We start from the raw sequence: 57,671 nt of genomic DNA on the forward strand, positions 1-57,671 counted from the left end.
TCTCAGTTGCACTCGATTTAATCAATCCTCAACATTTAAGAAACTGGTTTGCTAGTTGCTGTTATTGTACCTCATAACAGCCGTGAATGCTGTAAAGCTAACTAGTGGGGCTGTCATTTGTTCTTGGTAAGAGTTTAAAGCCTGTTTACATTTCGTAACATAGTTTGATTTATCTCCACCGACTTACTTAGTCATTTGTCAAACATGGAAATTGAGGCTTTTAGCCTGAATTTCCATGTTTCAAGAGACTCTCCTGCTTCTAATCTACTTATCAGTGATGTGAAGACTTTATCCCGGCAATCTTAGGCTATATTATAGCCCCCTCCTCACAAGCGGGGAGGGGGTTGGGGGTGGGGTTCTTGTACCTTACAAAGTCCGAGAACCCTTATAGATGTTTTTCAGCTTAGTCTAAGTTAGTGCCTGAGCAACTACTGGCGAAAGTGACTCATTTGCGGCTTGCTTCAACAATTCGGCTTTATCGGTCTGTTCCCAAGGTAAGTCTAAATCAGTCCGCCCAAAATGACCGTAAGCTGCAACGTCCTGATAAAAACGTCCGCCTCGTTCACTTGGTAAGTTGCGTAAGTTGAAGGTATGGATAATTCCTGCTGGACGCAGTTCAAAGTGTTGGTTGATTAATTCCAGTAAAGTTTCTTCATCCACTTTGCCGGTACCAAAGGTATCTACTAAAATGCTTGTTGGTCGTGCTACACCAATAGCATAAGATAGTTGAATTTCAACTTTTTCTGCTAATCCGGCAGCGACAATGTTTTTCGCCACATAACGAGCCGCATAAGCCGCAGAACGGTCTACTTTCGTGGGGTCTTTGCCAGAAAAAGCGCCGCCACCATGCCGTGAATAACCACCGTAGGTATCAACGATTATTTTCCGTCCTGTTAGACCAGAGTCTCCTTGAGGGCCACCAACGACAAATTTGCCAGTGGGGTTGACCAAAAAACGTGTTTCTTCATTAGGCTTAATGTCAATGTCGCCGAAAACAGGTTCGACTACTGCTGCCCAGAGGTCTTGTTTAATCTTGGCTTGTACACCTGCCTCATCCGTAATTTCCCCAATATTAGCTGTATGCTGGGTGGAAATTAGGATTGTATCAATACCTACTGGTCTTCCATCTTCGTAAACCACAGTTACTTGGGTTTTACCGTCAGGGCGCAGGTATGACAATTCACCTGTTTTGCGAACTGCTGCCAATCGGCGGGCAATGCGGTGAGCGAGACTGATGGGTAAGGGCATCAGTTCTGGTGTTTCGTTGCTGGCAAAGCCAAACATTATACCTTGGTCGCCCGCACCAATTTTGTCGAATTGTTCGTCACTATCTTGCTCGCGGGTTTCTTGAGCAGTATTAACGCCTTGGGCAATATCGGGTGATTGTTCGTCTAAAGCCAGCAGAACGCTGGTGCTGTTAGCAGAAAAGCCATTATCGGCATTGGTATAGCCAATTTCAGCAATTTTTTTGCGTGCGAGATTGACGAAATTTACATTGGCTTTGGTGGTTATTTCACCAGTGATTAGCACCAAACCAGTGTTAACTACTACTTCAGCAGCAACACGACTGCTGGGGTCTTGTGTCAATAGGGCATCCAGAATGGTATCAGAAATCTGATCGCAGATTTTATCTGGATGACCTTCGGTGACTGACTCGGAGGTAAATAAATATCGACGAGACAAAGCAAATTCCTCCTGACTTGAGTTTTTTAGCTGACTAAATGTGGTATTCAGTTCAACTACCTATATTTAACGTGAGTTCGATGAACCTTTCCCTGACTTGAACTTAAGTTCTAATCTGTTCCTCTCCAACTTGGAGAAGGACGGTTTTGCGTAGTAAAACCTCTGAGAGGTTTGTAATTCACCTTGTTAAGCGAACACCACATTAGCTGTCGAACTCACGTTAATTTATGAAATCATAACAATATTTATACTTCAGTAGTTAGTATCTTCCTAAGATTGATAAAAACCATTAATTATAAGGTAAGTATCTTTAAAAAATATCAATTGATACTAAATTATTTTCTAGCCAAAATGTATTTAATAACACAAAAAAAGGGAACGCCCAAAAGCGCCCCCGCAAACTTTGACACAAGCACTACTGCTTTTAAACCTGAACTGCTAACTTTGCTTCTGTAGCTGTTAACCGCTCATAAGCAGCTCGCATTTTCAAACCTGTAAGTACTTGGAAGAAACCAGTACCATTATTGGAACCTGGATACTCACGGTGCTGAAGTAACAAGTGAGTCAATTCACCCTGATATTTTGTGGATGTATTGCTGAGATGAGTTTCGATATAAATTACTTCTTCCAAGTTGTCAAATTGACCATCCACCTCTAGTACTGAGACATAGCGACCATAGTAAACATCTGAGCCATAGTATAGTTGCATACCAGGGTAAGAACAGGTTAGTTTACGTCCACAGGGAGTCCAATTAATTGTTGACCCTTCATCAAATAGGTAGGTTGGATCAAAGCCTTCCTTACCTTCTCTCTGAAGCATACGTACTCTTAGTACCCTACGCTCGGTGTCGTTTTTGATCAAGTTGGTAGGTAATACTTGGAGAACTACATCGGCAAATTCTCTTTGTGGTTCGATAAACTTTTCAAAGTCGGGTTTGCGAGAATTGATTTGTGCTAACACATCTTCGTAGCGATGACCGCGTTCAGCCATATCTCGCTGGATTTTCCAGGCAATTTTGACTTCATCGCTAATGTCAAAATAAACGCTGAAGTCGATTAGCGATCGCACCCGCTCATCATATAAAGGATGCAGCCCTTCAACGACTATAATGTGATTCGACTCCACCCGTTCTGGCGGATCGAGCAAGCCAGTTTCGTGATTGTAAATCGGCTTATCAATCCCTTGACCACTTTTGAGCGCTTTAATTTGCTCATACATCAGGTCAAAATTGTTCGCCCTGGGGTCTAACGCCGTTATCCCAGTTTCTTTACGCTGTTTGCGATCTAGAGAATGATAGTCATCCAAGCAGATAACTGTCATTAAATCTTCACCAAATAAATCTATCAAACGACGCAAAAACGTAGATTTACCGCATCCAGAGTCTCCGGCTACTCCAATCAGTACCACGCGTTCCGGCTTACTTGTCATAAATCCCCTCTAAAATACTAAAATTGTCTCAATATTTTTTCACACAGCAGATTCTGAAGCCAGGAGTTACCCCTTTGGTTTATCCTGCGTTCTTGCTACCTAGCACATCTATAAGACACCAAGCGGGTAGGCAACAAAGGAAGCAGGAGGCAGGAGGCAGGAGGTAGAAGTAAGCCACGTTTAAAAGCGTGGGGTTTAAGCTGTAGACACCTTATATATCGCGGCACTTTTCGCTCAATACAATTCTTCTTTTTGAACTGGGCTTTTGACCCAGAAATAAAATTTTCATTCATACTTCTTTCCTCCTGCCCTCTGCTTCTCCCTCCTGGATTCTCTTATAAGTTGCTACTCGTCGGACTAGCCTGAATTTTGGTGCCGGTAAGTATTTAATCCTAGTGGTATATTTGATTTTAACAGAATGGCGTATCCCATACAAGATTTGCTGTCAAGAAGAATTAGCGGATGTTTTTTGTCGTTTTTCCTTTGTAATACATCAGACAAATGACAAATTACAGCCTTAACGCAAAAATGTGCGCTAAGTAAATCTATGGACTTTGGTGCGATCGCCAGAGTATTTTATCAATAAATCGCCATTCATTTAACCCACCAGAGACAAGCATAGGAAACATCCACATTGGTTCACCACCTTCTACCTTGATACATGACATGGCAAAACTAGCACCGTGTTGGGAAGTAAAAGCCAACTTCTAGCCGCTTTCCTTAAGAATCTGGGTTGTAGAATTTTTAAAATCAGCCAATGTACCAAAGGGATATGTAAAAGCTGTTACCTGAACCCTAAATTTTTTCTATAGCTTCACGAGACACGAGAGTTTCTTGATAGGCTTCATCTAGGACTCATTTTCTAAAAAGAACGGTGTGTCATAGCATGAGAACCAATAGTAACTCCTGCTTCAGCAAGAGCTTCAACATCTTTCCATGTCAAATAAGGTTTTATCGTTTCACTATTTGTCTTGTAATTATTTCCGCTCTTATCAATATTGCTTGTAGTAATAAAGGCAACTGCTGGTATTGAGAATTCCTTTAAGACCGGCAGTGCTTTCAAATAAACAGTCCGATAACAATGCAAAATTCAAAATTCAAACATTTTAGACAATTTCAGACGTTCGCGTAGCGTCTCCCCTTGTGAGAAGAGGAGTGCGTTCTTGGGGAAACCCCAAGAACGCACTCTGGAGGATTTAAACCCCGACTGAAACTAGGGCTACCTTTATGGTTGGGGTCTTAAACCCTTTTATTTACGATAACTATTAAGATAGAAAGAAATGATAAAAGTTGCTGAAATACCCTTCTTAAACCAATTCACTTCTGAATGGAGTCTAATTTAAAAAAAACCTCATAAGGCAAGAAAAACTGTCTGAGGAAATTACGGCTAAGTACTGCACCCGATTTAGCATCTATAGGTAAGTATTGAGAACTGTAGGCTTCAATAGCTTGTCTTTTTTTGTCTTGAACATGATGAATAGACAAACGATAAGCACCTGCTAAATCTTCAAGTTGCACCTTCCCATCCGTTAGAAAATTGCAGAACATCCAAATAGCGTACTGCAACACATCAGTTTTAATCTCAGAAAACATAATTGCTTCTTGAACTAACTTATAAGTTGCTTCATGATCTTCACTACGGTCATGACGATGAGTAACATATACTTCTTCGGGTTGAAAAGATTGTAAGAGTTGAGCTAATTGCTCGATAGTTTGCTGGCGTTCAACTGAATTCAAAAAGTTAAGTTTACCATCAGGCCGATCAATAAAATGAATTTGTGATGGTTTAATACCTAAAATACTTAAAGCTTTCAGTGCTTCTTCTTTACGAATTGGAACTATTTCTCCAGCTTGAAATCGAGGATGCCAAGAATGAGAAGCTGCTCCATCAGTAATAAAAACAACTTGCACTGGGATATTCTGCTCTTGCTTAGATGCAATTAAACCACCACAACCTAGTACTTCGTCATCTTGATGAGGCGAAACTACCATTACCGATTTTTGACTAATATTCATAGGTTGACTAGCATAATGGATTAGCCATCTGTATAGCAACGCATTTAAAAATAGCTTAGATATCCACAATAATTTATTTTTTAATTCAAGAATAAAAGTTTTTGTATGCACTGTAATACTCCATTTTTTTCATAAATGTATTAGTCATTTTTAGCTGGGATATATCTGAATTATTAAATAATTTTTTGTTTGGGCAAAACAGCTAATAATAATTAATTTGCCGGAAAAATCTTCGTTTATATTACATATTTAATCCGACAGAGTTTATAGATTACCTCTGAAGCCTACTTTAATTTTTCCTTTTCTAATTTTTCTATCAATTATAGCAGGAAGGAAGGAAGTAAGAAGAGTAAAAAAATATGGATTGTCTACTATTTGGATTAAAGCCTGAAAGTATTCTTTTTTTTTGATAGACTCAACAACACTATAGTAAGGTAAAGAATTTTGAGAAATTCTTACTTTTTCAGATAAAGCTTGAGCTAAATTAGGAACGCGATTAACTAGATCCTGCATTGCCATCAATTCTGTAATTTTCAGGCGAGTTACTTCAATAATTTGCTTCGCACTCGAATGCACTAATGAACCTGGGCGAGAGCGATAAAAATAATATGGTTCTGGTATAAGTATAAATTTTGCACCAAACAATAAACACTCCAAATATAACCAAAAATCTTCATTTATTTTTAATCTTTCATCGTACTCGATACTGTTGTTAATTAAAAAATCTCGTTTAATTATAGGCTGTGATAAACCAAGATGTAATCCCTGTTTTCCAAATATATCGGTTTCTACAAAATAAAGTGTATCGATTAATTTTAGTTGTTTAATGCACTCTCCACCTTCACGAATTAATGTACTCCAAGGATAGTCTTTCCCATTTTCTATGAAAAATAAGTCATCTGCAACCATGTCAGCTTGTTCTGAGTATGCTATCTGTAAAAGTTTTTCTAATCGTTCTGGTGCATACCAATCGTCAGAATCAAGAACAGCTACCCATTGACCTTCAGCTATTCTTAAAGCACGATTACGCGCACCGGCCACACCAAGATTTTTTTCATTGGCTAATATCTTCAACCGCCGATCCTTAAACTTCTTTATTACCTCTAATGTGTTATCAGTAGAGGCATCATCAACAACAATTACTTCAATATTACTAATACTTTGATTCAAGGCAGAATCTATAGCTTTAAAAATATAATTTTCAGTATTATATGCTGGAATAATTATAGATACTTCAGGTTTCATGGTAGTTAAATTAAAAAATTTTTGTCCCAGATTTTTCACAAAGCCTGAAAAAGTGAATTCAAAAACTGTTAAAACGCCCAATTACAAATTTACATGAGTTTTAAAAATATTTGACAAAGATTCTTATTAATATAAACTCTATATCAAAAAGGTTAAGGCTTGATTAAGATAATTCCTAATTTTTTATTTCTTAGAAAAAATCTGATGCGAGTATTATGACTCTAAGTAGTGCGATCCTATAAGGTATAATTTTGTTTATCGCCAGGTTTTTACTTATAAATTACTCAAGCTACTCAAATAAAAGTGTCCGTGTTCAACTAAGGTGTTAATATGAGGTTGAGAGATTTTTCACATCAAGTAAAAATTAGTTATAGTTACTTAGAGAATAGTTATATTTGTCGTTATGTTCAAAGCTGAAGTTGTCCTAGTTGTGTAATTAACTATGACCAGGTGATAAATGTAGCTAAGAGTATTGTGGGGGATTAAAAGATTTGGGGAAGTAAAACCAATCGGAAGAAAACCTTCGGAGTTTGTCATTCTCCGATGTAAAGGGCTGGAGCAGGCAAGTAAAATAGTAACTTTAACTTTTGGAGAGATGAGCGATCGCTTTTACCAATCAAAGCAGCCTTGTGAGAATATCTACTATTATGAGTTGCTTCTTCGGTAGTAAGGTAAAAAGCTATCTCCCTGATAGGGGTGATAGTTAACGAAAAAAAGATTAAATTGACTCATTATTAACATTCTCCATAAGACTTATCCTTTACCTTAGAAGATGAACAGGTGTGTTTTTTGCTATGCCTGCATGTCTTTGGTGAGTGTACTTAGCAAGGCGTTAATTTAATGATGCCGTTTTTCCTTCAGAGCCAGTTTTGTGAAACGAAAATCCGGTAAACTAAAGCTGGCAAGGTAGGGGAATAGTTTTTTTTTGAAAAACGGTTAAGTAAATTATCGGAGTGGTAGAACGAATGTACAATCAAGGTGCTGTTGAGGGTGCTGCCAACATAGAATTAGGTAGCCGCGTCTTCGTTTATGAAGTAGTGGGTTTGCGTCAGAGCGAAGAAACCGATCAAACTAACTACCCAATTCGGAAAAGTGGCAGTGTATTCATCAGAGTACCTTACAACCGCATGAATCAAGAAATGCGACGTATCACTCGTCTAGGCGGCACAATTGTTAGCATCCAGCCTGTAACGGCTCTAGAGCCAGTTAATGGTAAAGCCTCACTTGGGAATGCTACAAGCGAAGTCAGCGAGTTAGCTACATCTGGGGAAACTGCTAACACTGAAGGGAATGGTAAAGCCACACCTGTAAATACTCATAGTGAAACCAAAGGTTTTGCTAAACCACCAGCTGAAGAACAGCTCAAGAATAAGGACAAGAAAGGCAACACCATGACTCAAGCGAAAGCCAAAAAAGACCACGGTGACGTTCCTGTTAACACTTACCGTCCCAATGCTCCGTTTCTTGGCAAGGTAATATCTAATGAACCGCTAGTCAAAGAAGACGGTATTGGTATTGTTCAACACCTTAAATTTGACCTATCTGGCAGTGATTTGAAGTATCTAGAAGGTCAAAGTATTGGGATTATTCCGCCAGGATTAGACAAAAACGGCAAGCCGGAAAAACTTAGACTCTATTCCATTGCCTCAACCCGTCATGGCGATGATGTAGATGATAAGACAGTATCACTGTGCGTCCGCCAGTTGGAGTACAAGCACCCAGAAACTAGCGAAACAGTCTACGGTGTTTGCTCTACACACTTGTGTTTCCTCAAGCCAGGGGAAGAGGTAAAAATTACCGGGCCTGTGGGTAAGGAAATGTTGTTACCCCAAGATACTGATGCTAATGTGATCATGATGGCAACTGGAACAGGTATTGCGCCGATGCGGGCTTACCTCTGGCGGCAATTTAAAGATGCGGAAAAAGCTGCTAACCCAGAATACGAATTTAAAGGATTCTCTTGGCTAATATTTGGTGTGCCGACAACTCCAAACCTGTTATATAAGGAAGAACTGGAAGAAATTCAACAAAAATATCCTGATAACTTCCGCCTCACTGCTGCTATCAGCCGCGAACAGAAAAATCCCCAAGGCGGTAGAATGTATATTCAAGACCGCGTAGCAGAACATGCCGATGAATTGTGGCAGTTAATTAAAAATGAAAAAACCCACACCTACATCTGCGGTTTGCGGGGTATGGAAGAAGGTATTGATGCAGCTTTAACTGCTGCTGCTGCTAAGGAAGGCGTAACCTGGAGTGTTTACCAGAAGGAAATCAAGAAAGCTGGTCGCTGGCACGTAGAAACTTACTAAGTTGGTCATTAGTCATTGGTCATTGGTCATTAGTTTTTGACGAAGGGCGAAGGACAAATGACAAAAGAAGCAGGATAATCAGTAGGTAGGGCAAACGCTCTACCTACAATTGTTATTTGTGAAATTGGGTGCAGAAATTGTGGGTGTGAAACTAGGAATACTGGGATTAGGCACCGTGGGAACGGGGACAGTGCAGTTGTTGCAAGATAGGGTTGGCCGTCACCCGTTGTTGCAAGAGATAGAAATCTATCGGGTGGGAGTCCGATCGCTAGATAAGCCCCGTGCTGTAGAATTGTCTACGGAAGTTTTAACTACAGATTTAGAAGCTATTGTCAACGATCCGGCGGTAGATATAGTTGTCGAGGTGATGGGTGGATTGGAGCCGGCGCGATCGCTAATTCTCAAAGCTTTGAGTAATGGTAAGCATGTAGTCACCGCCAACAAAGCAGCGATCGCCCGCTTTGGGGCAGAAATTTTTACCACTGCCAATCAAGCTGGCGTATACGTGATGCTAGAAGCTGCGGTGGGTGGTGGGATTCCGGTGATACAACCCCTAAAGCAGTCTTTAAGTGTTAACCGCATTCACACTGTCACAGGCATCGTGAACGGTACAACTAACTACATCCTGACGCGGATGCAAACAGAAGGCAGCAATTTCAACGATGTCTTAGCTGATGCCCAGCGCTTGGGTTATGCTGAAGCTGACCCCACGGCTGATATTGATGGCTTAGACGCAGCAGATAAAATTGCCATCCTCGCATCATTAAGCTTTGGTGGACGCATTAACCTACAAGATGTTTATACCGAGGGGATTCGGCAAGTTAGCAAAACAGATATTGCCTACGCCGAAAAATTGGGATTTGTGATTAAATTATTAGCGATCGCTAAACGTGATACTTCCTCATCGCAACTTTCCGTCAGAGTTCATCCGACTTTAGTGCCCAAAGCTCACCCTTTGGCTAGCATCAACGGCGTTTACAACGCCATTCTTGTCGAAGGAGAACCCATCGGCCAGGTAATGTTTTTTGGCCCCGGTGCTGGTGCTGGTGCAACCGCCAGTGCTGTGACATCAGATATCTTGAATTTAGTTGCTGTCCTCAAAACCAATACAGCAGTTGCAAATCCTTTAATAGCTTGTGGACATCAAGAATATTGCCAAATTGCACCGATGGTAGAACTGATAACTCGGTTTTATGCCCGTTTCCTCACGAACGATCAACCTGGAGTTATTGGTAAATTGGGAACTTGCTTTGGTAACTATGGCGTTAGCTTAGAGTCAATTGTCCAAACTGGCTTTCAAGGGGAACTTGCAGAGATTGTGGTTGTTACCCATGATGTGCGGGAGGGGAACTTTCGGCAAGCTTTGGCAGAAATTCGGGATTTTGAAGGAATTGAAAGCATTCCTAGTTTACTGCGTGTACTTTGAGATTAGTCGGGAGTGAAGCTCGTCAACTTGCTTTGCTCCAATTTTTAATTACCCCGAAGGATTACAATCTCCAGTTAACTAAGCAAGCTAAACTAAAAAATAAACTTCACCCCAGCGCGAGGCTAGACCTATGACCTCTGCAACCGATCCATCCACCGCCCTCACCCCGTTCCCCGACCATACGCAGCTACCAGAGTCAGACGGTACATTTGTGAAAAATTGGCAAGAGCATCCCCAAAGCATTTTACTCACTGACTCAATTACACCTATCCTTAAAAAATTACATCCTGAAGGTCAATATTGTATAGGACAGGACTTAGGTATTTACTGGCGCTTGACAGATCCGCCAGAACGAGGCGCAGAAGCACCAGATTGGTTTTATGTAGGAAATGTACCGCCTTTGCTCGATGGACAAACGCGGAGGTCTTATGTACTGTGGCGAGAATTTATTGCCCCCTTAATTGCCTTAGAATTTGTTTCTGGGGATGGTAGTGAAGAACGAGATAAAACCCCTTGGCAGGGCAAATTTTGGATTTATGAGCAAGTAATCCATCCCGCTTTTTATGGCATTTATGAAGCGAATAAAGCCAGTGTAGAAGTTTATGAATTAATTGGTGGACAATATCAGTTATTAGCAGCAAATGAACGCGGACATTATCCGATTACGCGCTTGGGAGTTGAGTTAGGCTTATGGCATGGAGTTTATCAAAACGCCGAATTGCCCTGGTTGCGTTGGTGGGATTTGCAGGGTAATTTGTTGTTGACTGGTGAGGAAAGAGCCGATCGCTTGACTGCTCAATTGCGTAGACACGAAGTGGCTTGTCGTTAGACATCGCTCGGTATTGAACCAGAAGCCTAATATTTTGGAATAGGGTTAAAGGTGCGATCACTCTGATGTTACCGGAGGCGATCGCACCAATTTTGGATTTGCCTGGGGAAGGTAAACAAGTAATAGACTAGGTACGTAGAGACGCGAAATTTCGCGTCTCTATTATTTGGGGAAATAGTAGGATTGAAATACGCCAGTTAAAAAGTCCCATTTGCTGATGTAGTAACACCAAGCATTACTAATAACTGAGTGAACAAACAAGTGTTAATACTAAGGAGTAAGGGCTGTGACAGATTTGAGTAACTACAACGCAGAATTAGCTGATGAAGAAGACAATGATGAAGAACAAGAAGAAAAAGTTACATTTCAGTATGACCCTGAGAAAATAAATATTGTTACAAGGGAGCCAACTATTGAGCAATTGCTCAGAAGAATTAACGAAGATGCGCTTGATTTAGCACCTGAATTTCAACGACAAGCAAATATATGGACTTTAGAAGCAAAAGGTAAATTAATTGAATCTATTCTAATTAGAATTCCATTGCCTGCTTTTTATATTGATGCTACAAATGAAGATGAATGGGTAGTTGTAGATGGCTTACAAAGATTGTCTGCACTCAAGCATTTTGTTATTGATAAAAGTCTTAAACTAGTTGGATTAGAATACCTGAAAGAGCTTAATAATAAAACCTACGACGAATTAGAGCGCAGATATCAACGTCGGATATTAGAAACTCAAGTTACAGTATATTTAATTGAAAAAGGCACACCTTTGGAAGTCAAGTATAATATCTTCAAACGTATTAATACAGGAGGTGTACGTCTTTCAAATCAGGAATTGCGACATGCTTTGAATCCTGGGCAAGCTACAAAACTTTTGGCTAATCTAGCTTCTTTCCCAGAGTTCAAACGTGTTGTTAATCTTAGCCCAGATAAAAAAAAGAGAATGGATGATAGAGAGTTTGTACTAGGATTTATTGCTTTTTATTTATTTTCTTATAAAGAGTATAAAGATGAAACTAGAGATTCTTTTTTAAGTAAAGCTTTATCGAAGATAAATAGTCTTTGTCAGGAAGAAATACAAAGCTTAGAAAAAATGTTTAAAAAAGCGATGAGCGCAGCATTTGATATTTTTAATAATAACGCTTTTCGCAAAATTTCTAAGAAAAATAAAAGAAAATTCCCACTCAATAAATCCTTGTTTGAAGTTTGGTCTGTAAATCTTGCAAAGCTCGATATTCAAAATATTGAAATATTAAAAGAGAGAAAAAAAGAACTAATAGATACTTTTGTTAAATATGTAGACAACGATACAGAATTTCTAGTATCAATATCTCAAGCAGCAAACAAAATAGAGCATAGATTTGAAACAGTTGAAAAAATTATCCAAGAAGTATTATTATGATTAATTCTCTAAGATTGACCAATTACAAAGCGTTTGAAAATCAGTTAATTGAATTTAAGCCACTAACTTTACTTTCTGGTCTAAATAGTACGGGAAAATCTTCTGTACTACAATCGCTACTTTTGCTCCGCCAATCTTATCAACAAGAATTATTGCCAAATGTTGGTTTAGCATTGAATGGTGAATTAGTACGTATTGGTACTGCTAAAGATGCATTTTGTGAAAGAGCCAAAGAAGATTATCTTGGTTTCGAGATTATTTGGAATGATGAAAAAAAAGGAATTTGGCGTTTTAGCTATGACCTCATTAAGACAGGTGCAGATGTTTTAAATAATTTAGATTCAAAATCACCGATTGAGAATGTCTATAAATTAAGTCCTTTCAATAAAAGATTTCACTATTTACAGGCTGAACGTCTCGGGCCACGAACATCTTATGATATGTCAGATTATCAAGCACGACGACTAGGACAGTTAGGTAGTAAGGGTGAATATACTGCACATTTTTTAGCAATTAATCAAGATAAAGATGTTCTTCAAAGTAAACTAAGACATCCGATGGCAAAATCTAACGCCCTTAGCAGCCAGGTTGAAGGATGGATGAGAGAAGTTAGTCCTGGTACAAGGATTAAAATTAACTCAAATTCAGATATCGGTTTGATGAGTTTGCAATATTTTTATGGGGATAGTAACCCTTATCGTACTACTAATGTCGGATTTGGAATTAGTTACACATTACCGATTATCGTAGCAGTTTTATCATCTTCTCCGGGTACACTAATTATAATTGAAAATCCAGAGGCACATCTACATCCTAAAGGGCAAGTCAAGATGGGTGAATTATTATCGCTTGCAGCTAGTTGTGGAATTCAAATACTAATAGAAACTCATAGTGATCATGTGCTAAATGGTATTCGTCTTGCCGTTCATGGAGGCAAAATTAAGCCGTATGATGTTCAGCTACATTATTTTCAGCGACAAGAAAAAGAAGGACAAACTGTTACAGAAGTAGTATCTCCACATATTGATCGCAATGGAAGAATTGATAAATGGCCTGATGGTTTCTTCGATGAATGGGAAAAAAGTTTAGATGTTTTACTTGAGCCTGCGGGAGAGTAAAAGGTGGATTTTGACTTAATATTAAATGAGTTATCTCTGCGAAATCCGGCTCCGAATGAACAAGTAGCACAGCAAAGAATGTCTGAGCTAATTAAGACCATAAAGGCAGTCAAAGCTCAAGGGGTAAAGGTAAGCCTCCGCACTAAAGAAGATTTCCATACAATAATACTTGCACCTAACTATCCTCTTCGTCACTGGCTTAATCATGCGGATCAAGTTGAACGACTTTTTATCAAAAATCTTGCAACTAAAGCACCTTTTTCAACTGATATTGCAAATTCAGAGATCCAATATCTTGAAAAGAATACTAGCTTATCTGAATTTTTTCATCAAGGAGAAATGGCTATTGGGCTTGGTATTGCTTATGTACTTAATACGATTGCAATCAGCTTCCTCTCTCAAGAATCCTGGGATTGTAACCGTGTAAAACTTGAATTTCGATATTTGGATGAAGATGGAGAGATAATTAGCGAAAGTGTAGAAATTATCCATGCTAGCCGTAGCAGCCATGTAGAAGAACACGCTAGTCTAATTCAACAAAACCAAGAGCGCATTTATCAAAATGTTAGCGATGGGTTAGAAGTTTGGAATCGCAGAGAGGAATTATTTCCTAACCTAGAATTCTGCGATGTTGTTAGAAAGCAGTTAGAAGATATCCGTACTGGACAGTTGGAATTACAGCCTGTTGTGAGCATATTATTTGAGCTTCACAAATGCACTAAAAACTGGAATAATGGCTATTTCAATCTTGACGGGTATCCTATTGAGGAATCGGGAGAAAGTAAACCAACGCTTGGTAAATATTTTAAAGAAAGAACTTTTCGTTGTCCTGATGGTAAAGATCGCTTATTTGAACGACACGTTAAATTAAGGTTCTGCAACTGGCGAATCTATTTTTTAGCAGAACAACCAGGAATAGTGATTATTGGCTATATTGGTCGCCATCTTCCTACAGTAAAGTATAGAACTTAATAGAAATATTGCGATCGCCCTTCTCCCTCCTTCCATTGCTAGACTAAAAAACAACCCTTAGTCCTGCAAAGGTAGCCTTATGACCTAGATCCTTTAGGAGTTGAGTTAGGTAATTTGGCAGGGACAATATTACAATATGGAATTACCCTGGCTACGGTGGTGGGATTTGCAAGGTAATTTATTGTTGATTGGTGAGGAAAGAGCCGATCGCTTGACTGCTCAATTGCGTAGACACGAAGTGGCTTGTCGTTAGACATCGCTCGGTGTTGAACCAGAAGTTTAATAGTAGCTTGAATCTTGACTCCTAAAATCCTAAATCTACAGCAATCCGGTGGGCGCAAGCAAACCCAGAAAAAGCTACTGCATTCAATCCTTGATCGGGAAAGGTACTATCCCCGACACAATAAAGTCCTGGAATAGCTGTGCGATTAAAGGGCATCTTCAATAATCCCCGCAATTTGCGCCGAGGAATTGGCCCATAAGTGCCATCCTGACGACCCAAAAAGCGGCGATGAGTGCGGGGTGTACCTACCTCCAAATAATCTAATCCTGCATCTAAACCGGGAAAAATATTCTCTAGGCGGTCAAGAATTCGCCCAGCCGCCTCTTCTTTCTTCGCTTCGTACTCACTCGGAGAAAGTTTTTGCCAATCATCAATCCAGTGAGGTGTGAAGGCATGAATAATGTGATATCCATCTGGTGCTAAATCTGGATCGAGCAATGTAGGAATGGAAACAAAAATTGTTCCTTCTACTGCTGTCATTTTTTCCCAATCTTCTAGCAAAATATGATGGCACTCTGTCCCCGCAGGTAAAACTGACTCTTTTACCCCGATATGCAAACTCAAAAAGCTGGGAGATTTTTGATAATTCTGTTGCCAATTTTTCTCATTATGTGGCATGTCTTCTGCTGGTAGTAATTGCTCAAAGGTATCCCAGCGTGTGGCATTAGAAACTATGCGTTTACCCCGATATACTTTACCATTTGCCAGTTGCACACCTACCGCTTTTCCTTTTTCTGTGAGAATTTTCGTAACTCTGGCTTCGTACTGAATTTTACCCCCAGCTTTCTCTAGACCTTCCACCAGTTTTTGAGCAATTTGTCCCACTCCGCCTTTAGGATAGTTAACTCCGCCATAATGCCTGTCAGAAAAGACCATCCCAGCATTGATCATTGGTGTCATGTCTGCTGGAACCACCGACCAGCAATAACATTCCATATCGATAAATTTCAATAATTGTGGATCTTTGATGTAGCGTCTGGCAAAATCCCCGGCATTTTGGGGCAGATACTTAACTAAACCGAGACACGCCAAAGGATGCTGGAAAAATACCCGCAGTAAATACCGAGGTTCTTCCAACGACAGCAAATCCATGCTGTTAAGGCACTTGAATACTTTTTGGCATTCGTCATAAAAGCGACGAATTCCCTGTTCTTCATGGCGAAAATTAGCAATAAGATTTTGCAAAAATTTTTCATAAACCCGGTCAACCTTCAGGTCTAAACCTTGGGGTAGATGATAGTGAATCTGTACCGGATCTGCGATCGCTTCTTGGCTGACATTCACGGCTGACAAAGCGCGGGTGAGTAAGTTAGTAGTACCGTTCTGTCCCAGTCCAAAAATCATCGATGCGCCAACATCGAATCGGTAGCCTTGGCGTTCAAAATAACCAGCGCTACCACCTGGAATCAAATAACGTTCCAGTACCAGCACTTTCGCTCCCTTAGCCGCTAACTGAGTCGCAGTTACCAACCCACCAATACCAGACCCAATCACGATCGCGTCAATATCTTGCATTTTGGTCATTTGTCATTGGTCATTATAGCGTTTCCTAATCACATGAGGTACGTCATAGCCCCCTCCTTGCTTGCGGGTGGGGTTCTTGTACCTCATTTAACTGAGAACCGCTATAGTTATTCTCCCCTATGCCCAATGCCCAATTCAATTCCCAATGACTAATCAAAAAAAAGAGGGACGAACCTGCTACTGCTGGCTAATCCCGTCTGCCGATCCTTAAAAGAGAGGAGAACACTGGATAATAATATAGCCTTGATTGAGAATAGATGTCAACTACTAATGAAAACTTTTATCAATAAAATTGAGAGGATTAATTTTAGCAGTCAGCCGGATGCAGGAAAGAGTATTATGGTGTTTCAGTTCTTGTACAATAAAAAGTCGCCTATTTCTGGCTATGACGCTACAATTGCGCGTTTATGTTCCACCCCATCCCCTGATCAAACACTGGCTGGCAGTCGCCCGTGATGCAGGCACACCTTCAGTTTTATTTCGCAGCGCTATGACTGAGTTGGGAAGATGGCTGACTTATGAAGCTGCGCGAGACTGGTTGCCAACCCAAGAAATAGCTGTGCAGACTCCTTTGGATACCTGTCCAGCAACGGTGATCGATCCGCAAATACCAGTAGCAGTAGTACCGATTCTGCGGGCTGGACTAGGATTACTTGAGGGAGCGCAGACTTTATTACCTTTGGCATCGATTTACCATCTTGGTTTGGTGCGAGATGAAGAAACACTGCAACCTCATTGTTATCTGAACAAGTTGCCAGAAAAATTTGACCCCCAAACACGAGTGCTGATTACCGATCCAATGTTGGCAACTGGAGGGTCGATTATGGCTACAATGGCAGAATTGACACAACGGGGTGTCGATCCTTCCCTAACCCGAATTGTTTGCGTAGTGGCGGCTCCACCAGCTTTGCAAAAACTGAGTGAAGCTTATCCAGGTTTAATAGTTTACACCGCTACTATTGACGAAAAACTTAACAATAAGGGGTATATTGTACCGGGATTAGGAGATGCAGGCGATCGCACATTTGGGACTTAAGCTAGTATGCAGCTAGGGCAGGAGAATATAGCATAACGACTGTAAAAGTTGCAAGGTTTGTTGAAGGCAGTAAAGATATGAGTCAGCGAGATGGTTTTGGCAGTGGTTTTTTAGCAGGGGCCTTTGTTGGTGGGGTATTTGGTGGTGTTATCGGGGCATTGATTGCTTCTCGACGCGATCCTCAATTGCTACCAGAGGATGAAACACAACTGACAGATAGCCAAGTCGAAGCGAAGAAAATAGCGGCAAAGCGCCGTCAGATGAAAGCCTCAGAAAGTGAGAGCGCTGGTATAGAAACGGCCCGGCGATCGCTAGAAGATAAAATTGCCCAGCTAAATGCCACAATTGATGATGTGCGGAAGCAACTGGGTAATGTGAATAGCGGTTCACCCCAAGCCAGCAATGACCGCTCTCTGACTAAAGACTCCTGATTCTTTGTTCAGGCGTGGTGAAAATATCTGGTGTGGCAAGTGCCAAATCTGCAAACACTTTTGACCTTGGACTAAATTAAAATTAGTAAAGATAAGACCGCGTTTGACACTTAGTAGGAAACAAAGCCATCCATGAGTTTACTGATTACAACACTAGTTACCTTTGTCACCTTTTATAGCTATTTGCTAATTATCCGGGTTTTGTTGACCTGGTTCCCGCAAATTGACTGGTATAAACAGCCATTTGCCGCTTTAGGCCAGATAACCGACCCTTATCTGAATTTATTCCGCTCAATTATTCCCCCATTGGGTGGGATGGATTTTTCTCCGATTTTAGCTTTCTTAGCACTCAACTTAGCTGGCGATCTTCTCAGAACCGTAGCTCGTCTGCCATTCGCACAGGGATTTTGATTAGTAGCCAAATAAACATTGTAGAGACGCTTTTAGAATTCGCGTCTCTACAATTTTGATAAAAACTCTGCACTTATTCTTTAGTCAATTAATTGTGCCAAGCCTTGTAGAAATCTGGGTAATTCATATTCTCAGCACAATGCCAGATAATGTTAAACACAGCTTCATAGCGATATGAATTGTTATTGTATAACTGTTCACTCAGATAGTCTTTTAGGGTTATGAGGACTTCTGGTAAATGTTCATTTTGTAGAATTTACGTTAAATTATCAGCTATTTCTAAAAGGCAGGATTCATAAGATAGCCAATATTCAGGAAACGAATTTTTATTTGCATTTTCTTCAACTTCAAAATCCTGATGGGTTTGAATTAATCTGATAAAGATGGCAATCAGTTCATTTAGCTTTTCTGTTTCTAATTTTATACTTGGGTTAAGTTGTTGTAATCTATAAGCAGCACTTGTCAAAATTGATTCATTTTTTGTGGTATTAAATAAGTGAATTAGAGTATCAATCGCCTGTTGATTATTGGAATCTATTTCCAGCAAGAGAAAAAGCGCACTTACAGATGTATACTCATCTTTTAAAGCAACCATTTTCCAGATGGCTTTAATTATTTGTTGCTGATAGTCATTAATTGGCGCTAGTCTGTCGGCTGCATGAAAATATATCCATTCCTCCTGAGAAGTTTCAAGTATCTTGGATAAAATGGTAATTGCTACTCTATTACCTGAATCGAATTTTCCTAGACATAAAGCAGCCTTACAAAGGAAAAATTCATTCTGATTGGTTTTAATTCTCTCAGTTAAAATAGTAATTGTAGCTTTGTTACCTGGCTCAATTACCATCAGATATCTGACAGACATATCGAGCAAATATGTATTCTCGGTAGTTTCGAGAATCTAGACTAAAGTATTTAACGCTATTGCATTACCTGGATCAATATCCCACAAAGCCGCAGCCGCAGCTGAAGAAATCACGTCATCTTTGTATTTTTGTATGAAATCTATTACGGTAGCGATCGCAATTTCATTATTTCTTAGTCTTGTTTAGAAAACTTTGGCTATTAGCTCAGAATGAATTACAGCAGATTGCAACAGGCGTGAGGTACAGATCATCGTAGGGGCACAACATGTTGTGCCCCTACCCGTGTACTTCATTTACCTGCAATACGCTGTATCCCTCTTCTGTCAGTTTCCGAAAACATTTACCATTTCTGAATTCTAGAGCTTTTGTATAGCAAGCGATGTCTACGACGGGCTACGCCTACGCGCGATTCTTTTCTAATAACAAATACAAGACCAATTTTTTTCTAATAGTATAGCTTGTATTGATTGCCTCATGAGGCTTCTAGCGATCGCCCTCCCGGAAACTGACAGAAGAGGGGTATAAGGCAATAGAGTTCAGGTAAGCCCAAAATTCTGATCTAGAGACGCGATTTATCGCGTCTTCAAAGACCAATTTGTTACACCAATAACCCTTAACTGAACCGTATTGAATTATAAGGTGGTTGTTAAGAATGGATTGAGATGCCAGTTAAAGTGTGGCTGGTGTATTGGCAGGCTTCACTTGAGGCTTTGCTTTGCAACCATCTGCATTCCGGCTGGTGCAGCTAAAGTTAACCCACGGCGCACAGGACGCACAGGACGCTTGTTTACTAACGATAGTTGAAATTCAGACAGAACAGTTGCCAAGACGATTTTCATTTCATACTGGGCAAATGCCATCCCAATACAGCGACGATTACCGCCACCAAAGGGTAAATATTCGTAAGGGGAATATTGTCTTTCTAAAAAGCGTTCTGGTTTGAACTGCTTGGATTGTGGGTAGACTTCTTCCCGATGATGCGCTAAATAAATACTGGGGACTATTGCCGTTCCCTGTGGTAGTTCGTAGCCCATAATTTTAAGTGGAGTTTTCACAAGCCGCACGAAAGCAGTCATGGCAATTGGGTAAATTCGCAATGTTTCTTGGCAAACTGCTGTCAAATAGGGCAACTTAGCTACACTACTCAAATCGGGGTTAACTCCAATGGTGTTGAGTTCCTGTTGTAACTTCTCACGCACCTCTGGTAAACGATCAATCCAGTACAAAGCCCATGTCAATGCAGAAGCGGTAGTTTCATGTCCCGCTACTAGCAGCGTCATTAACTCATCGTGTAATTCTTCATCTGACATCCCTTGACCATCATCGTAACGAGCAGCCATCATCAAACTTAAGATATCTTGACGATTTTGATTTGCTTGGACTCGACGTTCTCGAAGCAAAGTATAAATAAGTTGATCAACTTTTTGCCGTTGTTGCAGAATCCGGCCCCAAGGACTCCACGCACCGAAATCTTTTTGGATAAATCTGAAAAAGAAGGCGCTAGACATTACGGGCGAACTGATGAAGTCTAGTAAGTCACTTAGCGATCGCCTCAGTTCTTCAAAAAGCTCCCCTTCTTCCATTCCAAATACAACCCGTAGAATAACACGCAAAGTAATTTCTTGCATCGACTCACGAATCTTGAAAGGCTTGCCAATTTGCCATTGATTACTCACCTGTCGGGTTATTTTACAAATATCCTCACCATAAGCCCGCATCCTTTCCCCATGAAAAGGGGGAGTTAATAGTTGCCGTTGTCGCTGGTGGCGATCGCCATCCGCTAACATAAAGGAGCGATCGCCAAGCAAAAATTTTAGTCCTATGTTCCCTCTCCCAACCTCAAAATGGCTGGAATCAGCAGTAAAAATCTGCTCCAGCGCTTGAGGTTGACTAAAGTACACAAGATGGTTATCAGAGCGACTACTCCTAATTGTGAAAGTGTCGCCATAAGTTTTGGCAAAATCATCTACATATTTCACTGGCTGACTAATAAACTTGATCATCCTTAACCAACGGGGCATTTGCGGCCCATCAGGCAGATTGTAAGTTGCTGTCATAGAATTTTGGGGAATTGATGACTTCTGAATTTTATTGTTACGAGTTTTCATGTTATTTAGGGTTACAGAAAGCGGTATATTCATCTAGTAGGGAGTAGGGAGTAGGGAGTGGGGAGTAGAAAGTGAGAGAAAAGAAAAGGATAATAACTAATCACTCCTAATGATTAACTTAGTACTCAACACTCCTTCAAGTCAGCCCACGATCAAAAAACCTCACAACCAAACATGAAAAAGATTTATTCCCCACTCCCCACTCCCCACTCCCCACTCCCTAATCCTTGCTAAAGCAGTGCCAAAAATCATCGCTATTCTCAACGGTAAAGGAGGAGTCGGTAAAACGACTACCGCAGTCAATCTGGCTGCAAACTTTGCGAAGCAAAAAAAGGTGTTGCTGATTGATGCAGATATTCAAGGTTCTGCCAGTTGGTGGTTTGGGCGCAGTCAGCAGGGAATGGGATTTGATTTATCTCAAGAAACAGATCCCACACTTTTAGGTAATTTAGGAAAGATAACAGGTTACGATTTAGTAGTGGTGGATACGCCTCCCGCGCTGCGCTCTGAAGCATTAGTGGCGGTAGTTGCGATCGCAGATTATCTAGTTTTGCCTACACCCCCAGCCGCAATGGATTTAGCTATCCTCGTGGAAACAGTCAAGGAAGCCGTCATCCCCGTGGGAACCCCCCATCGGGTACTCCTTACCAAAGTCGATACGCGCAGTATTGGGGAAGCGCTAGAAGCAAAAAACACCCTCACTAGATTAGGTATTCCTGCTTGCAATACCTTTATCCGTGCCTATAAAGCTCATGAACGAGCAGCACTTGAGGGTGTAGCGATCGCTCAATGGCGAGGAAGTAATGCACGAGAGGCGGAGTCAGACTACCGCCGTGCGGCTGATGAATTACAGCGTGATTGGAGAAAATAATAATGGCTAGGAAACAAAGTCTCTCTGATTTATTACAAGAAGAGGCGCAAAAATTTACACCCCCAGAAGGGGAATCTGCGATCGAAGTGACAGCAGAAGCAATTGCCGAAGAAGAGGCTTCATCTGATGAGGAATCCTCAGCACAGACACTCGATCCAACTTCTACTAAGCGCACAAGTCCCACTAAAGCTGATTTAGAAGCAACTGTCAAAGAATTGACAACTAATCTAGAAAAAAGCCATAAAAAGGAAACATCTCTAGAGCTAGAAATTGCTGATTTGCAATCAAAATTATCTAAACAACAAACATTGGCATCCGAACATAAATTATTAGCACAACAGGTAACAAAAGAATTTGAAGAAACCAAAAAAACAGCGCTGCAACTTGCAGAAGCTAATTCCCAACTTATAGAAGAAAATAATGCTTTAAAACAAACAGCAGAAGATAATTCTAAAAAACTTGTTGTGAAAGAAACTACTGCTATCAAACCGGTAAAAGACCATTACAATCCCCTTAACTACAAAAAATCACATCGTTCATCGGAAACATTAGCTCAAAATCAACCACAAAATCAACCGAACGAGTATCCTGATAGTTCTAATGAGATGTGGTTACTTGACTAGAGTCAGTTAATCTATGGCGCTATAGGAATACTATTTAATTTTTGAAAAGATACGTAGGGTGCGTTAGCACAGAGAGTACGACACCATTATCCAGGGTTTTGTGCGTTACAAACTGCGTTCTAACACAACGCCAGTTGCTACAACGGAGGGAACCTCCCTTCGGGTTCACCAGCCGCCTACAGCACTGGATTCACCGCAACGCACTGGCTCCCCTACAATACCTAATTTTGTTCAAAAATCAAATATGATTCCTATATACAGCAGATTGCAACTTGGTGAGGTACAGATAATCGTAGGGGCACAACATGTTGTGTCCCTACCCGTGTACTTCATTTACCTGAAATACGCTGTATATGTTCGTAGTGAGCGATTCATCGCTCAAAACAAGAATTATCAGGACTTTAGTCCTGACTACAAACTTTAATTTATTTACGCTTCAGTACAAAAGTTTAAAATATGCTGCGTGGTGATTTGTGGTTGTTCCAAGTGAGGGAGATGACCACAATCTTGAATCCAGATGAGAGTACTGTGGGGAATTGCCCTTTTAAACTTTGTGGCATCATTAGTACCTAAAATCTTATCAGAATCACCCCACAAAATTAGGGTTTGTTGGACAATTTTTGATATTATATATAACTTAAAAGCACTATAACCACCACTTTTGGTAAAAGCAATCAAAGCTTGATTCCAACTCGGCATTTGTAGGTGTAATGCGCCACAACATAGAGCATCGACAGAAGCAAGACTTTGATTTTTATATCCAATACGGGAAACGCGATCGCGCACCTTCAGACTACTCAAAAATTGAGTTGCTAAATAATCCAATGGTGGGAACATGAATTTACTTAACGATGAACCACCCGCCAACCCAGCACTGTCAATTAACACCAGTTTTTTTACCACTTCCGGGTAAGTCAGCGTAAAATCAATCGCCGTTGCACCCCCCATCGAAGCGCCAACTAAAATTACAGGTTGGTTAATCAAGCTTTTCCAGAAATAATAAAGATGAGTTTTAATGGCAGTTGGGCTGTAAGCAATCCCTGAGAGTCTATCTGTAAATCCAAAACCCAACAAATCAACAGCCCAAGTTTCATTATCTCCAGAAAGTAGTGGCAAAAGCCGCCGAAACTCTAACACAGAACTGTCAAAACCGTGAATTAATAATATAGGAGTTCCACCACTCCCTTGCTTGACATAAGTTGTGGTAACTGGTTGATTAATTAAAGGAGTAGCGATCGCAGCAGTTTGAATACTCTGAGCTAGTGCGATCGAGGTAGATTCAGTCAGTTGCCCCACTGCTTTAGGAAGAAAATTCGGAAACATAAATTTCAGTTTATCGCACTAACTTGCTTTAACTCATCGTTGATTTCGTTAAACAACAAAATTACACAAACGAATAATATGCTTAAGCATTATTTGTAATACCTAAAAATAGTCTACTGGCTAATCAAAACATTCTAACTCTTGTACAGACAAAGATTTTTCGCGTCTCTCCCCACTCCCATAGAATTTGGCGGCATCAAAGAAAGTTTTGCAAAATGTCAAAATTGGGACTAAAGCCACGTACAATTGATATCGCCTATCCCTTAATCCAGGAGCTAATGCCATGCCAATGGCGGTTGGCGTAATTGAAACTTTAGGTTTTCCTAGTGTCTTAGCAGCAGCAGATGCAATGGTCAAAGCTGCCGCAGTCACAATTGTGTACTATGGTCAAGCTGAAAGCGCTCGTTTGTTAGTTGCCGTTCGGGGTCACGTTTCTGAGGTAAATAGAGCTGTTGAAGCCGGAATCGCAGCTGGAGAGGAAGTCAAGGTTGGTGCAGTAATTACCTACTACATCGTTCCTAATCCCCCGGAAAATGTTGAAACTATATTACCAATCCATTTCACTGAAGAATCAGAACCTTTCCGCATGTTCTAAGCAATTTTGCTATCAAAATCTGTAGCGAAGCTTCGTACAATTAACTTGTAGACCCCATCAGCGTTTATTCATACAGGAGATTAATAATGTCATTACAGGCAGTTGGAGCACTTGAAACGAAAGGTTTCCCTGCGGTGCTAGCAGCAGCAGATGCTATGGTAAAAGCTGGTCGAGTCACCCTCGTTGGATATATCAGAGTGGGTAGCGCCCGTTTTACAGTTAATATTCGTGGTGATGTTTCTGAGGTAAAAGCGGCCATGGCTGCCGGTATTGAAGCAGCAGAAAATGTATTTGGCGGTACCCTAGAATCCTGGGTGATTATTGCTCGTCCTCATGAAAACGTCGAAGCTGTTCTACCAATTGGTTACACAGAACAAGTGCAACAGTATCGAGAATCTCTAGAAAATCCCATTATTAGATCGTCGAACAATCGATAAATTCAATCCTTTGTGGGAAAATTTCAAACTAAGAATCCCCATAAATGAATTTAAAGATAAGTCTCATTTAAGGCTTCTGAGCAGTAAAGCTTTTGAGGGTTGCATTCTTTCTGTTTTTAAATTTTGCATAAGTTTAATTCTGAAGCAGAGGGAAAGCAACAGTCAGAGTCAATAGTCAAAATCAATATTGACTGTTGACTGTTCATTTTTATGAGTGTAAAAGTTTTTTAGAATAAATTGCCAATGCTAAAAGCATAGTTTTAACAACTTCCCACCACCATAAGTCTGATAATTTTTAGCTAATTTTAGATATTAAGATTTTAGATAACGGCTTACCAAATATCCTCTTAAACGCCAAATTAGGTATATTTAATTGAATAAAATAAAAATATATTGAGTTCAGGTTTAATTCTCCCTAACCCTCCTAAGAAGGGAGGGAATTAAGCCCATTTTAAGAAAGCTTGGGGGAATATTCGGGCGCAAAATATCACTAACAGCAAGTGTATTGAGATGTCACTAAGTATTTTACTACGTAATGGATGGTAGAGCGTTGAAAATTATATGGGTGAAAGAACGTATGATATTAAGTTAAATTAGATTCGTTCCTCGGCTTGGTTACAAAATGTCAGATTTTCCCAACCCTGTCTTGCAAAGCTCTATTATTGCCACTTTCGGGAAGATTTTTGTTCTCAGTTAAAAAATATAACTTTACAAAAAGTTTAAAATAATAGAATTGCTCCAAATGCCTTATATGTAAGGATTTGGGGGCATTTAAAAATTGAGAGCCAAACCCTGATGCGAAAGTTTTTGCATAATTCTCTTGAATTAAGACGTAATAAAAGTGGAATCACTGAGATATTTTCATGAAACTCATGAAATCTGGGACAGCTGCCAGTTAAACAATTAGGTAGGGACAAATGGGGGTTGTGATGCAAACTTCAAAATTAAGTTTCGAGGAACGCAATCTCGCTATGACAAAGGATATGGAAAAACTGGCTCTAGATTGGCAAAACCGTTTGGTTGCTGAATGTCCAGACCAAAATGAAGCTACTAGACAAAGTATTATTCTCTGGCTTTTGGGATCTGACTCAAAACGTTTTGATCTGTTAAACCCGAAGGAACTAGATATCGCCAAACAAGCGATGGAATATCGTTGGAGGATTTTACGTCAACGCTATTTGGGATTTGGACGGGAACGTGCTTATCGGAACTTGATAACGCGACTAGGAAGTTTAGTGACATTACGGAATAAGATTCAGACTTGGGTTTCCCTTAGTCGCGATCGCCAGCGTAGTGTTATGGATGTATTGCAAGAGGTACTGCAAGAATTACTGCAAACTGATGCCTATATGCAACAACAAATGGCCGATCTTGCCAAATATACAACCGATAGACGATTGGGAGATGCTCTGCTATTTGCCAGTGTAGAAGAATATTGTCTGCGACCAGTCCGCAATCAACCCCTATTAGCTTATCGGTTTGTAAATTACCTGCGTCGTACTCAGCGCGGTGGCTTAACCCAAGTGCCAGGCCGTGACTTGATTAGACTGGTGTCAGAAGAAGTTCTCACCGACGACAGTGACAATCGAATTAACTTAGTGGATACTCAAGCGATCGCAGAATATCAAGAAGCACAACAGCTAGAAGAACAACAAGTTTCACGGCAATCAGTACAAAAAGAACTGGAAAATTATTTACAAGAAAATCTGGGTACAGACGCAGTTGAATGGCTACGACTGTATCTGCAAGGTAAGTCCCAAGAAGAGATTGCCCACAAATTAAATAAGCAGGCTAGAGAAGTATACCGTTTGCGAGAAAAAATTAGTTACCATGCAGTACGTGTTTTTGCTCTCAAAGGTAAACCAGAACTTGTAGATAGTTGGCTCTCAATTTCCTTACAAGAGCATAACTTGGGGTTAACGCAAAACCAATGGCAGCAACTTGATGAAAAATTGACTCCTCTGGGGCGGCAAATCCTAGATTTGCGGAAAGCAGGTAACTCGATAGAAGTAATAGCCCAACAGTTAAAACTTAAAACCCATCAAGTGCTAGGCGAATGGACAAAAGTTTATCTTGCTGCACAAGCTTTAAGAATCAACGAGTAGCCAATTTAGGTGGTAGCAGACAAGGCTGATGGGAAGTGGCGAGTTGAGGAGCAGGGGAAAAAGAACTATTAATATTATGAACTTTTATACCCCATGCTCAATGCCCCCTACTCAATGCCCAATCCTCAGTATTATCCCCAGTTTATTATTTCAAATTCATCTTACACTTACGTTTACTTAAGTATATATAATTGAAATTTTAATAATCCAACAAAGTATCTTTATTAACTACCTAGTAAATTAGAGGCAAAATATAAATAAATACCACACAATCAAATTTATGTTGTCTTCAGAGGGTGAACTAAATAATACGGCAGCAAATGTAAAGCAAATGCTAACTGCTGCTCAAGCTAGATGTGAAGAAGGAGAGGAACGCAAGCAAATATTCCAACTGATAGATAGTCTTTTGTCCTTTGAAGCTTGCCTCTACCACCAGATTCTACCCTTTGAATTAGAAGACAAAAACCTCTGGTTAGGTATGGTTCATCCAGAAGACAGTGAGGCACTAGATTATGTTGGTGGTATTTTGTCTTATGTCAATTGCACAATGGTGATTGAAGCGATCGCATCTGATGCTCACCGCAGAATCTTGTCAGCCTACCTCAACCATAAGAATACATCCCAACTAGACGACCAACAAGCGCATCAGCCACCAGCCGACTCTCCCCAACAAAATAGCCCAGCTAGCGTTGCTGATGAACCTATTGCTTCTCTAAATACCGACTCTGAATCAAATCAGCAACCAATATTGATGCTATTTGAGACATCAAAGCGTCAACATTCTGGGCAGCGTGTAGATTTGCCTCCTATCCCAGAGCTAGATCAATCATCTCAAACAATGAGAAGTCATGAAGGTAAGACTTCTGAAATAGCTGCACCAAAAAACTTACCGATTTTGCCTACCCAAGTTCCCGAACTACTTACTCACATAGAGTTGCTACCAACACTACCACCAAAGAAATTATTAGAAGAATTACTAGGGCGAATTCTGACAGGTGGAATTGGTCGGCTGTATTTAGAAAGACAAGCTTACGAAGGCAGAATACTATGGAGTGACAATGGAATATTGCAGTCTGTATTAGATAAACTGCCGCTCTCTGTTTTTCAAGGAGTAATGAATGAATTAAAGCGGTTTGCTTCCTTACCTCTCATCACGGTTTCAGAACCAAAACAGGTAGAGAAGGAATACGTGCATCAAAAAAACCGCTTATTATTACGCTTGCGAGTCATGCCAGGAAACTACGGTGAAGAGGCAACACTGCAAGTCTTGCGGGGAGCAGCACTAAAATTCTATCAAGAACAACAATTGATGCGTCTGGGACGCGATGCTTTAGGAATTTCTCAGCAACTAAGTTTCAAGTTACATGAACTACAAGAACGGCTTTTACTGAATGCCAGCCTTGATTCTCAGCAATCAGAGGCAATAGTAGCCCTGAGTCAATTAGTTAAAAATTTAGACCAACAGATCAAAATACTGGTCTTACATAGCAATCCCCCAATAAATAGGGAATAGAGAATAAGGAATAGGAAAAACCCACAGCTTTCAAGGGTGGGATTGTAACAAGGACACCAAATTTAAGAGCGCTGTGCGTCTCGAAAAACATCTTTTTTCAAATAGGCTTTTTACACATAACTAAAGTTTCTATCACTCTTCTCAATTCCCAATTCCCAATTCCCTACCCAAAAGGTTTTGTCAGTAAAACCTCTGATTTCGAGCGCATACATAATTGTTATGTTGTAATAGAATTCTAGACCGATCAACCTTAGAGGTTCAGATCAAATAAATACGAATTTTGCGATCGTATTCTAAGTAAAATTACGGTTTAAAAAAGTTATAGTAGCGAAGTTATTTTCACGCTCTTGAATCCATTCCTTGCAGATATTTCATGCTAACTGAGGTTTTTAGTGAACTTTTCCCCTTGATGAGTACAGCCAACCCCCAGACCTTGGAATGGCTGCTCAACGTTGCAATTGAACATGAATACCCATCTGGGCGAGCCGTTGTCATGGAAGATGCCTGGGGTAACGCCGTTTATTTCGTGGTTTCTGGTTGGGTCAAAGTCCGGCGTACCGTCGGGGATGATTCAGTAGCTTTGGCTATTTTTGGTCGTGGCGATTTTTTTGGAGAAATGGCAATTTTGGATGAATCTCCACGCTCAACCGATGTCATTGCTCTTTCACCCGTAAACTTGCTTAGTATCTCCAGAGAGCGTTTTATTCAAATATTATTTAAAGACCCGCAGCTACATCACCGAATGTTGCAACTGATGGTGCGGCGATTGCGGCAAATTAACCAGCGTTTACAAATGCGGTCTTCACCACCAGCAGTCAAACTCGCTCATACTCTAGTGACTTTAGGTGAAAACTATGGTCAGGAATCAGACTTAGGAAGAGAAATTTTTAACGTTCCCTTTAAAGATTTAGCAGAGGTGACAGAAATCGGCGTTGATGAAACTACCAAAATCATGGAAAAACTCCATGAAAAAGGGTGGATCAAGATTGATAACGCTAACAACATCAATTATCTTGTGAACTTCAAACAGTTGATAAACTTGGCTGGTAAAGTGTGATTGCTTTATTTATTTATTCAGCGATAAGTAAGTCGGCGGAAATAAATTCAACTAGATTACGAAACGTAAACAGGCTTCAAACTCTTACCAATGACCAATGACCAATGACAAAGGACAAATGACAGTCCCCACTAGTTAGCTTTAATTGCACCGACTTACTTACAAATTGTTTGACTATCTTGGCCTAGTCACCCAATGTAGGTTTAAAATCTTCACCAAGCAAGCATTTTAGACCTATCCAAATCCCAAGATGCCTTCTAAGCGAATCTTGTTTATCAGTAACGGCCACGGAGAGGACAACCACACCTCTCATGTGATTCAGACCCTGCGCCAATTGTGTCCTTCTATTGAGATGGCAGCAATGCCGATTGTGGGCGAAGGAAAAGCTTACCGCAGCTTGGACATTCCCATTATTGGCCCAACCCAAACGATGCCCTCTGGAGGATTCTTTTACATGAAGCGCCTCTATTTGCTCAAAGATTTTCAATCAGGATTAATTGGGTTAACGTGGCGACAGTTACAAGCGGTGTTGCAGTATGCTCCCAATTGCGATTTGATTATGGCTACTGGAGATTTTATCTCCCAGACATTCGCTTACTTAACAAAGCGCCCTTACGTCTCGTTTATCTCTTGTCTTTCTGCCCTCTATGAAGGGCGGTTACGACTCAATCCGCTTCTGTGGCACGACCTTAATTCTTCCAGATGTCTGGCAGTTTTCACCAAGGATTCCCATACGGTTTATGACCTCCAACGGCAAGGTTTAACTAAAGCTCAGTTAGCTGGCATTCCGGCTTTAGATTGGCTCGTTCCTATTGGCAAAGACTTGCACCTGAAACCGGACGAGAGAGCGATCGCTCTCCTGCCAGGGTCGCGGATGCCGGAAGCCGCGCGAAATTTTTGTTTGCTGTTGCAACTAGTGGTAGAAATCGCCAAGGTGATGCCTGACTCAGGATTACAATTTCGTGCAGCCTTGATACCGAGTTTGATGGAGCAACTAGACGACATTGCCAAAAGTCAAGGTTGGCAGATGACTCAAGGCATACTCACTTATTCTCCTCCAGGAAATTCTCCTCACGAATCACCGATTGTAGAAGTGAGATGTTATTCAGATGCCTTCAGTGACATCCTATGTTACTCTACTCTCGTGATTGGTATGGCAGGTTTGGCAGTGGAGCAAGCTGTAGCAATCGGCAAACCGATCGTTCAGATTCCCGGAGAAGGCCCTCAATTTACCTATCAATTTGCAGAAGCGCAAACGCGGCTATTGGGAATTTCTGCCCAAACCATCGGCACTAAGCCAGCAACCCCTGAGATTCTCAAGCAAGCAGCTAAACGAGTAGTTGAAACTTTAGCAGATTCAGACTACCTCGCTAAGTGCAAAGAAAATGGCCCTGAGCGATTTGGCCCACCCGGCGCATCTAAGAGAATTGCCCGCTTTATACTAAACTCTCTAGGAGAAACTGAGTAGAAATTGCGTCAGAATTCAGGAGTCAGCACGGTTCGGTAACATGGTGTGGTAGGCTAACGCCGTAATGCACCTCAATTCTGACCGGAGGCGGAGCGTCTCCGGCTCCGCTCCTGTTAGCGGATAGCTAAGGTTTAGCCCATTCTGACTCTTGTAGAGACGCGATTAATCGCGTCTCTACTCTTAACTCCTGACTCTTGAATTCTTACTTACCTATGAAAGTCCGCTCTAGTTACTGGCAACTGTTGCCTTATCTTTGGCCCCAATGGCCGCTGTTAATTCGGGGATTGGCTTGTATCTTAGGATTTGTGTTATTTACCTTAGCAGTGCCCTATTTAGCAGGTCAGGTCGCTTTTTATCTTGGCCAGGGAAATGTTAAGCAGATTGCCTACTGGCTCGGACTAGCCACTTTGGTATTTTTTGTTCGAGGGCTTTGTCAATACGGGCAGAATGTCTTTATGATCGCTGCTACTCTGAACATGGTTTTAAACTTGCGTAAGCGCGTTTATGCTCACCTGCACAAACTTGGATTAGATTACTTTGAAACGACACAGACGGGAGACTTAACTTATCGTCTAACTGAAGATATCGATCGCGTAGGCGAGATTGTAGACAAGTTATCCCATCAGTTTATTTCCAATTTGTTGCAGTTAATTGCAATTCCCATTTACATGCTCTACCTGAATTGGCCGCTCACTCTTGCGGGTTTGATTTTGGCTCCTTTAATGGCTTGGTTGATCGGGCAATTTGGTCAGCGATTACTCGTGCTATCTCGCCAGAGCCAAAATCAGGTTTCCAATTTGTCGGCGATGCTAACTGAAGTATTTAGCGGGATTCGCGTTGTTCAGGCTTTTGCAGCACAAGAATATGAAGTAAAGCGATTCAATCAAGAAGCAGAAATCAATCGCCAAGCTAAGTATCGCGCTCTACAACTAAAATCCATTCAGTTTCCCGTTGTCGGTTTTTTGGAAGCAGTTAGTATTATACTGCTGTTTTTATTAGGAGGATGGCAGATTTCTCAAGGGCAACTGACATCTCAAGGCTTTATCAGTTTCTTAGCTGCTGTGGCTATACTGATTCAGCCAATCGACATGATGATTAGCAATTACAACGAGTACAAACAGACCGAGGCTTCTGTCGAACGTGTCTTTGAATTGATGCTGAAGCAGCCTAGCTTAAGTGAACAATCCAATGCTAAAGAATTACCACGAGTTGCTGGCAAGGTAGAGTATCGTCATGTCAATTTCGCCTACGATCCTAGCCAGCCAGTCCTCAAGGATCTCTCCTTGTACACTTCTCCTGGCAATGTAATTGCCTTGGTTGGTTCTTCTGGAGCGGGCAAATCGACTTTAATTAACCTTTTACTTCGCTTCTATGACCCTCAAGAAGGCGAAATTCTCATTGATGATATTGATATCCGCGATGTCACACTCACCAGCCTCCGCCATCAAATTGGCATTGTTCCCCAAGACATTACCCTGTTTTCAGGAACGATCGCTGAAAATATCGGTTACGGTCAGGAAGAATTAGATTTAGCAGCGATTGAGGAAGCAGCAAAGATTGCCAACGCTCACTCCTTTATCACCCAGTTTACCCAGGGTTATCATACCTGGGTGGGAGAGCGGGGAGTTAACCTATCTGGTGGACAACGCCAAAGATTAGCGATCGCCAGAGCCATTGTTAACGATCCTCGAATTCTCATCCTGGATGAAGCTACTTCTGCCTTAGATTCGGAGTCAGAAGCATTAGTTCAAGAAGCGATCGAACGAGTAATGCAAAATCGTACCGTGTTTATAATCGCCCATCGCTTGAGCAGTGTTCGTAGGGCTGACTGCATTCTCGTACTAGAACAAGGAGAGTTGGTTGAAACTGGTACTCATTCTTCTCTCATCTCACAGGAAGGACGCTATGCCCGTTTTTATGCCCAACAGTTTTACTCTACAGATGAGCAAGGGAATAGGGAGTAGATAGAGATGCGATTAATTTCGTCTCTACGAGAAGGGAAATCAAACATCGGAGAATCTTCCAGCAATGCAGATTTTGGGGCGTAGGGCTACCCCATCGTAGACATCATAGACTACTAAATATGGTTGAAACACCCAAATCGGCTGTAATAATTAGGTACAATGCATAAGTAATATATTAGTTATGCAAAAGAAATAAACTGTAATCTTTATTTGAGAGCAAGCGGATTTATCCGTGGGATCTTAACGACTAATTACTATTTTCTCTACAAGACGCTCCGCGATCGCTAAGGGGGATACCCCATTCACAATTATCTCCAGCACCAAGATGACTGAAGCAACAGCAACTCGTCCCAAGGTCTACATCCACGAAACTGGCCCAACGATTCATTACTTGGTAGCAATGTCTCAACCAGAAACCCATCTGTTTGAAGTAACTTTGCGCCTTGTTAATCATCCCTCACCGATTCTCGATTTAAAATTGCCGGTATGGACACCCGGTTCCTATTTAGTTCGGGAATATGCCAAGAATTTACAGGATTTTGTGGCTTTTGCAGAGGATAAGCCTTTACCTTGGCGAAAAATCAGTAAAAATCACTGGCAAGTAGACAAAACTGGTGTTTCAGAATTAACTGTACGTTACCGTATTTTTGCTAATGAGCTATCGGTACGGACAAATCACTTGGATGCTACTCACGGTTATTTCAATGGGGCGGCACTATTTTTTAGAATACCAGGCTGGGATAAGCTACCCATTCGCGTCACCATCGTACCACCACACCAGGAATGGCAGGTAACTACTGCTCTAACCCCCCTTGGGGAAGAAAAAAATACTTTTTTAGCTAGCGATTTTGATACTCTGGTGGATACTCCCTTTGAGATTGGTAGCCACCAATTATATAAATTTGAAGTCTTGGGAAAACCCCATGAACTGGCAATTTGGGGGAAAGGTAATTACCAAGTTCAGCAGTTGATTGCTGATATCCAAAAAATTGTTCAGGTAGAAGCGCAGATGTTCGGCGGTTTACCTTATGAACGATATGTATTTTTGCTACATTTATTTAGTCAAGCTTTTGGCGGTTTGGAGCATAAATACTCTTGCTCGTTAATTTACCAACGTTTTGGGTTTCGCGTTCAGGAAAAATACGATCGCTTTCTCCAATTGGTAGCCCACGAGTTCTTTCACTTGTGGAATGTCAAACGAATTCGCCCAAAAGCATTAGAGGTTTTTGATTACGACCAAGAAAATTACACACCATCATTGTGGTTTTGTGAGGGTACTACTAGTTACTACGACTTGTTAATTCCTTTGCGGGCAGGAATTTATGATATTAAGTCGTTTTTGAATAACTTGAGTAAAGAAATTACCAGATATGAAACAACACCGGGACGCAAGGTACAACCCGTTTCCGAGTCGAGTTTTGATGCCTGGATTAAACTCTATCGCCCCGATGCCAATAGCGGTAATTCCCAAATTTCCTACTATTTAAAAGGAGAAATGGTATCGTTGTTGCTGGATTTACTGATTCGTTCTACTTACAACAATCAGCGTTCCCTCGATGACGTGATGCTGAAAATGTGGCAGCAATTTGGTAAAGATGAAATTGGCTATACCCCAGAACAGTTGCAGGATGTTATCGAATCAGTCGCCGGAATCGATTTGACTGATTTCTTTGAACGCTACATTGATAATACCGATGATTTGCCTTTTAATCAGTATTTGGAACCCTTTGGCTTACAGTTGGTAGCTGAACAGCAGGAAGAACCTTACCTGGGCGTGAAAATAAATACAGAGAATGGGCGGGAGATGATTAAGTTTGTGGAAACTGGTTCACCTGCACAAGTAGAGGGAATTGATGCAGGTGATGAGTTGTTAGCAATTGATGGGATTAAGGTAACGGGGAATAGTTTAAGCGATCGCCTGAAAGATTACCAACCAAACGATACCATCCAAGTTACAGTTTTCCACCAAGACGAACTGCGTACTTATGCTATTACCCTCGCGTCACCACATCCCACTCGATATCAGGTAAAACCTGTTGAGTATCCTAACTCCACACAGCAGAAAAACTTTGCTGGATGGCTTGGAGTTGCGATCGCGACTGTTTAATTTAGGGCATTGGGCATTGGGCATTGGGCATTGGGCAGAGGGGAAAGACTTACCTCATTTCCCAGTCCCCAGTCCCCAGTCCCCAGTCCCCAGTCCCCAGTCCCCAGTCCCCAGTCCCCAGTCCCAACCTCAAGGCGTTCTCACTGCCCCAGAGTAAATCAAACCCCGTTGCAGATCCAGCGTTATAATCGCTCCATCTCGAATCACTTGCGTTGCCTGTTTCACGCCAACAATCACTGGTACCCCAAGACGTAAGCCAATTACTGCCGCGTGACTTGTAAGACTTTCCTCTTCCGTAATAATCCCGGCAGCTTTCCGAATAGCCTCAACAAAATCAGCGCTAGTGCGCGGTGCAACTAATATGTCTCCCGGATTAAAGTTACTAACATCCATACCAGTATTAGCCACCCGTGCGCGACCACTCACTAAACCTTGTCCTAGTCCAATTCCGTGACCTAGTACCGCCGTCACCACCTCAACCTTAATCAAATCTGTTGAGCCGGAAATTCCCTGGAGTGTACCAGCAGTCATTACTACTAAATCTCCCTCAGACAGTAATTTCAACTCCTGAGCCACGTTGATTGCAGCTTGAAATGTCTGACCAGTGGAAGGCAATCCTAGCACCAATAGCGGTTTTACTCCCCACACCATTTGTAGCTGCCGCGCTACATTCACATGAGGAGTCACCGCCAAAATCGGTGTTTGGGGACGAAATTTAGAGACATTGCGAGCAGTTGCTCCAGTTTGCGTTAGGGTCATGATTGCTGCTGCGCCTAGTTGTTCGGCAATTTGACCTACCGCTTGACTAATCGCATTGGGAATCGAGCGCCGGGCATCTTTTACAGAACGCAAGTTTAAATGTTGGACTTCCTCCTGTTCCATGCGGTCGGCAATCCGCGCCATTGTCGCTACTGCTTCTACAGGGAAGCTACCCACGGCAGTTTCATTGGAGAGCATCACTGCATCCGTACCATCCAAAATCGCATTTGCCACATCCGACACTTCGGCGCGAGTGGGGCGAGGATTGCTCACCATGCTGTCTAACATCTGGGTGGCGGTGATGATCGGAATCCCCAAACGATTTGCCGTAGCAATTAGCCGCTTTTGGAGTACCGGAACATCTTCTGCTGGCAGTTCCACACCTAAGTCGCCTCTGGCAACCATTACACCATCACATAAAGCCAGAACTGCCTCCATTTGTTCAATGGCTTCATGTTTTTCAATTTTGGCAATCACCGGCACTTGTTTGCCTGTACTGGAAATTAGTTCTTTAATTTCGATCATGTCCTGCGGATTGCGGACAAAGGAAAGTGCCACCCAATCTACACCTTGATCTAGACCAAACATCAGATCCTCTCGGTCTTTGTCGGTCATTGCCTTAATTGACAAGTAAACACCCGGAAAGTTTACGCCTTTGTTGTTAGAAAGTTTACCAGGTACGGTGATGCGACAATGCAAATCACCCTTGTCCCGGTTAATCTCCTCCACAACCATTTCTACTCGCCCATCATCGAGGAGGATTTTTGCGCCAACTGGGACTTCTTCGGCTAAATAATCGTAGGTGACGCAGCTAATTTCCTGTGTCCCTATTACTGGGCGATTTGTTAAGGTAAAGCGATCGCCTTTTGCCAAAATGATCGATCCGTTGTCAAATTTCCCCAAGCGAATTTTTGGGCCTTGCAAATCTTGGAGAATAGCCACTGGTTGATTTAGTTCAAAGGCGGTTTGCCGAATTAAGCGAATGCTACGCTGATGATCGGCATGAGTTCCGTGGGAAAAGTTTAGCCGTAGCGTCGTGGCTCCCGCTTCAATAATCGCCTTAAGCATTTCAGGACTGCTAGTAGCGGGGCCAATAGTAGCAACAATTTTTGTCCGGCGCAGAGAATCTCTTAATTGCATAGGGGCTGAAGTTAGGGAGCTATCTGGGAAGTCATCGTAACTTAAGTGGCATCTTCTTTTCGGTTACTGCTATATCAATAGATATAAGCAGCTAGAGAGGTTTTATCGGAGAGTGAGGGCTGTGGGATGACTAGATATAGTACATCAATCTTGTATCCATCCTCCCAACTAAAGAGTTTATCCCATCAACTTTTTGCCAATTGCCATACCCCATTTATCAGTCAAGATTAGTTCAAGTCTTGAATCATAGCGTTATTCATCTACTGATATGCAAAGCTGTGGATAAATATTGCTATATAAAAGGTTACAAAACTTTATTCTTCCCTAATATTTATCGTATATTCGTAATTAGGACTTACGCAAAACTTTTGCTAAAACCTTTATTCTCAGGTAGGGGCAATTCATGAATTGCACCTACCGCGTGTGGTTTTGCGTAAGTACTAGTTATGTTTGATTAAGAAGGAGTCAATGTTAGAGATGATCGCATCGGAGGCACAAAAGCCACTGACAATCCCGCCCAAGGAATTTTTAGCGCCTCCTGGTGATTTTAATCGCACGCTACTGCTGTTTTTGGTAGCTGTAGCAATGCTGGTGTTATCTAACTTTGGTTACTGGCTTTTGGAATGGCCACACTGGCTATGCTTTAGCGTTAACACTATTGCTTTGCATTGTGCTGGGACAGTTATTCACGACGCTTGTCACCAATCAGCCCATCGCAACCGGGTGATGAATGCGATGTTAGGGCATGGTAGTGCATTGATGCTAGCTTTTGCTTTTCCAGTATTTACGCGAGTACATTTACAGCATCATGGCCATGTCAACCATCCAAAAGATGATCCAGATCATTATGTATCCACGGGTGGGCCGCTATGGTTGATTGCAGTGCGGTTTTTATACCACGAAGTATTTTTCTTTCAACGGCGATTGTGGCGAAAATATGAGCTACTAGAATGGTTCATTAGCCGCTTGATTGTTGGTGTAATTGTTTATATCTCAGTGCAGTACAACTTTTTAGGTTACATTCTGAATTTTTGGTTTATACCCGCTTTTGTGGTGGGGATAGCACTGGGATTATTTTTTGACTATTTGCCCCATCGTCCTTTTGCAGAGCGCGATCGCTGGAAAAATGCTCGTGTCTACCCAAATCCAGTTCTCAATATTCTGATTATGGGACAGAATTACCATTTAATTCATCATTTGTGGCCTTCGATTCCTTGGTATAATTACCAACCTGCGTACTATGTGATGAAGCCACTCTTAGATGAAAAAGGATGTTATCAAACTTCAGGATTGTTGCAGAAAAAGGACTTTTTTGAGTTTGTTTATGACATCTTTTTAGGAATTCGGTTACATCACCAAAAATAATAAATAATTTTGGATTATTCACAGTCAGTAGTTATGCCAAGAATATCAGCTTTTAGTGGCTGATATTCTTGTTAGTTTTGCCAGCTTTTAAAGTTTGTGTGTGGTTAAAAACGCTTCAACTTCCGCATCTGTTGGTTGGGAAGCGATCGCACCTGGTTTAATGGTAGTCAGCGCCCCAACAGCACTGGCGTAGGTAACAATGCGTTTTGCTGTTTCGGCATCCCGCAAGCTGTGGATGCCATTCTGACTCAGTTGATAGATGAATCCTGCCAAAAAGCTATCCCCTGCACCAGTGGTATCAACTACGGGGATGGAAAAGGAGGGTAATTTGCCTTCATTTTCACCCAGACAGTAGGCGCAACCATTTTCTCCATCTGTTACTAATACTCCTTCAATACAAGCCAAACGGTAAGTGATGGCTCCGGGATCTGCGGTTTCAAATAGCCATTCCGCTTCTTCTTTGGAGAGTTTGAGGAAATCGACTTGCTTAAATAATTCTGGAATTTTTTGATGAGCAATGTTTGGCTCGTCCCAAAATACAGTTCGCCAGTTGACATCTAGCACAATCTTCAAATCGTAATGTTCTGCTAACTTTAGGGCGCGGTAAATTGCCTGTTCGCTTTCAGGATAGGCTAATTCTAAAGTACCCAAAACCAGAAAATCTGCCTCTTGAAATAGCGAATCTGGTAATTGTTTAGCTTGTAGGCGAGTATCGGCAAATTCTGCGGTGTCATACTCACCAAATCCGGCAAAAGTGCGATCGCCAGCCAGATCCCGTGTAACATAAACTTGCCGCGTTGGTGCTGTAGGATGGCGTTGTACCCCTGTTGTATCTACACCGACATCTTGTAATAGCTTAACCAGTGCATTTCCTGGTTCATCTTCACCAACGGCTCCAATAAATCCTGCTGTCATCCCCAACTTCACTAAAGCACAGGCTACATTCGCTGGCGCCCCTCCTGGGTAGGGAGTCCAAGATTTAACTTCTTCCAGCTTTAACCCTAATTGATCGGCTAAACAATCAAACAAAATTTCGCCGAGGCACAAAACACGGGAATTGCTCATTTCATTTTAGATTTTAGATTTCGATTTTTGATTAAGAATTTACAGTATAAAATCTACTACAATTTTTGCTAATATGTCCCCAGTTCTTCATAGAATGAAATAGCAATTTTTACTACTCCATAACATCTATATGCTTCAATAAATTGCCTAAACTATCTAAATATTTATACTATCTTTTTTCTTAAAATAAGTGTTATATAATACTTGTATGTTGTCGTGATTTATATTCTTGCCAACTTGAAATCCAAAGAAAATATTGACAAAAGTATTACTGCTAACACTTGAAACCCCTACCAACAAAAGAATCTTCTAGAATTAGAAGGAGCGATTAAGTACATATACCAAAGGAGCATAGAAATAGTTATGGCTGGTGGCAAGTCTCAGACCCCCGTTAGTCTGTCAGACAGAGAACTGCAAATTATCGACCTAGTGGCCGCTGGCTTAACTAACCAAGAGATTGCAGGAAAACTGGAGATTAGCAAACGTACAGTTGATAACCATATCAGTAATATTCTGACCAAGACCGAGACAGACAACCGAGTAGCTCTTGTGCGCTGGGCTTTACAGTGGGGCAAGGTCTGCTTAAATGATTTCAATTGTTGTCTTCTGCCTAACCAGATCGAATAAACAATTTACTAGTAGCAACATAATTGCTCTAGTATGGTACGCTGACAAGCCAATTTTGAGGTTTACTGATTAGTTTCCCTCTTCACGCCTAAGTTTTCAGTGCGAACATTCTACCAAAAGTTCCGAGTCCTTCACTCAGCTGGAGTTTATGTTAGTGGAGCCAGCTGATCCTCGGACTCGGAAACTATAAAGATCAGAATTCCTTTCAAATTCAGCAGAACCAGGCTAGGCACTGAGTACCCAGTGCTGAGTGAGGACAAAGGGAGATAAGTGAAGGAGAAGAATTAATAACTAATGACAATAAACAAAAATTAGCAACAATTCAGTGGTGCAAGCGTTACATTTGAGAGAAATCTATATTGCTCCATCGGCTTGGAGAGCGGTGTTCCAATGAATACTTCTGCTTCTTTTCAGGGTGGCTCGTCTCCCTTTGAATTTTTTAACTTTGATTTTACGACACCTGTATCTGAGAAAGTTCCAGTACCAGAATATCGCCCTTTAGAATTTCCGCAACCTACACAGGATACCGACTTACTCAAGCAGCTATCATTTATTCCAGGGTTGAAAGAAATTCTAACGATCCGGCAGGTTCATGCCTTAGAACACGCTACTGTTTGGGTTCTTAGCGAATCACAAAGCGGCCAACCTGCTAACGTTCAACTAGATAACGAACTATTAGGTGGTTTGTCTACTGAGCATGGATTTTACCTTTATGGTGAGGTAAATATTAGTGATTTGCGGCGTGCGATCGCACTTGCTCGACATCGCCTCACTAGTGGAGAATGGAATTTAGCTATACATCCCCGTTGTGGCACAAATTTATCAGTAGCAATGCTCTTAACAGCAGGACTAGCTGTGGGTGTGCATTTATTACTACCTTTTCGACCAATCGAGCAAATTATAGGGTTGGGCTTGGCAGCGACGACAGCAGCAGAACTCGCACCTGATTTAGGTTCCATAGCACAGCGTTACCTAACAACAGCCATTCCTTTTAACCTAGCAATTGAAAATATTACCCGTACACGCGACGTTTGGGGGCGTGACGCACATTTTGTTAAAGTGGGCTGGGAAGAATGAGGGGGCAGGGGAGGCAGGGGAAGAAGAACTATTAGATTATTACCCCATTCCCAATACCTAATTCCCAAATAATTAAAATTATGAGAAAACTTTACTTTTTACTTCCTGGTACAGATGGCAAATTTGCCTGTGGTGGTCTTTGGGCTGAGTTAAAAGCACTTAAACTGGCTCAGAATTTCTCTAGTACTGATGTTGTAACTTACCGTCAACGAGAAAAAGATAAGCTTTTTCTTGATGATTTGCTCAAGGACAAAAATTTAAGTGATGTAATTTTTGTCATTAGTTGGGGATTTCATATAGCTGAACTCGTGGCTAAACTTAAGCAATACAATGTTGTTTACCATGCACATAGTGCAGGTTATCCATTTAGACTACCTCCGAGTATTCCGATTGTTACTGTTAGCCGTTATACAATGGGTTACTGGGGAGAAAAATCACCAAATTCTCTGATTTATTATTTGCCAAATCAAATTTCTGATGAGTTTCAAAATTTAGAGCGAGAACGGGATATTGATGTTTTAGTTCAGGCTCGAAAATCTTCTGAGTATTTAATTAAAGAATTGATTCCAACGTTGCAAAAACGTTGTAAAGTATTGGTTGTTGACTCATACATAGAAGATTTACCTGGACTATTTAACCGAGCTAAGGTTTACCTCTATGATTCGGCTGAGTACTGGTTACAACAGCGTGTTAGTGAAGGATTTGGTTTGCAACCAATGGAAGCTCTTGCATGTGGTTGTCAAGTATTTTCTAGTGTCAACGGGGGATTGGCAGATTATTTAGATCCTGGATTTAATTGCTATAAAATTGCTGGATATTCACAAGAATATGATGTGCAACGGATTCTCAAGGTGATTGATTCTTCAGTAGCTTTTAGTTTATCTGAAGAGTTTTTTGCTGAATATCGGACTGAAAATATTATTAATCGTTTCCAAGTAATTTTGGATGAATTAAATGAGTTTTTTGATCACAAAATTCAACAGCCATCTAATATTAAGAGTTTGACGAAAGTACGGATGGCAAAATTACTTGGTCAGAAGATATACGGGAAGCTGAGGAAGAAATATTTTAAGTAATAATAGGACTTATGCAAAACTATAGGCGGTAAAGGCAATTCATGAATTGCCCGTACTAGAAAATCAAGGTTTGGACTATTTTTTGCGTAAGTCATGTAATAGAAACGAACAGCAGAGGCGCAAAGAAGCCAGTGCGCCCTTGCGGTTCCCCAACTTGTAGCAACATGGCGCAACACAAAGAGAAGAGAGGAAATTGAATGAGTCGGCGGTTATTGGTTACTGGGGGTGCGGGGTTTATTGGGGCGAATTTTGTCCATCACTGGTGTCAGCTTTATCCAAACGATCGGGTGGTGGTGTTGGATGCGCTTACCTACGCGGGGAATCGTCTAAACTTGGCGATGGTTGAGGGAAAAGAGAATTTTCGGTTTGTGCAAGGGGATATTTGCGATCGCACCATTGTAGATCAGTTACTAGCAACAGAAAATATAGATACCATCGCCCATTTTGCAGCTGAATCTCATGTCGATCGTTCGATTCTTGGGCCGGCGGCTTTTGTGCAAACTAATGTGGTGGGAACTTTCACGCTACTGGAAGCTTTTCGCCAATACTGGGAGGCTAAAGCACAACCATCAGATTATCGTTTTTTACACGTTTCGACTGATGAAGTTTACGGTAGTTTAGGTGCAGATGATGCTGCTTTTTCTGAAACTACACCCTACGCTCCTAATAGTCCCTATTCAGCCTCAAAAGCGGGCAGTGACCACTTAGTGCGTGCTTATTATCATACTTATAAACTTCCAACTATTATCACAAATTGCTCTAATAATTACGGGCCTTATCAGTTTCCTGAAAAACTAATTCCTCTAATGTGTATTAACACTTTAATAGGTAAACCATTACCTGTTTATGGCGATGGTAAAAATGTGCGCGATTGGCTTTATGTGGGCGATCATTGTCGTGCTTTAGATGTAGTAATCAATCATGGTCAACCAGGGGAAATGTACAATATTGGTGGCAACAATGAGGTAGAAAATCTCAACATGGTGCAACTTTTGTGTCAGATGATGGATGAATTAGCACCTGATTTACCAATACGTCCAGCAAAAGAATTGATTACTTTTGTCAAGGATAGACAGGGACACGATCGCAGATATGCAATTAATGCGAACAAAATTAAAACTCAGCTTGGTTGGACACCTTCAGTAACAATTGCTGAGGGTTTACGTTTAACTGTTGAATGGTATCTTAATCATCGTGATTGGTGGGAACCTCTACTATCTGTGGAATATCAAGCTTACTATCGCAAAAATTATCTATAAGCCAAATTTCCCACGCAATAGTGTCACAAAGTGAGTGGTAATTACTATTGTGATTCACTCTGAGACTGGAGGGATAATTTTTTGGGGTGTGAGACAATATCCCAGTGCCTTCATGATGGAATTAACGTTTTCAAGGCGCGGGTTGCCATTGCTGGATAAGGCTTTTTGCAATCCCCGGCGTGTCATACCTATTTGGTCGGCTATCTCAGTAATTCCCCGTACACGAGCAACAACGCGCAACGAGGCCAACAAAGCGCCGGAATCGTTGTCTTTTGAATATTCCTGAAATATCTCAGTCAAATAATCGTCTATTTCTTCCGGGTGCTTACGGAAATACTCTTCTTCAAAATGATCGAGTGTTCTAAATTTTCTCACGGCTTAGATACTCCTTCCAGTAAGCTTTTGCGTCCTCAATATCCTGAACCTGTGTGCTTTTGTCACCTCCACACAGTACGACAACAATATTTTCAGCATCTTCGCCGAAATAGACGCGATAACCGGAACCAAAAAACATTCGCAACTCGCTCAAACCATCTCCTATCGGCGCAACATCACCGTAATTGCCTTGTTCAAGTCGGCGTAGGCGTTGTATGATACGTCGTTTTCCTTGTTTATCGCGTAAATTATTCATCCACTCTGCAAACGGCTCGTAACCGTCTTGATTGGCATAAATAATAATCTGTTTTGATTCTGCTTCTTTGGCCACCTTTAATCTTTACTGTTATTTATAACATACGCGAACAATAATTCGCATTGTTTTTTTATAAGCAACCCCAAAGTCAAAATCTTCAACTGCTTTCCATAAATTATCTGGCTCCCACAATTTCTCTAGATAATGACTATCCTTGAATATAAGGGAATTAGATCAGCGTAAACTGCCAGCAGGTGTAAGATGCTGCAACCAGAACAGATATTACAAGATCGTTATCAAATCCAACGCCAACTTGGTAACAATGGGATTCGTCAAACTTGGCTAGCCAAGGATTTACAAGCCTCTGATGGCGAAAATTCGACCGTTGTAGTCAAACTTTTAGCCTTTGGCGGTACTGTACAGTGGGATGACTTGAAACTTTTTGAGAGGGAAGCACAAATTCTTAAACAGCTAAGTCATCCCCGCATTCCTCGATATATAGATTATTTTTGTATCGACGATCGCAGTCTTTGGTTTGGCTTAATTCAAGAATATATTCCTGGGGAGTCGCTTAAGGAAAAACTTGCTCTTGGCAACAGGTTTACTGAAAAGCGAGCGAGAAAAATCGCTGGTGAGATTTTAAATATTATCATGTATCTACATGAGTTAAATCCAGGGGTGTTACATAGAGATATTAAACCGAGTAATTTAATCTGGGGCGAAGATAATCAGATTTATTTGGTTGATTTTGGCGCAGTTCAGGATAAAGCGGCAAGAGAGGGCGTTACTTTCACCGTTGTGGGTACTTATGGTTATGCCCCAATGGAACAATTTGGTGGTCGAGCAGTTCCAGCTTCAGACCTCTATGCACTGGGTGCGACTCTGATTCATTTGCTCACTGGGATTTCCCCCTGTGATTTACCCCAGCAGGATTTGCGACTGCAATTTACAGACCGAGTTAGTCTCAGTCCTAGTTTTGTCAGTTGGCTACAAAAGTTGGTAGAACCTGCTCCAGAACAACGATTTACTGATGCCCGCCAAGCGCTGAATGCTCTCAAATCTGGTCTGGCTATAAAATCTACAAACAAGAATCAGCTTTTACCGCAAAGAGAAATCATCAATAATTCTGGATGCGGGATAAATAATCACAATGAAACAGTCCCAGAGGAGATTCTCGGTTGGAACTGGGGCGCATTTTTGATGCCTTGGTTGTGGATGTGGCCGAATCAAGTGTGGTGTGGAATATTCTGTTTTGTACCTCAAATTTCGGGGTTAATGTCGATCGCACTTGGTGCTAAAGGCAATGAATGGGCTTGGAAAAGCAGACGGTGGAGCAGCATTGAGCAATTCAAAGCCCATCAAAGAGGCTGGGCGATCGCGGGTATTCTAATTGGAGGGCCTATTAGTATTATGTTGTGGGTTACTGCGATCGCTTTACTCAAAGCGGCACTATAAGGCAGTCTTTTGGGTAAATATCAAGCGAGGGTTTTTAGGCAGATAAGTATAAGGGTTCAACAAATGGTTCAAATTCTTCAAGGAAAAGATATCACCCTAGCCCAACTGATTGATGAATTTGGTCTAAAACTTGCAGACGACGAAGATTTTTTTTCAGAATGGCGGCATGATTTAGCTGAGTTGAGTGATTTAGAAAAGCAATCTCTCAACGAAGTCAAGGCAGAATATTTGCATCTATCGAAGTATCCTATTTTAGAACCTGTAGTCAAAATGGTGGTGCTATCTCCACTATTACGTCTAGCAGGTTTTTATCAACCGCCTTTCTACATTGCCTCAGAACAAGAGGTAAAAATCTCTTCTGAAGACGAAGGTACGATTATCAGAGGACGTATTGACATCTTGGTGTTGCATCCTCCATTTTGGGTTCTCGTTATTGAGGCAAAACGAGCAGAATATTCTTTGGAGGTAGCAATTCCTCAAGCATTAGCTTATATGTTGGCTAGTGCTTCTAATGATAAACCTACGTATGGTTTTGTAATCAATGGTCGAGAATTTCAATTTATTAAGTTGACGAAACAGGGTACACCGAAATATTCATTATCTTACACACTGTCACTGAATCGTGGGGATGACTTACATACTGTTGTCAAAGTTTTAAAACGCATAGCTCATTTAATTCGTAATTAGTAATCTTGTTTGCACAAAGTGGCGTTTGAGGAAGGAAGCCCAACTTTTTACGAGCTTTCTTGGGTTAAGACTTTGCAAAACCTAACCTACAAATATTCTTAAGTACGCAAAGCCTGTTTCTCTGCGAGTCTGAGAGAAACAGGCTTTAAATTTAGTTCAAGGAAGGGAAAGATTCGTCAAACTAACGTTAAGTTGACTACCCTGCAAACTCCATTTCTAACTACTAACTTGCGATTCAACTACACCTACGGGACAAGAAACGTTTGTCCCGCCTAAACCACAATACCCATTAGGATTTTTCGCCAGGTATTGCTGATGGTAAGCTTCTGCATAGTAGAATTCCGGTGCATCCAAGATTTCTGTTGTAATCTTGCCATAACCTGCATCGTTGAGAGCTTGCTGATAAGCTTCGCGCGATGCTTCTGCTAGCTGCTTTTGGCTTTCAGAATATACATAAATTCCCGAACGGTATTGAGTGCCAGTATCATTACCTTGGCGCATTCCTTGGGTAGGATTATGGCTTTCCCAAAAGACTTTGAGCAGTTCGGAATAACTAATCACTTTGGGATCAAACACAACCAACACCACTTCATTGTGACCGGTTCGCCCACTACATACCTCTTCATAAGTAGGGTTGGGTGTGAACCCAGCAGCGTAACCGGCTGCGGTGGTGTAAACTCCTTTAAGTTGCCAGAATTTGCGTTCTGCACCCCAAAAACAGCCCAAGCCAAAGATTACCTTCTCTAATCCATCGGGAAAAGGAGCTTTTAAAGGATTCTTGTTGACATAATGAACGGCTGGTACTGACATAGACTGCGCCCTTCCTGACAAAGCTTCTTCAGGTGTGGGTATGACTTGCTTTTTGCCGAATCCGAATAGTGCCATTGATTTTGACTCTGATATAGTTCTTTACCTTATTTAACATTGTAAAGATTCTAGCGATCGCTTGGGGTTTTCTCAGATTCCTGGCTGCACTATCTTGGCCTTGTGGCGCTAGTTGATGCTATTCATCAATTCAAGAGTAAATCCTCGTCAAAAGTGTTCATGGATAAAATACCAAAAATTGACCGTCAAAGGGAGCATCAAGCGAACGAACGTACTTTTCTGGCTTGGCTACGCACTTCTATAGCATTGATTAGCTTTGGTTTTGCGATCGCGCGATTTGGTATATTTCTGCGTCAGTTGAATCTTGCTATTACCCAACAAGAACCTCCGGTTAATCCATTATCCAACTCGGAAAATTTGGGTCTTGCTTTGGTAATTTTTGGAATTTTGGCTGTTGTATTAGCTGCGTGGCGATACAATCAAGTTTTCTGGCAAATTGAACGAGCAGATTATAGACCAAATAGGTTAATGGTTTGGATAATGACTGGAGTAGTAATTATTTTGGGACTTTTTAGTATTCCTTTGCTCTTAAGGCGTGATAAAGTCTTTCTTCGCTCTCCTTCACCAATTCAACCACAGTCCCGAAATTTGCAAAGATCAACCCCAAACTTCAATTTAAAAAAAGGGACGATTACTACTAAATACAAACAAATTTATTACAATATCCCCAACTTCTTAAAGAAATCAGGGATTTGAGCCTCACTTGGCAGTAGCCTCAGAAATAACTGTTACACAAGCATTTACCAAAGGTAACAGCGGCCCTAATTGTTCTTGTCCATTCACTGCTAAATCGCTGTGACACAAATAAACTCTCTCAGATACACGAGATAGCAAATCTGTCAATATTCTTTGCAGTCGCTGTTCTTCTGCTAATTTCTCATCTTCTGCTGTCCAAGGTTCGCCTAACCTGTCTTGCAAGAAAAACGGCGCACCGAATAACGTCGCCGCACCACCTTTTGCCCAAAGAGGTGAACCAGCATCCAGCCAAAAATGCCAACGGTGCGATCGCCTACTAGATCGATATTGAAATATAGTTGCTAAGGTGACAGCTTTTCTCGCGCCACCGATGGGGCGGACGGGGTAAGGGTTAGCGGTAATCGTACCACGTCGCAGTAATTGAATGAATTCGATAATAGTTGTGTGCGGCGTTGTCTCAACTGGGTCGATTTGTCGTAATCTGGTGTCGATTTCCCAGTAATGTTGGGCGGTTTCTAATAATTCGCGCAGTGCTGCTAGTTGTTCGTAGGGGAGATTACTACCATTCCACAAAAAACGCTGAATTGCTCTATCTAATAGAGAAATGGGACTGGGAATTAACCGCAGTTCTTGTTGCGATCGCTGCTGTTCTAACCACTCCAATATCTCATTATAGGCTGTAGTAGCCGCATAGCCGATTCTATCCCAGCGCTCGAAGGCGGATACTGGTAGTAAGTTTGGGCGATCGGGATGGGGTACAAAGCAGTAATCTGCTATCAAACCAGCGCGTACCGGATCAATATTTGTAGAGACGCGATTCATCGCGTCTGGAGTAGAGTTTTCTGGTAGTTGTTGTTTCCTACTCAAGACAACCAGCATTTCTGCCACAGCATCCCGGTCTACGAGGCGACCCAAGCCGGGATAAACTAGCGCCAGCATGGTGAGTAAGGCGCGAATGACGGGTGAACTAATTAAGGGACGTTGGTCATTGAGCGATTCTACTGGGATGTTTTGCTTGATGAGGATTTCTACTAGAGTATAACGAGCGATCGCATCTAAACCTGGTGCAATAATCGCCACTTCTTCTGCTGCAACTTCTTGCGATTGGATGGCATTAGCAATTACCTCGGCTGTTTGGCGCAATAATTGAGCGCGGGAGGTGGTTTGAATGGAATACACAATCTCAGGTAAACTCACCAATACCATCGGTTCTGTGACTAATTCCACCATCTGTTTAGCTTGCTCTCCCAGCGACTCTGGAGGCGGCCCGGTCAAAAATTCTACCCGACAACGCTTTGCTAACCCTTCTAAATAATTAGGATCTGCTCCCAATCCCAATCGCACTGCACCGTCGGGATTGTAGCTAAATGCGCCGATCGCACCTCGATCTAATAGCAATTCAAACAAAAGACGCGCTACGCTAGGATAATCGTCAACATCATCCGCCAATACTGCTTGATAGCGTTTAGTTAGGTGCTGTTGGTAGTTGCGATCGCTCAACAAATATTGACTATAGAGTTCGGTAATAATGCCATAAGTAAGTAACCCCCTCTCTAAACACCAGTTACGCCAATCAATGAGCAAAGATGCCAAAAATTCCGGCTCTAAAGTCGTAGTATTTTCCCCCAGACCCCTTGCCAAAATCTGGGCAATATCTTCGCAATGTACACCACTGTAAGCAGCTAATTGCAACAAGTCTAAAATGCGACGCACCAAGCGAGACTCATTTACTCCCGCAATTCGTAAAATTTCTTCGTCTAATTGGGAACGCCAAAGTTTGGTTGCTAATTCTTGTTCCGTTTCTGGACGCAATCTCACCGGAAACTGGGCTTTCAGGTTCAACGAGTTAATTAGTAACGGCCAAAATAAAATAACTTCATCCTGGAAAAAACCTAGCGGGGTCTTGGCACGCACCGGATATTTCCCTAATGTTGATGTAACAATTATATCCCCCAATTCTCGGCGATTATCATCATTGGCAGCTAAGACTAAAACTCCTGGCTCTGTTTGTTTAAGATATAAAAATTCGGGTGTGCGTTCGCCTTTTTTGCGTGCGTGTTTTTTAGTATAAAATGATTCGGTATACTGCTTCTCCGGTTGTACCCAACTACAAAATTGCTCTACCAAACGAGCCGTCTTACCACTGCGACTAGTGCCAACAATCCAAACCGAATGAGAAACCACAAACTTTCTCCTTGTAGATTTGCTAATATACCTCGTGCGTTAACTTAAGGTTAAGAATAACCAAATAATGCTGGATGATTGTTTCTAATGAAAAACTCTGTTTTTGTCCAAAAAATCTATTCTTTTTTACTTGATACTTATCGATGGTATTTACAGACTCCTGAACGTTCTTTAAATCAAGCTTACGATGCAGCATTAAAGATTAAGGAAATAGAAAATAAGCATTTCAATGGTAATAAAATAGACGCTGACTTAGCCATGTACAGTAACAGCGTTATGGATTATTTTGAGTCAGACCTAAATAAGCTATTAAAAACTGCCAAAATGCGGCTTACAGAGTTTAGATCAAGCCGTTGGTTTCTAAATGAAGAGGATCAAGAAGCTGCCCAGAAAACAGGTATAGAGTATCTCAGTCCTGCTTTAGTTTTGGAAAAGCTAAACTTTATCGATCAAGTTATATCCAAATACACAACAATTTCCGAACAAATAACTTCTAAAGCTTTAGTTGTCAAACCTCAAAGTTTACCAGTTAACTCTGTGATATCTGAGGATAATTCGCTGGTCGTCAATACTCCAACATTACCACCCAAGATACCAACTCAAGACTCGTATATAAAACCTAAATCTAAGCTAAAAGCCGATACAACAGGTGTTTTACCTCGTTCTATTTTAAGTACTATTAGCCGTCTGCAAGTTGAATTAGACCCTAATGCGGAAAAAGAAGTAATTCAGAATTTTCGTCAAACTCAAAGAAGAACAATAATATCTATCAGGTTTATTTTACTATTAATTATCGTACCACTTCTGACACATCAAATAGCAAAAGCTTTTTTAGTCGGCCCATTTGTTGAGCGGTTTAGAAATAGTGAGGAAATGCAGATATTCCTCAACTCAGAAATGGAAGAGGAAGCCCTTGTAAATTTGCAAAGATATGAAGAAAAGCTCAAATTTCAAAATTTCATTAGAAATGCCCCAGCACTTTCGCCTGAGCAGATAGAAATTGAGATGAAAAATAAGGCTGTAGAGCTTGCTGAAGAATTTCGGAAAGAAAGCTCTAATGCGATCAAAAATGTTTTTGCCGATGTCTTTTCGGTGGTTGCTTTTATTTGGCTTTTAGTTGTCAGCAAGTCTTCTATTGCTGTACTCAAAGATTTCTTCGATCATATTGTTTATGGACTTAGTGATAGTGCTAAGGCGTTTATCATAATTTTGTTTACCGATATATTTGTAGGATTCCACTCTCCGCATGGTTGGGAAGTACTTCTAGAAGGTGTATCGCGTCATTGGGGATTACCAGCAAATCGAGATTTTATCTTCTTATTTATTGCTACATTCCCAGTAATTTTAGATACTATATTTAAATATTGGATATTCCGATATTTGAATCGGATATCGCCTTCGGCTGTTGCCACTTATCGAAATATGAATGAATAGGGGATTGGGCATGGGCCAGTAAATTATTTTTGATTTTTGAATTTGAGCGAAGTGGGATAATATCAAAAATTTTGAATTTTGATGAAAAAGACACTTGCTGAGTTAGAGAAGTTTGGCAAAGTTATCGCCATCAGCTTACCTGTGGTTTTATCGGTTTTTCTGGTGCGGATGCAATCTTTGGCGTATCAGGAACTCAGCCCGACAGAATGCCGTTTGAAAAAGTGGGATATACCAGTTTCGTTGACTGGTAAAAATCAAAATGGACTTACACAAAAGCAAAAAGTACCATTAATTCAGAGACTACCAGTTACTTGTTGTCAAGGTGATACCTCTTGTTTAGATGAAGTTCTCTATGGAAAAATACCAGACAAAAAAGCGCTGGTGAGTGCGATCGCTCGGAGTCTCCAATACCTGCAAACGGCTAATGCTGCGGCTGCTTATCAAAACTATCCGGTGGCTGGGATTACACGCGATCGCGTCTTCAAAAGCTTGACAAGATTCCGGGAACTCGTCTTAACAACTAATTCTGCGACAGAATTACATCAAGCCATTGAGCGGGAATTTGTTCTTTATCAGTCAGTCGGTAACAACACCAAAGGTTCCGTTTTATTCACCGCCTATTTTGAACCGCTTTATGCAGCCAGTCGCGTCCCCACACCAGAATATCGTTATCCTGTTTATCGATTACCTCCTGATTTAAACTCTTGGCCTAAACCTCATCCGACACGCGAAGAATTAGAAGGAGCAGATGGTTTACAAGGTGCAAAAGGGAAATTACGAGGATTAGAGTTGTTTTGGTTCCGCTCACGCCTCGAACCATATCTCGCTCAAATTGAGGGTTCAGCGCGACTTCAGCTTTCTGATGGAACTCAGACAGCGATCGGCTATGCAGGTAATAACGCTTATAACTACAAAAGTCTAGGGCGAGAATTAGCGAATGATGGCAAATTACCACTACAAGGGATGACTATGCCAATTATTCTCGACTATTTCCAAAAGCATCCCCAAGAATTAAATATTTATATTCCGCGCGATCGCAGTTTTGTTTTTTTTCAAGAAAACCACGGTGAACCAGCCCAAGGTTCTATCAATGTACCCCTAACAGCAGAGCGTTCTATCGCTACAGATAAATCTCTCATGCCTCCTGGTGCTTTAGCGTTGATTCGCGCTTCTATTCCCTTTGCTAATCCTACCGGAAAACTGGAGGAGCGCATCGTTAGCCGCTATGTTCTTGACCAAGATACCGGAGGCGCAATTAAAGGTGCAGGTAGGGTAGATTACTTTTTAGGTACTGGAAAATTAGCAGGCGATCGCGCTGGTGTCACAGTCAGCAATGGACAATTATTTTATTTATTACTCAAATCCAAGAATTAAAAGAAAAGAAAAACCTCACCCTATCAAAAAAGGACATCCCTCAATACGGCTCGGTCAACGTGTTCGTCTCTCGAATATCCCCCCAACTCCCCTTAAAAAGGAGGGCTTTTTCTAATCTTTACCCCCTTTTTAAGGGGGTCGCCGCAGGCGGGGGGATCTTATCCGAACCGTATTGGGACATCCCTCTCCTTACTAAGGAGAGGGACAGGTTTTGCATAGCAAAACCAGGGTGAGGTTTCTTCGTAGCTATAAGACTTAACCACAAATCTCCCTACCAAAGACTTGTGTGTACAGCGTAGCCTTTACAAGGAGAGGGATTGAGGGTGAGGTGTATGTTATTTAATTTTTATTCCTAAGATTCTCGACTTCTCTAAAAAATCGGGAATCTTAGCATTCTTGCGAAAACTAAACGCCTAGCTGTACAGTGATTACGAATTACGAATTACGAATTACGAATTACGCTTCTATATCCATCTCACCATCATCATCGTCATGATCGTAAGGAATATCATCAAGGTCGATCATTTCTGAAATTTCTTCTACTTCAGTTAGATACTCAGATTCTTGATGTTCACGCTCAATTAGACGACCAGTTGACTTTAGCCATTCCAAAAGAATAAACTCATTACTTGTACGAATTACAGGCGCTCGTTGATTACGAGGTTCTTCACGTAAAGGACTTGTAGGCATAAAAAAAACTCACTTTGAATTATGGAGCATTGTACAAAAACAAAAAAATTGTACATTTAAGGTCAAAAGGCTTGTTATCCAAGACTTTTCTGAACAGATGAAATATCAACTATTGAGTTTTTTATTCTCTTGTCCGTCTACTTACTTACCATTAAAATGTCTTTGCGTCAGTCTTAATCATAAATCTTCAAGCGGACGCAATCTCACAAAGCAGTTGGTAGCTTGGCGATCGTTTCATACATATCAGAGGGTAGTGCAGACAATCTGTTCGCTACAGCAACTGCATCAGCTAAATTGCTAAACTGACACCGGACAATCTCTTGTCCATTTCCTGAAGGGAATCGCTTTCTAGCTTTGTTAGCTACAGCACAAATAATTGCTAAAGCTTTGGCGAACCCGTCTTTTGTCAATATTGTTTCTTGAGCGAACCCTTCAACAGGGATAAGACAAACCTCAAACCGATAGCCCGGCCTAGGAGAAACAGCTATATCGATATATGGTTTATCTTCTTTTCGGATTCTGCGTAAATACTTGGCTGTAGAATTAGTATCATGCAAATCAGTCCCAAGGGCGTAAGTAAAGAAACAATCTTCTGTAAGCGAATCAGGACGGGTAATTATATCCGTTGGCATAAATTAAACTAGTATCCGTATGTTGTCTGGTTTTGTGACACACTACACTTGTCCGTTATTTCTAGCACATTTTTTGATTGAGAGGTATCAGTTTTATACAAGGTATTGCAATATAGTTCTGCTCACTAAAAATTTCAATTTTTGCAATACTAAAAACTCTCATCTCTAAAAGATAGATTTGCAATACAAACCGACACCAAAACACCTTCACAATCAAAGTTTGTAGAGATTTAGATTCGGAGAGGTGTCTATATAGTCAGTTATATGACCGAAAATATTTCTCAACTTATCAATTATAACATAGTTGACGCTTTAACTTTTTTCAACTATCCTGACCGATAGATGTTATACCAGCAGCAATACTAAGGCTACATTCAATTGTAACTTTTAAATAACTAAATGCTTGCCTTACTAGTTTTAATTTTTACCATAATCATTTAGTAAGAGAGAAAAAATACTTACGAAGTATGAGCGTTGATATAACTTTAAATATGGCAGTATTAAATTATAGATGTTTAAATAAATACACGTATTAAATAGTACTATGCTTAACCAGATTTACTTGTATACTCTAGTATTTGGAAAGTCAAATAACTGAAATATAGTCTCAAGAATTATTTCCTATTTTCACTAAATTCCCTAAGCTCTAATTGAGACAATATCTGTCTGAGGGCTGTAAGAGTTATACATTGAGGCTCAAGAAATGGTTGCTCAAAGTACATATACTGGTTTTTAAAGAAATATTAATATTTTGTTAACTTAATCATAGTTGTATATAATGTAATGCTTTAACTCTAGGTTGAGAAATTTGATTAAAAAAATGTTAAATCATGTTAAATTGGTTTGAGTATTGTAAACTTTTAGACAACCAACACCCAAGTAACCATAGGAAAATTAGCAAATGTCTAGACAAAGTTCTCACAAGAGAAACTTTTTCAAAGGTTTAACTGGTAGCGCTGTCAAAGGATCTCATAAGTTAAGACTAGGGCTTAAATCCAGCTTATTTATTTTAGTTGAATCTGTACCTTTTTTGATTGCTTGTGCTGTACTTGTAAGCGTTATCAGCCTAAAAAGTCCTATCCTGCTTTTTTGTTTACTAGTTGGTAGTTTAATTGCAGTTATTACCCAGCAAATTGGGCAACAGTTGCATTTACCCAAGCGATCGCTAATATTATTACAAATTTTAGCAGCAGCCGTAATTCTGAGTTTATATTGGTTAGACTGTTTTGCAGCCCCTGCACAAGCACAGTTTTTTGGAGAAGCTGAAAAGTTTTTCAAAAGAAACTTAGGTGGTGCAGCAACAACTGGTGGTGGTAGCGAGACAGCAATAAGTTTGATATTTAATGTGTTGCGGGCGATTTACTTACTCTATATTGCAATCTCCCTGGTTGGTGTGATTAACGCAGTGCGTAAAGATGAAGATTGGCAAAGCATTGCCAGAACTCCCTTATTAGTAGTTGTTGCTGTTACTATTGCTGATGTACTCACACGCTTTGTAATTGGGCCACAGCAGCAGTAAATAATTCAGATATTTCAAATGTCTCAAGAGCGGGAACAAGAATTTCGTCCAGTCAATCAAGTTCTGGGAAGCCAACCTTCTCTAGGGCCAATTCCTGCCGATCAAATTCTTCCTTGGACGGTAATTGCCTTAGCCTCCTACTTTATCATCAATGGAATTTTTGGTGGGATTTTCCAGGAAGAGTTTCAGAAATGGTTGTGGACGATATTAATGACTGGTTGGGGAATAGGAACTTGGTGGATTTTAACTGGTGGTAGGAGTTGGAGTTTTTTAAGTAAATTTATTGGCGTTCCCGCTTGGACAAGAGGCTTTGCTCGTTATCAAAGCTTATTGGAAGTTAACCATGAAGCAAAAAATCGGAAAACAAAGCGTCGGCATCGCCGGAAATGAAAGTAGATTAACACCATTTGAAGATGCCTTACACTTGGCAACAATGCTACGTGTTGCTATCAATGGACGTGATATTGGTGGGTATCTTTTGACAAAAGGCACTCAAAAAGATCGGTTTTGCTTTGTTTTTGGTTTTGACTGTAAGGGAATTCATACCACTTTAAGACCCGAACAAATCGATACACTTTTTAATAACATTGAAGCTGGATTAAAAGATATCCCTAGCGGTGAAAGAATGACGCTGCATTTGGGATCTTTTAGTTCGGATAAAGAGCGTCAAAAAGAATTAGCATCGCTAATCAAAAATTCGCCATCACGAGATATCAAATATTTGTTGATGGCAGAGAGAGCCAGAGTCAAGGAACTAACTATTTCTGGTGTTCGCAAACCAAAATCTTTGCGAATTTACGTCACTTACACCGTTGAATCTAACTCGCAACATGCAGATGATTGGATAGAGAAGCTTTTAGTCAAAGCTGAATCATGGTGGTTGAAATTCAAAAATGAACTCTCAGAAGTAGAAAATCAGCGCCTTGAAACTCTAATCACAAATGCTTACAAGCAGGGCTTTCTGCGCTGGGAACAAATTTTATCTAACCAAATGGGGTTGGATGTCAAACCTTTGACAGCTGAGGAACTCTGGGAAGGCATCTGGAAAAGGTTTAATGATACGCAGCCAATAGAGATTCCCCAGTTAATGACTTTAGATGAACAAGGACTACACGAGGAAGTTAATTCAGATTTAGCTAGTAGTAAATTGCTGATAGACAATATCCACGGCACAACTTTGCTGATGGAATCTAGCATACCTTGTGCGGATCGCCGTTGGGTTAATGTTAACAATCGTTATATTGGCGTACTGTCATTTCTGGAAAAACCCGGGGGTTGGCCAAATAAATCTACTCAACTACGCTACTTATGGGAACTATTAGCGAGAGAAAGAGTAGTAGATACAGAGATTTTTTGTGAATTGACTGCCGCAAATCCAGCATTAGTAAAAACTACTTTACAACGAGTGCTGAAACAGTCAAACATGACGACAATCATGGCTCAAGAAAAAAGTAAAACCATTGATGTCAACGCCCAATTAAAGTTGAAGAAATCAGTAGCAGCACAAGAACAATTATTTGAAGGTGCTGTCCCGATTTATACAAGTATTGCTATTTTGGTACATCGTCCAACTGTCGAAAAGTTAGATGAAGCAACAAGATATATTGAAAACTGTTTTCAACGCCCAGCCAGGGTAATTAGAGAAACTGAGTATGCTTGGAAAATATGGCTGCAAACTCTACCGATAGTTTGGGAGGGTTTGTTGGCAACACCTTTTAACCGTCGTCAGCTATATTTAACAAGCGAAGTTCCCGGATTAATGCCTTTAGTTTTAACTAAACGCGGTGATAAACAAGGCTTTGAGTTGATTGCTGAAGAAGGCGGAACACCCGTACATTTAGATTTATTTAATCAACACAAAAATTTAGCTTTATTTGCGACAACTCGTGCTGGTAAATCGGTGTTGGTATCAGGAATTTTAACTCAGGCTTTGGCGCATGGCATTCCTGTCGTGGCGTT

General features: G+C 41.0%; 51 protein-coding genes and 2 pseudogenes (1 of these 53 running past the window's edge). 34 read left to right on the forward strand and 19 right to left on the reverse strand.

All coding sequences use genetic code 11. From position 1 onward, the window contains the following. Nucleotides 1-408: 408 nt before the first annotated feature. From metK to V7K38_RS27450, 6 genes are all read right to left on the reverse strand, one after another. On the reverse strand, nt 409-1,683 hold the full coding sequence (metK, locus tag V7K38_RS27425) for a methionine adenosyltransferase (RefSeq protein WP_334862590.1): 1,275 nt from the start codon (nt 1,681-1,683) through the stop codon (nt 409-411). A gap of 424 nt (nt 1,684-2,107) precedes the next feature. Continuing rightward, the gene (locus V7K38_RS27430; protein WP_334862592.1) at nt 2,108-3,112 is read right to left on the reverse strand and encodes a phosphoribulokinase; all 1,005 of its coding nucleotides are present in this window, start codon (nt 3,110-3,112) and stop codon (nt 2,108-2,110) included. 545 nt (nt 3,113-3,657) lie between these two features. After that, a complete protein-coding gene (locus V7K38_RS27435; RefSeq protein ID WP_334862594.1) occupies nt 3,658-3,816 on the reverse strand; it encodes a hypothetical protein in 159 nt (52 codons plus the stop codon). Nucleotides 3,817-3,974: 158 nt separating this feature from the next. Continuing rightward, nucleotides 3,975-4,199, reverse strand: coding sequence for a polysaccharide deacetylase family protein (locus V7K38_RS27440; protein WP_334862596.1), 225 nt, complete (start codon nt 4,197-4,199; stop codon nt 3,975-3,977). 230 nt (nt 4,200-4,429) lie between these two features. Continuing rightward, nucleotides 4,430-5,128, reverse strand: a complete 699-nt coding sequence (locus tag V7K38_RS27445) for a PIG-L deacetylase family protein (protein WP_334862598.1) — start codon at nt 5,126-5,128, stop codon at nt 4,430-4,432. A gap of 264 nt (nt 5,129-5,392) precedes the next feature. Further along, nucleotides 5,393-6,454, reverse strand: coding sequence for a glycosyltransferase family 2 protein (locus V7K38_RS27450; protein ID WP_334862600.1), 1,062 nt, complete (start codon nt 6,452-6,454; stop codon nt 5,393-5,395). Nucleotides 6,455-7,338: 884 nt separating this feature from the next. Between V7K38_RS27450 and petH the strand changes: the two genes are divergently transcribed. The 7 genes and pseudogenes from petH to V7K38_RS27485 form a co-directional block, all read left to right on the forward strand. Continuing rightward, entirely contained in the window at nt 7,339-8,685 is a 1,347-nt protein-coding gene (petH, locus tag V7K38_RS27455) for a ferredoxin--NADP reductase (protein WP_334862722.1), read from the forward strand. A 139-nt stretch (nt 8,686-8,824) separates the two neighbouring features. Further along, nucleotides 8,825-10,111: a homoserine dehydrogenase gene (locus V7K38_RS27460; protein WP_334862724.1), complete on the forward strand. Its 1,287-nt coding sequence runs from the start codon at nt 8,825-8,827 to the stop codon at nt 10,109-10,111. Between the two features lie 130 nt (nt 10,112-10,241). Beyond that, the gene (locus tag V7K38_RS27465) at nt 10,242-10,940 is read left to right on the forward strand and encodes a Uma2 family endonuclease (protein WP_334862602.1); all 699 of its coding nucleotides are present in this window, start codon (nt 10,242-10,244) and stop codon (nt 10,938-10,940) included. A 286-nt stretch (nt 10,941-11,226) separates the two neighbouring features. After that, nucleotides 11,227-12,345, forward strand: coding sequence for a DUF262 domain-containing protein (locus tag V7K38_RS27470; RefSeq protein WP_334862604.1), 1,119 nt, complete (start codon nt 11,227-11,229; stop codon nt 12,343-12,345). Continuing rightward, the gene (locus tag V7K38_RS27475) at nt 12,342-13,463 is read left to right on the forward strand and encodes an AAA family ATPase (protein WP_334862606.1); all 1,122 of its coding nucleotides are present in this window, start codon (nt 12,342-12,344) and stop codon (nt 13,461-13,463) included. The genes V7K38_RS27470 and V7K38_RS27475 overlap by 4 nt, the downstream gene beginning before the upstream one ends. 3 nt (nt 13,464-13,466) lie before the next feature. Next, on the forward strand, nt 13,467-14,435 hold the full coding sequence (locus V7K38_RS27480) for a hypothetical protein (protein WP_334862608.1): 969 nt from the start codon (nt 13,467-13,469) through the stop codon (nt 14,433-14,435). 78 nt (nt 14,436-14,513) lie between these two features. Further along, nucleotides 14,514-14,688 (forward strand): annotated as a pseudogene (locus V7K38_RS27485) (Uma2 family endonuclease); the annotation flags it as partial. A gap of 51 nt (nt 14,689-14,739) precedes the next feature. Here the strand turns inward: V7K38_RS27485 and crtH are convergent. Beyond that, nucleotides 14,740-16,242 (reverse strand): carotenoid isomerase, encoded by a 1,503-nt coding sequence (gene crtH, locus V7K38_RS27490; protein ID WP_334862610.1) that lies wholly within the window; start codon nt 16,240-16,242, stop codon nt 14,740-14,742. A gap of 385 nt (nt 16,243-16,627) precedes the next feature. Between crtH and upp the strand changes: the two genes are divergently transcribed. The 3 genes from upp to V7K38_RS27505 all read left to right on the forward strand — a co-directional run bounded on the left by upp (nt 16,628) and on the right by V7K38_RS27505 (nt 18,120). Further along, on the forward strand, nt 16,628-17,278 hold the full coding sequence (gene upp, locus V7K38_RS27495; RefSeq protein WP_334862726.1) for a uracil phosphoribosyltransferase: 651 nt from the start codon (nt 16,628-16,630) through the stop codon (nt 17,276-17,278). Between the two features lie 77 nt (nt 17,279-17,355). Continuing rightward, the gene (locus V7K38_RS27500) at nt 17,356-17,709 is read left to right on the forward strand and encodes a hypothetical protein (RefSeq protein ID WP_334862612.1); all 354 of its coding nucleotides are present in this window, start codon (nt 17,356-17,358) and stop codon (nt 17,707-17,709) included. Between the two features lie 132 nt (nt 17,710-17,841). Continuing rightward, entirely contained in the window at nt 17,842-18,120 is a 279-nt protein-coding gene (locus V7K38_RS27505; RefSeq protein WP_334862614.1) for a YggT family protein, read from the forward strand. An 88-nt stretch (nt 18,121-18,208) separates the two neighbouring features. Here the strand turns inward: V7K38_RS27505 and V7K38_RS29750 are convergent, their stop codons facing one another. The 3 genes from V7K38_RS29750 to V7K38_RS27515 form a co-directional block, all read right to left on the reverse strand. Further along, nucleotides 18,209-18,376: a hypothetical protein gene (locus V7K38_RS29750; RefSeq protein WP_442940812.1), complete on the reverse strand. Its 168-nt coding sequence runs from the start codon at nt 18,374-18,376 to the stop codon at nt 18,209-18,211. After that, nucleotides 18,377-18,967 (reverse strand): hypothetical protein, encoded by a 591-nt coding sequence (locus V7K38_RS27510; RefSeq protein WP_334862615.1) that lies wholly within the window; start codon nt 18,965-18,967, stop codon nt 18,377-18,379. Nucleotides 18,968-19,684: 717 nt separating this feature from the next. Next, nucleotides 19,685-21,043: a cytochrome P450 gene (locus tag V7K38_RS27515; protein ID WP_334862617.1), complete on the reverse strand. Its 1,359-nt coding sequence runs from the start codon at nt 21,041-21,043 to the stop codon at nt 19,685-19,687. Between the two features lie 289 nt (nt 21,044-21,332). Here V7K38_RS27515 and V7K38_RS27520 point away from each other — a divergent pair, with 289 nt between their 5' ends. From V7K38_RS27520 to V7K38_RS27530, 3 genes are all read left to right on the forward strand, one after another. After that, nucleotides 21,333-21,965 (forward strand): ParA family protein, encoded by a 633-nt coding sequence (locus V7K38_RS27520; RefSeq protein WP_334862619.1) that lies wholly within the window; start codon nt 21,333-21,335, stop codon nt 21,963-21,965. Between the two features lie 2 nt (nt 21,966-21,967). Next, the gene (locus V7K38_RS27525) at nt 21,968-22,588 is read left to right on the forward strand and encodes a hypothetical protein (protein ID WP_334862621.1); all 621 of its coding nucleotides are present in this window, start codon (nt 21,968-21,970) and stop codon (nt 22,586-22,588) included. A gap of 100 nt (nt 22,589-22,688) precedes the next feature. After that, nucleotides 22,689-23,012: a hypothetical protein gene (locus V7K38_RS27530; RefSeq protein ID WP_334862623.1), complete on the forward strand. Its 324-nt coding sequence runs from the start codon at nt 22,689-22,691 to the stop codon at nt 23,010-23,012. A gap of 5 nt (nt 23,013-23,017) precedes the next feature. On the opposite strand, the gene V7K38_RS27535 is transcribed toward V7K38_RS27530, so the two are convergent. Further along, nucleotides 23,018-23,911 (reverse strand): alpha/beta fold hydrolase, encoded by an 894-nt coding sequence (locus tag V7K38_RS27535; protein WP_334862625.1) that lies wholly within the window; start codon nt 23,909-23,911, stop codon nt 23,018-23,020. A gap of 283 nt (nt 23,912-24,194) precedes the next feature. On the opposite strand from V7K38_RS27535, the gene V7K38_RS27540 reads away from it, so the two are divergent. From V7K38_RS27540 to V7K38_RS27575, 8 genes are all read left to right on the forward strand, one after another. After that, complete coding sequence (locus tag V7K38_RS27540) at nt 24,195-24,506, forward strand: BMC domain-containing protein (protein WP_334862627.1); 312 nt, start codon at nt 24,195-24,197, stop codon at nt 24,504-24,506. An 86-nt stretch (nt 24,507-24,592) separates the two neighbouring features. After that, on the forward strand, nt 24,593-24,943 hold the full coding sequence (locus V7K38_RS27545) for a carbon dioxide-concentrating mechanism protein CcmK (protein WP_334862629.1): 351 nt from the start codon (nt 24,593-24,595) through the stop codon (nt 24,941-24,943). Between the two features lie 917 nt (nt 24,944-25,860). Further along, the gene (locus tag V7K38_RS27550) at nt 25,861-27,048 is read left to right on the forward strand and encodes a HetZ-related protein 2 (RefSeq protein WP_334862631.1); all 1,188 of its coding nucleotides are present in this window, start codon (nt 25,861-25,863) and stop codon (nt 27,046-27,048) included. A gap of 280 nt (nt 27,049-27,328) precedes the next feature. Next, nucleotides 27,329-28,561 (forward strand): pilus assembly protein PilB, encoded by a 1,233-nt coding sequence (locus V7K38_RS27555; protein ID WP_334862633.1) that lies wholly within the window; start codon nt 27,329-27,331, stop codon nt 28,559-28,561. A 373-nt stretch (nt 28,562-28,934) separates the two neighbouring features. Continuing rightward, nucleotides 28,935-29,618, forward strand: coding sequence for a Crp/Fnr family transcriptional regulator (locus V7K38_RS27560; protein WP_334862635.1), 684 nt, complete (start codon nt 28,935-28,937; stop codon nt 29,616-29,618). Nucleotides 29,619-29,868: 250 nt separating this feature from the next. Continuing rightward, the gene (locus tag V7K38_RS27565) at nt 29,869-31,086 is read left to right on the forward strand and encodes a lipid-A-disaccharide synthase-related protein (protein WP_334862637.1); all 1,218 of its coding nucleotides are present in this window, start codon (nt 29,869-29,871) and stop codon (nt 31,084-31,086) included. A gap of 212 nt (nt 31,087-31,298) precedes the next feature. Further along, on the forward strand, nt 31,299-33,050 hold the full coding sequence (locus tag V7K38_RS27570) for an ABC transporter ATP-binding protein (protein ID WP_334862640.1): 1,752 nt from the start codon (nt 31,299-31,301) through the stop codon (nt 33,048-33,050). Between the two features lie 325 nt (nt 33,051-33,375). Beyond that, complete coding sequence (locus V7K38_RS27575; protein ID WP_334862643.1) at nt 33,376-35,157, forward strand: M61 family metallopeptidase; 1,782 nt, start codon at nt 33,376-33,378, stop codon at nt 35,155-35,157. Between the two features lie 129 nt (nt 35,158-35,286). On the opposite strand, the gene pyk is transcribed toward V7K38_RS27575, so the two are convergent. After that, nucleotides 35,287-37,056 (reverse strand): pyruvate kinase, encoded by a 1,770-nt coding sequence (pyk, locus tag V7K38_RS27580; protein ID WP_334862645.1) that lies wholly within the window; start codon nt 37,054-37,056, stop codon nt 35,287-35,289. Nucleotides 37,057-37,533: 477 nt separating this feature from the next. On the opposite strand from pyk, the gene crtR reads away from it, so the two are divergent. Then, nucleotides 37,534-38,421 (forward strand): beta-carotene hydroxylase, encoded by an 888-nt coding sequence (gene crtR / locus V7K38_RS27585; protein WP_334862728.1) that lies wholly within the window; start codon nt 37,534-37,536, stop codon nt 38,419-38,421. 87 nt (nt 38,422-38,508) lie between these two features. Here the strand turns inward: crtR and V7K38_RS27590 are convergent, their stop codons facing one another. Further along, nucleotides 38,509-39,486, reverse strand: a complete 978-nt coding sequence (locus V7K38_RS27590; RefSeq protein ID WP_334862647.1) for a carbohydrate kinase family protein — start codon at nt 39,484-39,486, stop codon at nt 38,509-38,511. 363 nt (nt 39,487-39,849) lie between these two features. Here V7K38_RS27590 and V7K38_RS27595 point away from each other — a divergent pair, with 363 nt between their 5' ends. The 4 genes from V7K38_RS27595 (at nt 39,850) to rfbB (ending at nt 43,525) form a co-directional block, all read left to right on the forward strand. Beyond that, the gene (locus V7K38_RS27595; RefSeq protein WP_334862649.1) at nt 39,850-40,113 is read left to right on the forward strand and encodes a helix-turn-helix domain-containing protein; all 264 of its coding nucleotides are present in this window, start codon (nt 39,850-39,852) and stop codon (nt 40,111-40,113) included. A 390-nt stretch (nt 40,114-40,503) separates the two neighbouring features. Continuing rightward, the gene (locus tag V7K38_RS27600; protein WP_334862651.1) at nt 40,504-41,190 is read left to right on the forward strand and encodes a DUF6391 domain-containing protein; all 687 of its coding nucleotides are present in this window, start codon (nt 40,504-40,506) and stop codon (nt 41,188-41,190) included. Between the two features lie 80 nt (nt 41,191-41,270). Then, nucleotides 41,271-42,266: a glycosyltransferase gene (locus V7K38_RS27605; RefSeq protein WP_334862653.1), complete on the forward strand. Its 996-nt coding sequence runs from the start codon at nt 41,271-41,273 to the stop codon at nt 42,264-42,266. Between the two features lie 197 nt (nt 42,267-42,463). After that, nucleotides 42,464-43,525, forward strand: a complete 1,062-nt coding sequence (gene rfbB, locus V7K38_RS27610) for a dTDP-glucose 4,6-dehydratase (protein WP_334862655.1) — start codon at nt 42,464-42,466, stop codon at nt 43,523-43,525. Between the two features lie 54 nt (nt 43,526-43,579). Here the strand turns inward: rfbB and V7K38_RS27615 are convergent, their stop codons facing one another. Next, the gene (locus tag V7K38_RS27615; protein ID WP_334862657.1) at nt 43,580-43,900 is read right to left on the reverse strand and encodes an addiction module antidote protein; all 321 of its coding nucleotides are present in this window, start codon (nt 43,898-43,900) and stop codon (nt 43,580-43,582) included. Then, complete coding sequence (locus V7K38_RS27620; protein ID WP_334862659.1) at nt 43,887-44,231, reverse strand: type II toxin-antitoxin system RelE/ParE family toxin; 345 nt, start codon at nt 44,229-44,231, stop codon at nt 43,887-43,889. Before V7K38_RS27620 ends, V7K38_RS27615 begins: the two co-directional genes overlap by 14 nt. A 186-nt stretch (nt 44,232-44,417) precedes the next feature. On the opposite strand from V7K38_RS27620, the gene V7K38_RS27625 reads away from it, so the two are divergent. Then, entirely contained in the window at nt 44,418-45,611 is a 1,194-nt protein-coding gene (locus V7K38_RS27625; protein ID WP_334862661.1) for a serine/threonine protein kinase, read from the forward strand. Nucleotides 45,612-45,674: 63 nt separating this feature from the next. Beyond that, entirely contained in the window at nt 45,675-46,298 is a 624-nt protein-coding gene (locus V7K38_RS27630; protein ID WP_334862663.1) for a type I restriction endonuclease, read from the forward strand. Between the two features lie 216 nt (nt 46,299-46,514). Here the strand turns inward: V7K38_RS27630 and msrA are convergent, their stop codons facing one another. Continuing rightward, nucleotides 46,515-47,183 carry a peptide-methionine (S)-S-oxide reductase MsrA gene (msrA, locus tag V7K38_RS27635; protein ID WP_334862665.1) on the reverse strand — a complete coding sequence of 223 codons (669 nt, stop codon included), beginning with the start codon at nt 47,181-47,183 and terminating at the stop codon, nt 46,515-46,517. 159 nt (nt 47,184-47,342) lie between these two features. On the opposite strand from msrA, the pseudogene V7K38_RS27640 reads away from it, so the two are divergent. After that, nucleotides 47,343-47,777, forward strand: a pseudogene (locus tag V7K38_RS27640) (YidH family protein); the annotation flags it as partial. Between the two features lie 105 nt (nt 47,778-47,882). Here V7K38_RS27640 and V7K38_RS27645 read toward each other — a convergent pair. Next, entirely contained in the window at nt 47,883-50,063 is a 2,181-nt protein-coding gene (locus V7K38_RS27645; protein WP_334862667.1) for a recombinase family protein, read from the reverse strand. 87 nt (nt 50,064-50,150) lie between these two features. On the opposite strand from V7K38_RS27645, the gene V7K38_RS27650 reads away from it, so the two are divergent. Together V7K38_RS27650 and mltA are read left to right on the forward strand one after the other, a co-directional pair. Further along, entirely contained in the window at nt 50,151-51,497 is a 1,347-nt protein-coding gene (locus V7K38_RS27650; protein ID WP_334862669.1) for a proton extrusion protein PcxA, read from the forward strand. A gap of 81 nt (nt 51,498-51,578) precedes the next feature. Beyond that, complete coding sequence (gene mltA, locus V7K38_RS27655) at nt 51,579-52,871, forward strand: murein transglycosylase A (RefSeq protein ID WP_334862671.1); 1,293 nt, start codon at nt 51,579-51,581, stop codon at nt 52,869-52,871. 456 nt (nt 52,872-53,327) lie between these two features. Here the strand turns inward: mltA and V7K38_RS27660 are convergent, their stop codons facing one another. Then, on the reverse strand, nt 53,328-53,561 hold the full coding sequence (locus V7K38_RS27660; protein ID WP_334862673.1) for a DUF3134 domain-containing protein: 234 nt from the start codon (nt 53,559-53,561) through the stop codon (nt 53,328-53,330). A 203-nt stretch (nt 53,562-53,764) separates the two neighbouring features. Beyond that, nucleotides 53,765-54,193 carry a hypothetical protein gene (locus tag V7K38_RS27665; protein ID WP_334862675.1) on the reverse strand — a complete coding sequence of 143 codons (429 nt, stop codon included), beginning with the start codon at nt 54,191-54,193 and terminating at the stop codon, nt 53,765-53,767. Nucleotides 54,194-55,094: 901 nt separating this feature from the next. On the opposite strand from V7K38_RS27665, the gene V7K38_RS27670 reads away from it, so the two are divergent. The 3 genes in view from V7K38_RS27670 to V7K38_RS27680 are tightly spaced (at most 18 nt apart) and all read left to right on the forward strand, a layout consistent with a single transcriptional unit that may run on beyond the window. Continuing rightward, nucleotides 55,095-55,712 (forward strand): hypothetical protein, encoded by a 618-nt coding sequence (locus tag V7K38_RS27670; protein WP_334862678.1) that lies wholly within the window; start codon nt 55,095-55,097, stop codon nt 55,710-55,712. 18 nt (nt 55,713-55,730) lie between these two features. Continuing rightward, complete coding sequence (locus V7K38_RS27675) at nt 55,731-56,102, forward strand: hypothetical protein (RefSeq protein WP_322667990.1); 372 nt, start codon at nt 55,731-55,733, stop codon at nt 56,100-56,102. Continuing rightward, nucleotides 56,056-57,671, forward strand: the 5' portion of a protein-coding gene (locus tag V7K38_RS27680) for a hypothetical protein (protein ID WP_334862681.1). Its footprint extends 1,132 nt past the window's final position; the window shows 1,616 of its 2,748 coding nt (coding positions 1-1,616); its start codon is at nt 56,056-56,058; the stop codon falls past the right edge of the window. Before V7K38_RS27675 ends, V7K38_RS27680 begins: the two co-directional genes overlap by 47 nt.

It is taken from the genome of Nostoc sp. (assembly GCF_036917465.1).
In the GTDB taxonomy this organism is placed as follows: Bacteria; Cyanobacteriota; Cyanobacteriia; order Cyanobacteriales; family Nostocaceae; genus Nostoc.

Coding starts and splice junctions, on each gene's coding strand:
- V7K38_RS27430 (WP_334862592.1), bottom strand. CDS start 3,112: ATGACAAGTAAGCCGGAACGCGTGGTACTGATTGGAGTAGCCGGAGAC.
- V7K38_RS27445 (WP_334862598.1), bottom strand. CDS start 5,128: ATGAATATTAGTCAAAAATCGGTAATGGTAGTTTCGCCTCATCAAGAT.
- petH (WP_334862722.1), top strand. CDS start 7,339: ATGTACAATCAAGGTGCTGTTGAGGGTGCTGCCAACATAGAATTAGGT.
- V7K38_RS27465 (WP_334862602.1), top strand. CDS start 10,242: ATGACCTCTGCAACCGATCCATCCACCGCCCTCACCCCGTTCCCCGAC.
- V7K38_RS27475 (WP_334862606.1), top strand. CDS start 12,342: ATGATTAATTCTCTAAGATTGACCAATTACAAAGCGTTTGAAAATCAG.
- crtH (WP_334862610.1), bottom strand. CDS start 16,242: ATGACCAAAATGCAAGATATTGACGCGATCGTGATTGGGTCTGGTATT.
- upp (WP_334862726.1), top strand. CDS start 16,628: ATGACGCTACAATTGCGCGTTTATGTTCCACCCCATCCCCTGATCAAA.
- V7K38_RS27500 (WP_334862612.1), top strand. CDS start 17,356: ATGAGTCAGCGAGATGGTTTTGGCAGTGGTTTTTTAGCAGGGGCCTTT.
- V7K38_RS27505 (WP_334862614.1), top strand. CDS start 17,842: ATGAGTTTACTGATTACAACACTAGTTACCTTTGTCACCTTTTATAGC.
- V7K38_RS27510 (WP_334862615.1), bottom strand. CDS start 18,967: ATGGTAATTGAGCCAGGTAACAAAGCTACAATTACTATTTTAACTGAG.
- V7K38_RS27515 (WP_334862617.1), bottom strand. CDS start 21,043: ATGACAGCAACTTACAATCTGCCTGATGGGCCGCAAATGCCCCGTTGG.
- V7K38_RS27525 (WP_334862621.1), top strand. CDS start 21,968: ATGGCTAGGAAACAAAGTCTCTCTGATTTATTACAAGAAGAGGCGCAA.
- V7K38_RS27535 (WP_334862625.1), bottom strand. CDS start 23,911: ATGTTTCCGAATTTTCTTCCTAAAGCAGTGGGGCAACTGACTGAATCT.
- V7K38_RS27540 (WP_334862627.1), top strand. CDS start 24,195: ATGCCAATGGCGGTTGGCGTAATTGAAACTTTAGGTTTTCCTAGTGTC.
- V7K38_RS27545 (WP_334862629.1), top strand. CDS start 24,593: ATGTCATTACAGGCAGTTGGAGCACTTGAAACGAAAGGTTTCCCTGCG.
- V7K38_RS27550 (WP_334862631.1), top strand. CDS start 25,861: ATGGGGGTTGTGATGCAAACTTCAAAATTAAGTTTCGAGGAACGCAAT.
- V7K38_RS27555 (WP_334862633.1), top strand. CDS start 27,329: ATGTTGTCTTCAGAGGGTGAACTAAATAATACGGCAGCAAATGTAAAG.
- V7K38_RS27560 (WP_334862635.1), top strand. CDS start 28,935: ATGCTAACTGAGGTTTTTAGTGAACTTTTCCCCTTGATGAGTACAGCC.
- V7K38_RS27565 (WP_334862637.1), top strand. CDS start 29,869: ATGCCTTCTAAGCGAATCTTGTTTATCAGTAACGGCCACGGAGAGGAC.
- V7K38_RS27570 (WP_334862640.1), top strand. CDS start 31,299: ATGAAAGTCCGCTCTAGTTACTGGCAACTGTTGCCTTATCTTTGGCCC.
- V7K38_RS27575 (WP_334862643.1), top strand. CDS start 33,376: ATGACTGAAGCAACAGCAACTCGTCCCAAGGTCTACATCCACGAAACT.
- pyk (WP_334862645.1), bottom strand. CDS start 37,056: ATGCAATTAAGAGATTCTCTGCGCCGGACAAAAATTGTTGCTACTATT.
- crtR (WP_334862728.1), top strand. CDS start 37,534: ATGATCGCATCGGAGGCACAAAAGCCACTGACAATCCCGCCCAAGGAA.
- V7K38_RS27590 (WP_334862647.1), bottom strand. CDS start 39,486: ATGAGCAATTCCCGTGTTTTGTGCCTCGGCGAAATTTTGTTTGATTGT.
- V7K38_RS27595 (WP_334862649.1), top strand. CDS start 39,850: ATGGCTGGTGGCAAGTCTCAGACCCCCGTTAGTCTGTCAGACAGAGAA.
- V7K38_RS27600 (WP_334862651.1), top strand. CDS start 40,504: ATGAATACTTCTGCTTCTTTTCAGGGTGGCTCGTCTCCCTTTGAATTT.
- V7K38_RS27605 (WP_334862653.1), top strand. CDS start 41,271: ATGAGAAAACTTTACTTTTTACTTCCTGGTACAGATGGCAAATTTGCC.
- rfbB (WP_334862655.1), top strand. CDS start 42,464: ATGAGTCGGCGGTTATTGGTTACTGGGGGTGCGGGGTTTATTGGGGCG.
- V7K38_RS27625 (WP_334862661.1), top strand. CDS start 44,418: ATGCTGCAACCAGAACAGATATTACAAGATCGTTATCAAATCCAACGC.
- V7K38_RS27630 (WP_334862663.1), top strand. CDS start 45,675: ATGGTTCAAATTCTTCAAGGAAAAGATATCACCCTAGCCCAACTGATT.
- msrA (WP_334862665.1), bottom strand. CDS start 47,183: ATGGCACTATTCGGATTCGGCAAAAAGCAAGTCATACCCACACCTGAA.
- V7K38_RS27650 (WP_334862669.1), top strand. CDS start 50,151: ATGAAAAACTCTGTTTTTGTCCAAAAAATCTATTCTTTTTTACTTGAT.
- mltA (WP_334862671.1), top strand. CDS start 51,579: ATGAAAAAGACACTTGCTGAGTTAGAGAAGTTTGGCAAAGTTATCGCC.
- V7K38_RS27660 (WP_334862673.1), bottom strand. CDS start 53,561: ATGCCTACAAGTCCTTTACGTGAAGAACCTCGTAATCAACGAGCGCCT.
- V7K38_RS27665 (WP_334862675.1), bottom strand. CDS start 54,193: ATGCCAACGGATATAATTACCCGTCCTGATTCGCTTACAGAAGATTGT.
- V7K38_RS27670 (WP_334862678.1), top strand. CDS start 55,095: ATGTCTAGACAAAGTTCTCACAAGAGAAACTTTTTCAAAGGTTTAACT.
- V7K38_RS27675 (WP_322667990.1), top strand. CDS start 55,731: ATGTCTCAAGAGCGGGAACAAGAATTTCGTCCAGTCAATCAAGTTCTG.